Genomic DNA, 57,671 nt, shown 5'->3' with positions numbered 1-57,671 from the left:
TCATCTTGCCTAAGGAATGTCAGATCTTAGGTCTAAATGATTCCAAACAGCTTTCTGCCAAGAAAAGAGAAGAGCTGTTTATCGAAATTCAAAACAAAGCCGTTGCTGTCGGTATCGGCGTGGTCAGTCCAGAAGAGATCGATCGGATCAATATCTATCAAGCCAGTCGTCTAGCAATGAAAGAAGCCTTGATCGACTTAGCAGTCAAGCCCGAGTATTTACTGATCGATGCGATGACGATCGATACGGAAATCCCTCAACAAAGCTTGATCAAAGGAGATGCCCGTTCCATTTCCATTGCCGCAGCAAGTATCATCGCCAAGGTATATCGAGACAACTTAATGAAAGATTTTCATGAAGTCTATCCTTTTTATGGGTTTGATCAAAATGCTGGGTATGGAACCAAAGTCCATTTAGAAGGGCTAGCTGCCCACGGAATCTGTCCTATTCATCGAAAAACATTTGCGCCAGTAAAACAATATCTATAAATTTCATCCATCCCTCTTTTTTTAGCGAATCTTATAAGTAAGATTACTAAGAAAAGAGGGCTTTGTTTATGAAGTATCAACAAGCAACAGATTTTGAAAAACAGTTGATAAAACTGTACTACTGTCAGGGAATTGGTCTGCAAGGTTGTTGGAAGATCATTTGGCATTGGTTGGAAACAAAAGAGATGAATTGTTCGCTGGAAGAGATGATTGCCATCGGGGTCCTTCCACAGCACCGTGCGGTTTTTCGGCGATCATGGGAGCGATTGACAGACGAACACATCGCACAAAAGATGGGCGCACAAAACTACCTCACTTTCTTCTCGGCGGAGTATCCGATGCTTTTACGACAAATCGCGGACCCGCCATTGATGCTTTTTTATGAAGGGAATCTGCAATTGCTACAAACGACCATGATTGGCTTTGTTGGTGCAAGAACGGCGTCCTTATACGCACGAAAAGTTTGCGAAAAGCTGATTCCACCTCTAGTGACGGAAAATTATACCATCGTTAGCGGATTGGCCAATGGTGTCGACAGCTTTGCCCATGAATCAGCCATCAGAAATCGTGGACAAACCATTGCTGTGATTGCTTCTGGGATGGACCATTGTTATCCGTCATCTTCCTACCGTTTGTTCCAGCAGATCCGTCAAGAACATCTGGTGCTAAGCGAATATCCGCACGATACCAAACCGCAAAGATACCACTTTCCGCTGCGCAATCGCATTATTGCGGGGATCTCAAAAGGGGTCTGCGTAATTGAAGCCAAGGAAAGAAGCGGTTCTTTGATTACGGCACAGTTAGCGATGGAAAATGGACGAGAAGTTTTTGCAGTGCCTGGTGAAATGATTTCGGATCAGTCAAAAGGTTGTCACCGCTTGATTCAAGATGGTGCAAAATGTACGATTAGCGTGTCGGATATTTTACAAGAGTTAGCCTTTTTTTGATTTTTCCAATCAACCTTCCTTGACAAACCTTTTCTTGAAAGCTATGATAAGCTACGATTTGTATGTTTCATCTGCATACGATAGGTTCACTGATTGATAGAATATAATAGTAGGAAAAATTCAGGAAGGAGCCATTCTTTATATGGCATATAAATATTTAGTAATCGTGGAATCGCCCGCAAAGGCGAAAACCATTGAAAAATACCTTGGACGAAATTACAAAGTCGTCGCAAGTGTCGGTCATATTCGTGATCTCCCTAAAAGTAAGATGGGGATCGATGTCGAAAATGATTATGAGCCTCATTACATTTCGATCCGTGGAAAAGGTGACGTGATCAAAAGTCTCCGTTCTGCTGCGAAAAAAGCTGAAAAAGTCTACCTCGCAAGTGACCCGGATAGAGAAGGAGAAGCTATTGCTTGGCATTTAGCTTTTCTACTTGGACTAGATTTAAAAGATAAAAATCGGGTCGTCTTTAATGAAATCACTAAAGATGCGGTCAAAGCAGCCTTCAAAGAGCCAAGAACGATCGATGTGGATCTCGTCGATGCTCAACAAGCACGGCGGATCTTAGACCGTTTAGTCGGGTATTCATTGAGTCCGATCCTTTGGCGCAAAGTCAAAAAAGGGTTAAGTGCTGGACGTGTTCAATCGGTGGCGCTTAAGATCATTATTGATCGTGAAAAAGAGATCCGTGATTTTGTTCCTGAAGAATATTGGAGCATTGATGGAAACTTTAAGAAAGCCACGAAGAAATTCAAAGCCAATTTTTGGGGCTTAGATGGCAAAAAGAAAAAATTACCGAATGCTGAAAGTATTAAAGAAGTCACCGATCGCCTTTCTGGTAAAGACTTTCAAGTGACAAAGGTTGAAAAGAAAGAACGCAAACGGAATCCATCTGCACCATTTACCACCAGTAGTTTGCAACAAGAAGCAGCCCGCAAACTGAATTTTCGAACACGGAAAACCATGATGGTCGCACAGCAGCTCTATGAAGGGATCGCCCTTGGCAAACAAGGGACTGTCGGTTTGATTACCTATATGCGTACCGACTCGACGCGAATCGCTGACACAGCCAAAGGGGAAGCAGCCGAATTTATCGAAAACACCTATGGTTCAGAGTTCTCCGCTCACGGTGGCAAAAAACGCGCCAATGCACAAGGGGCGCAGGATGCCCATGAAGCAGTAAGACCGACCAGTGTTTTGCGTACGCCAGAAGCCATGGAGAAATTCTTAGACAAAGACCAATTAAAATTGTATCGCTTGATCTGGTCTCGCTTTGTGGCTAGTCAAATGACGCCTGCCATTTTGGATACGATGAAAGTTACTTTGGATCAAAATGGTGTCATCTTTATTGCTAATGGTTCAAAGATCAAATTCAAAGGATTTATGCAGGTCTATGTGGAAGGACGCGATGATGGCAAAGAAGACAAAGAGAACATCTTGCCAGAGTTAGTCGAAGGAGATGTCGTTCAATCCGTATCGATCGAACCGAAACAGCATTTCACCCAACCACCTGCTCGTTACAGCGAAGCAACGTTGATCAAAACCCTTGAGGAAAACGGTGTGGGTCGTCCTTCAACCTATGCACCGACATTAGAAACCATTCAGCGGCGTTATTATGTGAAATTGACGCAAAAACGTTTTGAGCCAACTGAACTTGGTGAGATCGTCAATTCGTTGATCGAGGAATTCTTCCCGCAAATTGTTGATATGCATTTTACTGCTGAAATGGAAAATAGCTTGGATAGCATTGAAGCTGGGAAAGAAGAATGGGTCAAAGTTGTCGATCAGTTTTATCGCCCATTTGAAAAAGAATTGACGACTGCAGAAGAAAGTATCGAAAAAATTCAAATCAAAGATGAACCTGCAGGCTTTGATTGCGATCTTTGTGGTCATCCGATGGTGATCAAATTAGGCCGCTACGGAAAGTTTTATGCTTGCAGTAATTTCCCAGATTGCCGCAACACAAAACCAATCGTGAAAGAAATCGGCGTTGAGTGCCCTGTCTGTCATCAAGGGCAAGTCGTTGAACGCAAATCGAAGAAAAACCGGTTGTTTTATGGTTGTACCCGCTACCCTGAATGTGACTTTACTTCTTGGGACAAACCAGTGGGGCGTAATTGTCCGAAGTGTGATAATTATTTAGTCGAAAAGAAAGTCAAAGGTGGGAAACAAGTCGTTTGTATCAAAGGCGACTATGAAGAAAATGTGCAAAAATAACTAGCAGGATATCCTGTTAAAAAAGAATCGGCGTATTCTCTTGAACGGTCAGCCTCATTATTGGCTGACAAAAGAAAGCGCCGGTCCTTTTGATTAATACAAGCTGTTTCTTATGAAAAGAGACGAGCTTTTGAAATAAAAGGAGAGCACTATGAAAGAAATCAATGTTATTGGTGCCGGTTTAGCCGGAAGCGAGGCTGCGTGGCAAGCAGCGCAAGCAGGTGTCGCAGTAAATCTTTATGAAATGCGTCCTAAGAAGTCGACAGAAGCCCATCACACAAATAATTTTGCCGAGCTTGTTTGTACCAATTCACTACGAGGCAACAATTTAACGAATGCGGTCGGTGTCTTGAAAGAAGAAATGCGTCGCTTGGATTCAGTGATTATCACTTCTGCAGACAAAACAGCGGTTCCAGCAGGTGGTGCCTTAGCTGTGGATCGCGATGATTTTTCAGAGTTGGTCACCAAACGTGTCAAGGAGCATCCTTTAGTTACAGTCATCGAAGAGGAGATCACTGAAATTCCAGAAGGCATCACTGTGATCGCAACAGGTCCATTGACTTCTGAACCGCTCTCAAAAGCGATCCAAGCGTTTAACGGATCTGAAGGATTTTATTTCTATGATGCCGCAGCTCCAATCGTTGACAAATCAACCATCAATATGGATAAAGTTTATTTGAAATCTCGTTACGATAAAGGTGAAGCAGCCTATCTGAACTGTCCGATGAATGAAGAGGAGTTTTATGCGTTTCGTGAGGCCTTGGTCAATGCAGAGGTGGCTCCTTTGAAAGAATTCGAAAAAGAAAAATTCTTTGAAGGGTGTATGCCGATCGAAGTCATGGCTGGTCGTGGTCCGAAAACCATGTTGTTTGGTCCGATGAAACCAGTTGGGTTAGAAGATCCGAAAACTGGCAAGCGTCCTTACGCAGTGATTCAGCTGCGTCAAGACAATGCGGCGGCTTCTCTTTACAACATCGTTGGCTTTCAAACACATTTGAAATGGGGCGAACAAAAACGGGTATTCCGGATGATCCCTGGCTTGGAAGAGGCTGAATTTGTGCGCTATGGCGTGATGCATCGGAATAGTTTTATGAATTCACCTGAGCTTTTGCAACAAACCTATCAATCGAAAAAACGTGAGGACCTCTTTTTTGCTGGACAAATGACAGGGGTCGAAGGGTATGTGGAAAGTGCAGCCAGCGGGTTGATGGCTGGCATCAACGCTGCCAAACTTGCAAAAGGCGAAGCACCGATCATTATGCCACAAGAAACGACGATTGGTAGTATGGCGTATTATATCACCCATGCTGAAGGCAAACACTTCCAACCAATGAATGCAAACTTTGGGTTGTTGCCAGAACTTCCAGAGCGAATCAGAGACAAGAAATCCCGTTATGAAGCATTGGCAAATCGAGCGTTAGCTGCTTTAGAAAAAGCCAAGGAACAATTATAAGCACGATGATCGATAACTTTCTTACTGATAATTGGTGAGAAAGTTTTTTTTTAATTTGTCTTGAAACTTTAATCAAGGTGACTTATGATAGACAGTAACAATGACAGAAGGTGGTGAAGATGGTGATCGGAGAATGGATTCATTTGATTCAAAACTATTTACAGCGTTTTCCTACAGTGATCCAATTTTTAGGTTGGCTGATCCTGTTGGTCGGGGTCATTTTCGTTGTCTTTGTTGCATTTAGTTTGCTGTTGGGGCCCTTTATGTGGTTCTACAATCGCATCACAGACAAAAACCGCAGCAATGTCATTAGCCGCAATGAGTTTGTGATCGGCGAACTGACGGAAAAGATTGTCGGAGATACAATCGGCGAAGTCATGGAAATAGGGAGTCAAGGTGCACGTTCTGTTTATCCTGCTCGTTTTTTTCGAGAAGAAGATTGTGAAAACAATGTTCGATTGCCAGTCGGCACCAAAGTCATCATTGTCGATTTTGATAAAAAAGGGATCGCGTTGGTGGTTGAAAGTAAAAATTTTATAGAATAGGAAGTGTTAGGTTATGGTGGATACAGGATCAGCAGTTGATTTTTTAAGTAATCCGATTTTATGGGGCGTTGTCCTCCTTGTTTTATTGATCGCCTTTTTGATGATACGCTACCGAATCGGAAAACCCGATGAAGCGTTGATCGTCACGGGGTCGTTTTTAGGAAAAGAAGGCATCAAGATTTTAAAAAACAGTGGGACGTTTGTGATTCCTATTGTTCAAAAGGCACATAAATTAAGTTTACTGACCCACAAGTTAGAGATTGGGACACCAGAAGTTTATACAGAACAAGGCGTACCGATCAAAGCCAGTGCCACGGTGTTAGTGAAAGTCGGCAACAGTACCGAGTCGATCAAGACAGCCGCTGAACAATATTTGGGTAAATCCACTGGTGAACTGGAAGATGAAGCGCAAGAAGTCTTAGAAGGTCACTTACGGGCAATTCTAGGTACGATGACGGTGGAAGCCATCTACAAAAACCGCGATGATTTTGCGGAACAAGTACAAGAAGTTGCCTCTACGGATTTGAAAAAAATGGGGCTGGAGATCGTTTCATTCACGATCAAAGACGTTAGCGACAGCAATGGGTACCTGGATGCTTTAGGGCGTCCCCAGATTGCTGAAGTGAAGAAGAATGCTGAAGTAGCAGAATCCAATGCCTTAAGAGAAACGCGGATCAAGCAAGCCGAGAATGAACAGTTGGCACAGCATGAAGAGATCCGTCGCCAAACAGAAATCGCAGAAGCGACAAAAGATATGGCATTGAAACAAGCGCAGTACAAACAAGAACGTGAAGTTGCGGATGCGAAAGCAGAGCAAATCGCGGTCGGTGAGCAAATGAAAGTACAATTGATCGAGCAAGAAAAAAATATTGAGATTCAAGAGAAACAAGCGGAATTGACAGAAAAAGAATTGAATGCAACTGTTCGTAAAAAAGCCGAAGCAGATAAATATGTCGTTGAACAAAACGCATTAGCAGACAAAGCACGTGAAATCGCCCGAGCACAAGCCGAAGCGGAAAAAGTCAAATTGGCTGCACAAGCGGAAGCGGAACGAATTGAAAAATTAGGTAGTGCCGATGCGGAACGAATCGCAAAAGTCGGTCAAGCGGAAGCGGAAAGCCGAGAAAAAATGGCGATCGCTTTGACCAAACTGAACGAAGCTGGTATTTTGATGGAATTTATCAAAGTGCTGCCTGAAATCGCAAAAGAAGTCAATGCACCCCTTAGCAATATCGATAAAGTGGTCAGCTTTGGCGGCAACGATGGGCTTCAATCAATGGGAGAAGCTGGCTTAGCTCGAACCTTTGATACGATCAAAGAAACCACCGGATTAGACTTAGTGGCGTTGATCAATGACACAATGTCCACGAAACAAGGAAACAAAGAGCTAGTTCAGGCTGTTTCACAAAGCAATGGTTCGCCTCAGCCAACAACGGAGCGGATCGAATAAAAGGAAATAAATGGAAACGTACCAGTGCCTCTCTATTTTGAGAAAGGGACTGGTACGTTTTTATGGCTCTATTGAGTGATCTTTCTGACGAATGATAAGAATCTTACGAAGATTCTTAGAAAGTTTTCACAATTATGTCTAAACTTTGAAATATTGATTAAATTCTGACAATTCATTTGTTTTTTTTTGTGGTCTATGCTAAAGTTATTTCGAATCATGAAAAGGGGGGTTACTTTGCAAACGGATCAATTACAAGAAGAGTTTTTTCGTTATCTTATTGTTGAAAGAGGGTATTCGGAAAAGACAAAAAAAGCGTATCAAGAAGATATGAACGATTTTTTTCACTTCTTGAAAGAGTCTGGCAATGAAGACCCGTTAGCGGTGGAGTATCGTGATGTTCGTGTCTATTTGAGCTACTTGACGGAACGAGGGTATAGCCGTAATTCCATCAGTCGGAAAATGGCTAGCTTGCGTTCATTCTACCAATTTCTAACCAAGTATGAGATCGTCAAAGAGAATCCCTTCGCCTACATTCATTTAAAAAAGAAAAACGCTAAATTGCCGCGTTTTTTTTATGAAAAGGAAATGGATGCTCTTTTTCAAAGTGTCGCTGGTGATGAGCCATTACAACAGCGCAATCAAGCATTGTTAGAAGTCCTTTACGGTTCAGGTCTGCGGGTCAGCGAGTGTAGCAGTCTGACGCTGGGCGCGATCGATTGGGAAAGCGGCGTTTTGCTGATCCACGGAAAAGGCAACAAAGATCGCTATGTTCCTTTCGGCAGTTACGCACAAGCGGCAGTCAAGCGCTATCTTTCCTCAGGACGCAAGCAACTGATGGAAAAGCAGAACAAGGAACACGAGGTTCTCTTCGTGAATCATCTAGGTGATGGGATCACTGCAACAGGGATCGAGTATGTGTTGAATCAAATCATCCGAAAAAGCAGTTTAGACAGTAAAATCCATCCTCATATGCTGCGGCATACGTTTGCGACCCATCTATTAAACAACGGCGCCGATATGCGGACCGTTCAAGAATTGTTGGGGCATGCCAATCTATCAACGACACAGATTTATGCGCATGTCACCAAAGACAATTTACAAAAAAATTATCGCCAATTTCATCCACGTGCGTAAAATTGGTACAGGAGGAACGTAAATGAAGTCAAAATTTCATTCAACCACCATCTGTGCGGTTGAAAAAGATGGCAAGTTTGCCATGGCCGGTGACGGACAAGTAACGATGGGAGAACAGGTCGTTATGAAAGGAACCGCTCGGAAAGTCCGTCGAATTTACAACGGTGAAGTGATCGTTGGTTTTGCCGGCAGTGTGGCAGATGCCTTTACCTTGGAAGAAAAATTTGAAGGAAAACTAAATGAATACAACGGAAACTTGCAACGAGCTGCAGTAGAATTGGCACAAGAATGGCGGACGCAGCAATCGATGCAAAAATTAGAGGCAATGCTGATCGTCATGAATGACAAGGAGATGCTCTTAGTTTCTGGGACAGGCGAGGTCATTTCGCCAGATGAAGGGATCTTAGCCATCGGTTCAGGTGGAAACTATGCCTTGGCGGCAGCCCGTGCGATGAAACGTTATGGCGGCGAACTATCTGCCAAAGAAATCGCGGAAGGTGCCTTGAATATCGCAGCAGACATTTGTGTCTTTACGAATCACAATATCATTGTAGAAGAGTTTTAAAGAGGGATGACGATATGACAAACCAAAACAAATCACCACGAGAAATCGTGAAAGAATTAGATGAATACATCGTTGGACAAACCAACGCCAAAAAATCAGTGGCTGTTGCTTTGAGAAATCGCTACCGCCGGCTGCAATTAGATGAAAAGATGCAACAAGATGTCACACCAAAAAATATTTTGATGATTGGACCAACGGGGGTTGGGAAAACGGAAATTGCGCGACGCTTAGCAAAGATCGTTGATGCACCTTTCGTTAAGTTAGAAGCAACGAAATTCACGGAAGTCGGCTATGTCGGTCGAGACGTAGAATCGATGGTACGTGACCTCGTTGAGAATGCGATCCAAATCGTGAAAAAAGAACAATATAAAAACGTGCGGATCCAAGCAGAGAAAAAAGCCAACCGTCGTTTAGTAAAAGTCTTAGTTCCTGGTATTAAAAAGGAACAGAAAAAGAATACTAATCCTTATGAACAAATGATGAATATGTTCAACGCCGCACAACAACCAGAAGAACCAAAAGAAGAATTGACGGATGAGATTCGCAGCAATCGCCAAGCGATTTTTGAGCAATTAGAAAAAGGGCTTTTAGACAACCGGGAAGTGACGATCCAAGTCGATGAACCGAAAAATCAAGCGCCAATGATGAACAATGGCTTAGAACAAATGGGTATTGATTTAAATGAAACATTGGGTGCATTGAAACCGCAAAAGAAAATTGAACGCACAGTAACCGTGAAAGAAGCGCGGGAATTGTTGATTCAAGAAGAATCCTCCAAACTGGTCAACGACGCGGATATTCATAGCGAAGCATTACGCTTAGCGGAATCTAGCGGCATCATTTTCCTTGATGAAATCGACAAAGTATCTTCGAAATCGCAGCAATCAGGAGAAGTTTCTCGTGAAGGGGTGCAAAGAGATATCTTGCCGATCGTTGAAGGCTCACAAGTCAATACGAAATATGGCACGTTACAAACCGACCATATTCTCTTTATCGCTTCAGGCGCATTCCATCTATCAAAACCAAGCGATTTGATCCCTGAGTTGCAAGGACGTTTCCCAATCCGCGTGGAACTGGATGACTTGACGAAGGAAGACTTTGTTAAAATTTTAACGGAACCAAACAATGCCTTAGTCAAGCAATACGTTGCCTTGTTAGGAACCGAGAATGTCAAAGTGGTCTTTACGATGGAAGCCATCGAAAAAATTGCCGAAATCGCGTATCAAGTGAATCGCGATACCGACAATATCGGTGCCCGTCGTTTGCATACGATTCTAGAGAAACTACTTGAAGATCTATTGTTTGAAGCATCTGAGATGCAAATGGGGGAAATCACGATCACAGAAGCGTATGTGGAAGAAAAACTTGCGTCAATCGCAAAAGATGAAGACTTAAGCCGGTATATTTTATAAAGGGAGCGGACCAATGAAAACATTATTAGAAAAGACAAGACAAATCAATGAATTATTGCAACAAAAAAACACCTTTAATTTAGCTTCTGATTTGCCTTACGACAAAATGGCTGTCATTTTAGGAAACATCCTAGACAGCAATGCGTATATTATTAGCGTCGACGGTAGTGTGTTAGGTTTTGTTGAGAACCATGATGTCAATAATGAGCGCATCAAAAAAATGTTTGTCGAAAAACAGTTTCCTAAAAATTATACAGATTTAGTCGATCATCTGACTTCCACAGAAGCCAATGTGCCGATCAGTGACGATATGACCGCTTTTCCTGTGGAAGGCCGTGAGTTGTATCCTAACGGACTAACAACCATCGTACCGATTTACGGTGCAGGAGAACGCTTAGGGACGATCATTCTTTCCAGAATCGATAAGTCCTTTGATGATGATGATTTGGTATTAGCGGAATACAGTGCGACAGTTGTTGGTATGCAATTCTTGTACCAAAAATCCCGTAGTATCGAAGAAGATGTTCGCAGTACCACAGCTGTTCAAATGGCGATCAACACGCTTTCTTATAGTGAGCTAAAAGCTGTTCAAGCAATTTTTGAGGCATTAGAAGGAGACGAAGGTCGTTTGACCGCATCAAGTATCGCTGACCGTATCGGTATCACCCGTTCGGTGATCGTGAACGCTTTGCGTAAATTAGAGTCTGCCGGTATTATTGAATCACGCTCTTTGGGGATGAAAGGCACCTACTTAAAAGTGCTTAACAGCCGCTTTAAAGAGGAATTGACGAAACATCAATATTAGGAGATGAGACCATGACAGTTACCATCACGGCCGGTCATCTGCAAGCAAAGATTGCAGAAAAAGGGGCTGAGCTGCAAAGCTTAGTCGATACGAGCAATGACCTTGAATATATTTGGCAAGCTGATCCAAACCACTGGGGAAAGCATGCACCGATCTTATTTCCGATCGTGGGTGCGTTAAAAGAGGACACCTATCAACATGAGGGCAAGAGTTATCATTTGCCTCGTCATGGATTTGCCAGAGACATGTTATTTACTGTCGTTGAACAACGCACAGATTACGCTTTGTTTTTACTAGAAAGTTCGACTGAAACCAAAGCAAAGTATCCGTTTGATTTTCAGCTGTATGTCAGTTATGAATTAGGCGGTGATGGTTTAGTCGTCAAATACCAAGTGAAGAATAGCGGTCAAAAAGAACTATTCTTCTCCATTGGTGGACACCCTGCATTCAACGTCCCACTTGAAAAAGGGCTGACTTTTGAAGACTATTATCTTTCTTTTTCTCCAAAGAAATCACGGGTGAAATTGCCGTTAAAAGGCAATTATATTGATTATGAGCAACGCACACTCGGTCAAACGAATACAGATCTACGCTTGACCCATGACATGTTTGCAAATGATGCGTTAGTTTATGAAACGAAAGGATTACATTCCTACTCGATTCGCAGTGAAAAATCGCCTCATAGTGTCACGTTAAGCTACAATAATATGCCGTATGTCGGTTTTTGGTCCACATATCCAGTGAAATCGCCATTTCTATGTATTGAACCATGGTGCGGCATCGCAGATACGCTAGAAGACTCCGGTGAGCTGTCAGAAAAGCTGGGGATTCAAGCACTTCCACCTGACGAACTATTTGAAACAAAGTATTCCATTACAGTTAAATAAACGTATGAAAAAAGAAGCTGGGAAAAGCGCAATGACTTTTCTCAGCTTCTGCTTATTTGTTCGTTTGACCCTTATTCAGTCCAAAGGGTACCCGACTTTCGGTCCCATCTTTGATGCGGGTAATGTTTTCACGATGGCGAATAAAGATAAAAATCGTTACGCCGATCGCAATGAAGGTCAGCAGCCAATTTTGCTCAGGCAAGATCGCAGGTGCGATAAAAGGCAAGACGATCGTCGATAAGGTGATCAAACACGCCGCGATCATACTGGTCAGGCTCACCATACTTGTCACATAAAGACAGATAACGAAAATCAATGAAGAATAAATGAAAAAGAGCGGATTGTATCCTAAGAGCATCCCAGCACTTGTCGCCACTGCTTTGCCGCCTTTAAATTTGGCAAAGATCGGGAAGGTATGACCTAAGATCGCACAGACCCCAAACCAGAGCGGATTGACAGTTTGGAGCCCAAAGATGACTGGCAAGCTGGTCGCCAAAGTTCCTTTTAAGATATCCATCAATAAAACAACGATGCCGGCTTTTTTTCCTAAAACGCGAAATGTATTGGTCGTTCCCGTATTGCCGCTGCCGAATTGGCGAATATCTTTTTTGAAAAACAGTTGGCCAATCCAAACACCAGAGGGGATCGAACCTAAAAGGTAAGCAACAATAAATAAAAGAATCGTATTCATAATAACCAACTTTCTTTGCAAGGCTAGGGCAATTTTAGCATGAAAACGCCTTTCCAACAATAAGAAAATCTTTCGTTGATCAGACAAAGATGAAAAACAGCTTTTCTCAGAGCTGTGGAACACAAACAAGCCATTTTGCGACTCTAGCTTGTGCAAACAAAGGAAAAAGGATAAGATAGTTTAGAAAAATGTTCGCTTGAAAAAAGCGTATTTTGTGTTAAGATTTTTTTTGCAGTCCTTTCAGCATTAGAAAAGGACTGATCAAGATTAAAGGAGCGGTGGGTTTGGCAAAGAAAACCACAGAATATAATGATGCTTCCATTCAGGTCTTAGAGGGTCTGGAAGCAGTAAGAAAACGGCCAGGAATGTATATCGGCTCGACCGATAGCCGCGGCTTGCACCACTTAGTGTATGAAATCGTCGATAATGCGGTTGATGAGGCACTCTCAGGATACGGCAATGAAATCGATGTTACGATCCATAAAGACAATAGTATCAGTGTTCGAGACAATGGTCGGGGAATGCCGGTCGGGACACATGCATCTGGAATCCCAACTGTTGAAGTGATCTTCACCGTGTTACATGCTGGCGGAAAGTTTGGCCAAGGCGGCTACAAAACTTCTGGCGGCCTTCATGGGGTTGGTGCCAGTGTTGTAAATGCCTTATCCAGCTGGCTAGAAGTGGTCATCGTTCGAGACGGTATCGAATACAAACAGAGCTTCAAAGACGGCGGGAAACCAGCAGGTACTTTGAAAAAAATCGGCAAAACCCGTAAACCAACGGGAACAACCGTTACGTTCAAACCAGACGATACAATCTTTTCTGCAACCAAATTCTCCTATGAGATTCTCGCTGAACGTTTGAGAGAATCAGCGTTCTTGTTGAAAGGGGTCAAAATCTCCCTGACGGACGAACGTGGGGAAGAACCGATTCATGAAGTCTTTTTATATGAGGAAGGCATCAAAGAATTTGTTGATTATTTAAATGAAGAAAAAGATACCTTGACCCAAGTGGTTTATTTTTCTGGCACGAAAGAAGCCATCGAAGTAGAGCTTGCCTTTCAATACAATGATGGGTATTCAGAAAACGTCTTGTCCTTTGTCAACAATGTACGTACCAAAGATGGCGGTACCCATGAAGTTGGGATGAAGACGTCAATGACCAAAGCCTTCAATGAGTATGCCCGCAAGGTCAATTTGTTGAAGGAAAAAGATAAGAACCTTGAAGGCAGTGATTTCCGTGAAGGGTTAGCGGCAGTTCTGTCGATCCGCGTGCCAGAAAATCTTTTGCAATTTGAAGGACAGACCAAAGGGAAATTAGGGACACCCTTAGCAAGAAATGCGGTAGACAATGTGATTGGTGAGCAGCTAGGCTATTATCTACAAGAAAACAGTGAAATGAGTCAAATGCTGGTTCGTAAAGCGATCAAGGCAAGAGAGGCCCGTGAAGCTGCCAGAAAGGCGAGAGAAGAAAGCCGTACTGGAAAGAAACGCAAAAAAGGCGAGTCACTGCTTTCTGGTAAATTAACACCTGCGCAATCTCGTAATCCTAAGAAAAATGAATTGTATTTGGTGGAGGGGGATTCTGCGGGTGGTTCAGCAAAGCAAGGACGAGACCGCAAGTTCCAAGCCATCTTGCCATTGCGAGGCAAAGTCATCAATACTGAAAAAGCCAAGATGCAGGATATTTTGAAAAATGAAGAAATCAATACGATGATCTATACTATCGGTGCCGGTGTTGGCCCAGAGTTTTCAATTGAAGACTGCAACTATGATAAAGTGATCATCATGACCGATGCGGATACCGATGGGGCGCACATCCAAGTGCTGCTTTTAACCTTTTTCTACCGGTATATGAAACCTTTGATCGAAGCGGGGAAAGTATACATTGCTTTGCCGCCTCTGTACAAAGTGTCAAAAGGGTTAGGGAAAAAAGCAGTAGTCGAATACGCTTGGACCGATGATGAACTAAGCAAACTGACCCAAAAAATCGGCAAAGGCTATCTCCTACAGCGCTACAAAGGGTTAGGAGAAATGAATGCCGACCAATTGTGGGAAACGACCATGGACCCAGAAACGCGGACACTGATTCGGGTACGGATCGATGATGCTGCCCAAGCAGAACGTCGCGTCACCACTTTGATGGGGGACAAGGTAGAGCCTCGTCGGAAGTGGATCGAAAGTCATGTTCAATTTAGTTTAGAAGAAGATGGCAGTATTTTGGATAAAAAAGAAGATACGGTACCTGAATTAGTTGATGAAAAATTAATGGATACCGAACAAGCAGACAGCAAACAGTTAGTTAAGGAATAGGAGGTGGTCTCTTGGAACACAAAAGCAATATACAAGAATTGACATTGGAAGAAGTGATGGGAGATCGCTTCGGTCGATATTCCAAATACATTATTCAAGAACGGGCATTGCCAGATATTCGTGATGGGTTAAAACCGGTTCAGCGGCGGATTTTATTTGCTATGAACCAAGACGGCAATACCTATGACAAAGGCTTCCGCAAATCAGCAAAATCTGTCGGAAATATCATGGGGAATTTTCACCCCCATGGGGACTCGAGTATCTATGAAGCAATGGTCCGCATGAGTCAAGACTGGAAGCTACGTCAGATTTTGATTGAAATGCACGGGAACAACGGGAGTATGGATGGTGATCCGCCAGCTGCCATGCGTTATACGGAAGCACGGCTTTCGGAATTAAGTGGTGAGCTATTAAAAGATATTGAAAAAAACACCGTGGAATTGGTTTGGAACTTTGATGATACTGAAAAAGAACCAACTGTTCTACCAGCAAAATACCCGAATCTGTTAGTCAATGGCTCAACTGGGATCTCAGCTGGCTATGCAACGGAGATCCCTACCCACAATTTAGGGGAAATCATCGATGGAACGATCTATTTGATCGACCATCCGCAAGCTTCTTTGGATCAGCTGATGAAGTACATTCCTGGCCCTGATTTTCCAACAGGGGGCATTTTACAAGGGAAAGAAGAAATCAAAAAAGCGTATGAAACAGGCAAAGGCAAAGTGATCCTGCGTTCGAAAACCAAGATCGAAGACATCAAAGGCGGCAAACAGCAAATCGTCATCAATGAGATCCCGTATGAGGTCAATAAAGCCAACTTAGTTAAAAAAATGGATGAGATCCGTTTGAATAAACGCATTGATGGGATTGCTGAAGTACGAGATGAAACAGATCGTACTGGACTGCAGATCGTTGTCGAGCTGAAAAAAGAAGCAAATGCGCAAGGGATTTTAAATTATTTATTTAAGAATACCGAATTGCAGATCAACTACAACTTCAACATGGTGGCAATCGACAATATGCGTCCTCAGCAAGTCGGATTAAAGCGGATTTTAGAAAGCTACATCAAACATCGCCGTGAAGTGATCGAAAAACGCAGTCGTTTTGAGCTGCAAAAAGCGCAAAAAAGACAGCATATCGTTGATGGGCTGATCAAAGCTTTGTCGATCCTTGATGAGGTGATCGCTACCATTCGCGGTAGTAAAGACAAAAAAGATGCCAAAAATAATCTGGTGGTTCAACATGGTTTTACCGAAGAACAAGCAGAAGCCATTGTGAACTTACAGTTGTATCGCTTGACCAATACGGACATTACACAATTGCAAGCAGAAGCAAAAGAACTTGCAGAAACGATCGCTGAATTGACAACGATTTTGAATGAAGAAAATGAATTGCTGAAAGTGATCAAGAAAGAACTGCGAGAGATCAAGAAAAAATATACGACGCCGCGGTTGACTGAGATCGAAGCAGAAATTCAAGAAATCAAGATCGAAACACAAGTCTTGGTCGCCCAAGAAGAAGTCGTCGTGACGGTCACAAGAGACGGCTATGTCAAACGCAGCAGCTTGCGTTCTTACGGTGCTTCAAAACCAGAAGAGATCGGCATGAAAGAAGGCGACTCTTTACTTTACAGTAATCAAATGAACACGTTGGATCACCTGTTGTTGGTTACTAATAAAGGGAACACGATCTATCGACCGGTCCATGAATTACCTGATTTAAAATGGAAAGATTTAGGGGAACATATTTCGCAAACAGTCATGACACTGGCGCAAGATGAAATGATCATTGGGGTCTTTGCCTACAAAGAGATCGATCCATTGAAAAATTTCGTGCTGATTAGTAAAAACGGTATGATCAAACAGACACGAATGACGGAATTTGAACCTTGGCGCACCTATAAAACACGGCCGATGACGATCATGAAGCTGAAAGATGAATCAGATGAATTGGTCAACGTCTTTTTGACGGATCAAACGGAAGAAATGGATGTATTCTTAGTCAGTCATCTTGCCTTTGGCTTACGCTACCCGCTTAATGAAGTGCCTGTTGTGGGACCAAAAGCAGCTGGGGTCAAAGCGATGAACCTTAAAGCGGATGATTATCTTATCAATGGGTTGCTCGTTTATTCAGAAGGGGATACACCGATCGTTTTGATCACCCAACGTGGCGCAGCAAAACGAATGTTGGCTCAAGAAATCAACCAATTAGGTCGGGCGAAGCGCGGATTGATGGTCTTGCGGGAATTGAAGAAAAATCCTCATCGCGTCGTCTATATGGGCAGTGGGGAAAATCAGCAACTGCTAGTGACGAATCAAAAAGGACAATCCTTTGAAGTGATCACCAACCAAATCCCGATCAATGATCGGACCTCCAACGGCTCATTTATCATGGATGAGAAAACAGGAGGACAAATCTACGAAGTGAAAACCCAAATCAGTCCTGCAATCGCAGAGGATTCTGTACTATAAATTATAACAAAGCAACCCTTCTGTACCGGTACAGAAGGGTTGCTTTTTGTCTCATAATTAATCTTTCACATTAAAGAAAAAGGTACTTTAATAAAAGTTTCACATTTATTAAACGCCTATAAATCAACGTTTTTAGTAATTAATATCTTAAAAAAAAATAAATTGTTAAAAATAATTCTTGAAAATGCTTGCAATCATTAAGGTGTGTGTTATACTGTTCACGTAAAGCTGTTACATTAGTGAACAGAAAATTTAAGGAGGTCCATCAAATGGAACAATGGAATGGATTTAAAGGAAAAACTTGGAAAGAAGAAGTAAACGTACGCGACTTCATCCAAGAAAACTACACACCTTATGACGGAACAGATGAATTCCTAGCAGATGCTACTGAAGCAACGACGAAGCTATGGGATCAAGTCATGGAACTGAACAAGCAAGAGCGTGAAGCTGGCGGCGTATTGGATATGGATACAAAAGTCGTTTCAACGATCACTTCTCATGGACCTGGCTACTTAGACAAAGACTTAGAAACAGTTGTTGGTTTCCAAACGGAAAAACCATTTAAACGCAGCTTGCAACCATTTGGTGGCATCCGCATGTCAGAACAAGCAGCAGAATCTTATGGCTATGAAATTGATGCGGAAGTCTCTCACATTTTCCGTGACTACCGTAAAACACATAACCAAGGAGTTTTTGATGCTTATACACCTGAAATCAGAGCAGCGCGCCGTTCTGGTGTAATCACAGGTCTTCCTGATGCTTACGGCCGTGGCCGAATCATTGGTGACTACCGACGTGTGGCATTATACGGTGTGGACTTCTTGATCAAAGAAAAACAACAAGACCTATTGTATTGCGGAAACGGAACGATGTCTGAAGACATTATCCGCCAACGTGAAGAATTGAGTGAACAAATTCGTGCGTTAAGCGAATTGAAAGAATTAGGAAACATTTACGGATTTGATATTTCTAAACCAGCTCAAACGGCGAAAGAAGCATTCCAATGGTTATATCTTGGTTACTTAGCAGCCATCAAAGAGCAAAATGGTGCAGCAATGTCATTGGGACGTACGTCAACTTTCCTTGATATTTATGTTGAACGCGATTTGAAAAATGGCGTGATCATTGAAGAAGAAGCACAAGAAATCGTTGACCATTTCGTCATGAAACTACGTCTTGTGAAATTTGCTCGGACGCCTGATTACAACGCATTGTTCTCTGGTGACCCAACTTGGGTAACTGAATCAATCGCTGGTATGGGTGAAGACGGACGTCATATGGTAACGAAAAACAGCTTCCGTTTCTTACACACTTTAGCAAACTTAGGCCCAGCACCAGAACCAAACTTGACTGTTTTATGGTCAACACGTTTGCCTCATAATTTCAAAACATTTTGTGCGAAAATGTCTATCCAAACATCAGCGATTCAATATGAAAACGATGATGTGATGCGTGGACATTGGGGCGATGACTACGGAATCGCTTGTTGTGTATCCGCAATGCGTATCGGGAAACAAATGCAATTCTTTGGTGCTCGTGCCAACTTAGCAAAAACATTGTTGTATGCAATCAACGGTGGGGTCGATGAAAAATCAAAAGCACAAGTTGGACCAAAATTCCAACCAATTACTTCTGAATACTTGGATTATAACGAAGTAATGGAAAAATATGACACAATGATGGACTGGATTTGTGATCTGTATGTGAACACATTGAACATCATTCATTACATGCACGACAAATATTCTTATGAACGCATTGAAATGGCGCTACAAGATACAGACATTCTACGTACGATGGCTACTGGTATCGCTGGTTTCTCTGTTGCAGTTGACTCATTATCAGCGATCAAATATGCCAAAGTTCGTACGATCCGTGATGAAAACGGCATTGTTGAAGATTACGAAATCGAAGGCGATTATCCGAAATACGGAAACAATGATGACCGCGTAGATGATATCGCAGTCAACTTGTTGAAAGCCTTCATGAAAAAAGTAAAACGCACGAAAACATACCGTGATTCAAAACACACAACGTCGATCCTTACTATCACTTCTAACGTGGTTTATGGTAAGAAAACAGGGAACACTCCTGATGGACGTCGTGCAGGCGCACCATTTGCTCCAGGTGCAAACCCAATGCATGGTCGCGATACGCATGGTGCTTTGGCAAGTCTTTCATCAGTTGCGAAATTACCATATGATTACTCATTAGATGGTATTTCAAACACCTTCTCGATCGTACCTAAAGCATTAGGACGTGACGACGAAACACAACAAGAAAACCTAGCAACAATGCTAGATGGCTATGCAGCAAAAGGTGGTCACCACTTAAATATCAACGTATTTAACCGTGACACATTGCTTGATGCGCAAGCTCACCCAGAAAAATACCCACAATTAACAATTCGGGTATCTGGCTATGCAGTAAACTTCATTAAATTAACAAAAGAACAACAAGATGACGTGATTGCTCGTACAATGCACGAAGCAATGTAATAAGCAACAACTTCAGGCGGCGGACGGGAAAATCCGCCGCCTCTTGTTTTGAAAGTATCAGACGGAGCGTGGTCATCCGTCGTTTCGAAGAAAGGAAGAGCATTATGGCAGTAACAGGACAAGTACATTCAACAGAAAGTTTTGGATCAGTAGATGGACCAGGTATCCGTTTTATTGTATTCATGCAAGGATGCCGCATGCGTTGCCAGTTTTGTCATAATCCAGATACATGGAAGATTGGCACCGGTGTCGAACGAACGACTGATGATGTCTTAGAAGAGGCATTGAAATATCGCGAATTCTGGGGACAAAAAGGTGGGATCACCGTCAGTGGTGGGGAACCATTGCTTCAGATGGACTTTCTGATCGATCTGTTTCGTAAAGCCAAAGCAGAAGGTGTCAGCACGACATTAGATACTTGTGGAAAACCATTTACACGGGAAGAACCATTTTTTAGCAAGTTTCAAGAGCTGATGACCGTTACTGACTTGTTATTGTTTGATATCAAGCACATCGATAACAAAGCCCATAAAGAGCTAACTACTCAATCCAATGATAATATTTTGGATATGGCGAATTATCTTTCAGAGATCAATCAACCTGTCTGGATTCGTCACGTGCTGGTTCCTTTGAGAAGCGACTATGATGAATTTTTGATCCGTTTGGATGAGTTTATCAAAACACTGAAGAATGTCGATAAAGTTGAGATCTTACCTTATCACACGATGGGGAAATACAAGTGGGATGAGCTAGGCTTGAAATATCCCCTTGAAGGGATCGAACCACCAACCGAAGATCGGGTGAAAAATGCCAAACGTTTGCTCCATGTAGATGACTATAAAGGCTACTTAACCCGTTGATCAAAACAGGAAAGAAGAGATTGCTATTGCTTCTTTCCTGTTTTTTTACTATGATTAGAAAGTGAATATCAATTGAAATAGGAGCGATGAAGAAATGTCGAAAATATTAGTATTCGGTCATCAAAATCCTGATACCGACGCCATTGGTGCAGCAATTGCCTTTGCAAATTTACAAAATCAACTTGGAAAAGATTGTGAAGCAGTAGCGCTTGGTACACCGAATGAAGAGACACAATTTGCGTTAGATACCTTTGGCCTAACTGCCCCTCGGGTGATCGATTCAGTGGCAAAGGAAACCCAAGAAGTAATGTTAGTGGATCATAATGAATTTCAACAAAGTGCAGCGGATATTACGGATGTCACTGTGTTGGCAGTAGTTGATCATCATCGTATCGCTAACTTTGAAACGGCAAATCCACTGTATTATCGTGCAGAGCCGGTCGGTTGTACAAGTACGATCGTGTTGAAATTATACAAAGAAAATCAAGTGGAAATTCCAAAAGCGATCGCAGGAATCATGCTCTCAGCGATCATCTCTGATACATTGTTGTTTAAATCACCAACATGTACCGACGAAGACGTAACAGCAGCCAAAGAACTAGCCGTTATAGCAGATGTAGAACTGGAAGTCTATGGATTAGATATGTTAAAAGCTGGTACGAATCTTGGAACAAAATCAGCAGCAGAATTGCTGGACCTAGATGCCAAAAGCTTCCCAATGGGTGCTAAAAACATCCGTATCGGACAAGTTAACACGGTTGATCTAAAAGAAGTCTTTGACCGTCAAGCAGAGTTGGAAGCGGCTATGAAGGATTCAATAGCAGCAAATGGCTATGATCTGTTCTTGCTGGTTGCCACTGATATCTTAGATAGTAATTCTGAGCTGCTAGTCATTGGTGAACCAACTGCCCCAGTAGAAGCAGCCTTTAAAACGACATTAACCAACAATCGTGCGTTTTTACCTGGTGTCGTTTCTCGTAAAAAACAAATCGTACCTCAATTAACAGAGGTTTTTGAAGGATAATTAAGCTAACTGTCTGAATGCTGGTGAGATCTGTTTTGGTAGATCAAACCAGCATTTTTCATGATTGTTTGGATAAGGAGTACACGCAGTGAAATTTTTTTATAGTCCCCACTTTCGCTCATTGCAACCGATACTGGAATCTTCGAAATTCCATGAATTGGTAGAGGAGCTATTAAATAGCCAAGAGCCGCCAACGCTACGAGCATTAAAAGCGAAGTTTACAGATGGTTCATTTGATAAAATTCTTGACCGCTTGATCGCAGAAAAGTTAATCGTCCGTCAAGAACGACGCTATTATTTAGGCTTCCCCATCTATACTGAACATGATCAACAGCAGATACAAGTAAGTGATGATTTCTATCAAGCAGCGTGCCATTGGTCAACACAAGAAATCGCTGGTTTTATCAAAAGCTTTGCTGCGTCAAGTGTTGAAAATAAATACTTTTATGGTTGTCAGAAAGGGGTTGAACAAGGAGCGGTCTATGCATTGAGCCATGAACAATTTCAGTTGATCTCTTACTCAGAAACACAGTGGCCACCAACACTGCCTGCTTTTTTTGAAGCGAATGAACAGTTGCGTACCCTTGCGATCTTTGATGAATTAATGGATTTGATCGGTGATGTCGATCCAGTCTATTACTTAGACCAAGTGAGTGTGATCCTTGAACGCATTCGTAAAAACAAAAAAGTCCGTCCGAGTATTTTTCTGGAATCACTTCAACGGGTCGAGATCATAAGTCCTGAGCTACATTTGTTGCTGGAAGAAATAAATTGTGATAATCTAAAAAACGAGCGTTATCCGTCTTCTGAAAAGGATCTGTTCGTCCAACGCCTTGTGATCGCTCACTTGGCAAACAAATCAGGTTCATACAATACACTTTATTTCAATAATAATTAAAACTTCTAATAATTATGTTATTTGTTTTAAATTTTCTGACTATTAAAAAGCTGCTAGATTCGATTCTAGCAGCTTTTTTTCTTATTTCTTCAAATGATAATTTGATGAATAAAAATTAAAAAACAACAATCGTTTTGTTTGGAGTTTTGATTTCTTGATGATATGATGATTCTAGAACTTTGAAAGGGGATATAAAAATGGAAGGATATAAAACGGTTGATTTTGAACAGTTGGAACAAAACAAAACGAAAGCAGAAATGATCACGTTCGTATCAATGTCAGAAATAGAAACTGCTCGGCAAGCAATTACAAAAGCGGGGATCGATGAAACGCGTTTTTCTGATGGCGATCTCATTCTTGCTTTAAAACAAAAGGAACGGTTTGGGGCAAATACGATCGTTTCCGTGATCATTGATTGGCTCATCAATCAAAACTATCTGGTGAATCCAGCTCATGCCATGCGTTACTTAGCAAAGAAAATGGCAAATGGGCCAGTTACGAGTTACAAATTATTAAGTGAGGGTGAGTTTGATTGTGACGGGAACTATTACTTGATTGCTCGCACAAACACCTCCTCATCGGCAAATAAAGTCTATAAAGTTTACACGGATGGACAAGTAAAAGAGCTTTGGCAGGCAAAATAAGTACAGATGATTTCGGCTCTAGTGAATAAGGAAAACGGCTGTGTAAGCAGTAGTTAGCGGAAAAAGGATTTTCTTAGATTGAAGGTTGTGAAAGACGCGTGAAACTAAACATTCGAATCGGCTTAGCTGGCAGTCATCTTCTGATTGGTGCATTCAGCTTGCTCGGCGCTCTGCTGACGCTTTATAAAGTACCGACAAGTTTTGGTGCGATCCAAGCCTTGTTAGGTGAAATTTATTATACCGATACGGTATTTGACCGATTTACTCAGCTCTTCTTGTTGGGGATTATCAGTCTTTATACCGTGGTGACCAGTTTTTATGGGTTTCGATTTTGGTGTTTTTGCTCCGCCTCTTCTGCATTTGGGACACTGTTGGCATATTTTGAATTAACTGAAACACTTCCAGTGATGGTAGTTTTCATTCTTGTTTTAGCAAGTTTGTTTCAGTTATGGGTAGTCACATACTTCATTTTCCAAAAGCTAAAAAGTAGAGCTGAAACAGGTTGAACTGATACGTTCAAGCTGTTTTTTTCTGTCAAAGATTATTTGTTGGCAACTAGGGTTATTGCGTTACTAGCGCAGTGTTTTATGCTATGCTAGATAGAGAGATGTAGTTGATTTGAAACGATTTCTAAAAGATGAAAGAGCGTAACAAGGTCGTTGGCATTTCAGTCAGCGATCAAAATGAATTTGAGGAGGACTGATGAGAGAGTGGTTACCAAACAACAGGTACTGACTGCGGAAAAAGACTTTCTGAGTGGTGAAAATTTTTATGTACAGCATTTCTTAGGCGCCCATCAAGTAGATGATGGCTACGTGTTTCGCGTTTGGGCACCAAATGCTCAGCAAGTTTGGCTTGTTGGCGACTTCAACCAATGGACGGACACCTTGCCGATGAACAAAAGGGCAGAATCCGGTGTTTGGGAAATTGAGACCAATCAAGTAAAAGAAGGACAGCTTTACAAATACAAAGTAAAACAAGCAAATGGACGAGAAGTATTGAAGATCGATCCTTTTGCTGTCCATTTCGAAGCTCGACCAGGAACTGCTGCCGTGTTGCATTCGATCCCACAAAAAAAATGGCGGGATGGGTTATGGCAAGGACGGAAAAAAAGACAAAAAACATTTAATCGACCTCTTAATATTTATGAAGTTCATGCCAGCTCCTGGAAGCACCACGAAGATGGCACCCCTTATCGCTTCTCCGAATTAAAAGATGAACTTATTCCTTACGTGAAAAAAATGGGCTACACCCATATCGAATTTATGCCTTTGATGGAACATCCCTTAGGAACCTCCTGGGGCTATCAATTGACTGGTTACTTCGCACTTAGCTCCTATTATGGGACACCAGAAGAGTTTCAAGACTTTGTAGAGGCTTGTCATTTGGAAAATATAGGTGTCTTCGTTGATTGGGTGCCAGGACATTTTTGTGTCAATGATGACAGTCTTGCCTATTATGATGGCACGCCGACCTTTGAATACATGGATGAAAACCGTGCGAAAAATGTTCGCTGGGGTGCGATCAACTTTGATCTAGGCAAACCGCAAGTCCAAAGCTTTCTGATCTCAAGTGCATTGTTCTGGATCGAATTTTACCACATTGATGGTATTCGGGTAGATGCCGTTTCCAACATGATCTATCGCGATTATGATGAAGGTCCATGGGAACCGAATCACGAAGGGGGCAATCGGAATTTTGAAGGGTACTATTTCTTACAAAAGCTCAATTCAGTCATCAAGTTAGCCCATCCTGCAGTTGTCATGATTGCAGAGGAAAGTACTTCCGAGACCAAAATAACAGGAATGGTCGAAGGAGGCGCTCTCGGGTTTGACTACAAATGGAATATGGGCTGGATGAATGATGTCCTGCGTTTTTACGAAATGGACCCGATTTTCCGTAAAGATCATCTAAGTCTTTTATCTTTTTCTTTCATGTATCGGATGCAAGAAAATTATATCTTGCCACTCTCCCATGACGAAGTGGTTCATGGCAAAAAAAGTTTGATGCACAAAATGTGGGGAGACCGCTACAAACAGTTTTCACAACTACGAAATCTCTATACGTACATGATGATGCATCCAGGGAAAAAACTGTTATTCATGGGTAGTGAATGGGGACAGTTTTTAGAATGGAAATATGATCATGGTCTTGAATGGGTCGATTTAAACGACGCATTCAATGCAAAAATGCAGTTCTTCACCCAGACCTTGAATGAATTATACAAAGAAGAACGAGCCCTTTGGGAATTGGATGATCAAGAAGATTCATTGATGGTGATCGATGCAGACAACTTAGATGAAACGACATTGACTTTCTTACGACAAGGAAAAACGAAAAAAGACTTCTTGATCGTGGTTGTCAATCTGACACCAGTGGAGCGTCACGATTTTGCGATCGGCGTGCCATACGAAGGAACGTATCGCGAGATTTTAAACACGGAACGGGATGTATTTGGCGGAACTTGGGTGGCGAATAACCCAGACTGTCAGACCAGTAATACCCCTTTTAAGCAATACGACTATCAAATCAAAACAATTTTGCCTGCACTTGGGGCTTTAATCATCAAACCAGAAAAAATCAAAATGACTCGAAAAAAAGCAGTAAAGAAAGTACAAAAAAAAGAGTAGAGGGGGAACGGTGAGTAGATCACCAAACAAAATGAAAACAGAGATGTTAGCAATGATCCTCGCAGGGGGACAAGGGACTCGATTAGGGAAATTAACAAAGAATATTGCTAAACCAGCGGTTCCATTTGGTGGTAGATATCGGATCATCGATTTCACGTTGAGTAATTGTGTCAATTCAGGAATCAAAAATGTGGGTGTTGTCACTCAGTACCAGCCATTAGCACTAAACAACCATATCGGAAATGGTGCGAGCTGGGGATTGGATGGAATCAGTACCGGTGTGACGATCTTACAGCCATATTCAAATTCAGAAGGCGAAAAATGGTTTGAAGGAACTGCCCATGCGATCTATCAAAACATCGCTTATATCGATGAGATGGACCCGCAATATGTCTTGATTTTATCAGGCGACCATATCTACAAAATGGATTATGAAGAAATGCTGGAAAAACACAAAGAAAATGATGCTTCATTGACGGTTGCAGTTCTCGAAGTACCGATGAAAGATGCCTCGCGTTTCGGAATCATGAACACCGATAAAAATGACCGTATCATCGAATTTGATGAAAAACCAGCCGAACCAAAGAGCAATCTCGCTTCAATGGGGATCTATATTTTCGATTGGAGTCGTCTTCGCAGTATGCTGTTGAGTAACTATACAAAAGACGGCGAAATGGTCGATTTTGGGAAACATGTCATTCCTTCTTATCTCGAAAGCGGCGACAACGTTTTTGCCTATCGCTTCTCTGGCTATTGGAAAGACGTAGGAACGATCGATTCATTGTGGGAAGCCAATATGGAATTTATTGATCCAGCAATGGAGTTGAATATTCGGGATAAAAGTTGGCAAGTATTTTCTAAAAACCCAATCGCACCACCACATTTTGTGACTGAGACTGGGGCTGCGAGAAACTCTCTCGTGATGGATGGCTGTTATGTTGCAGGGGAAATCGAGCACAGTATTTTATCAGAAAATGTACAGGTGAAAGAAGGATCGACGATCAAGGACAGCGTGATCATGCCTGGAGCGGTGATCGGTAGAAATGTTAAATTAAACCGAGTGATCGTTGGGGAAAATGCAGTGATTGGTGACGACGCAGAGATCGATGGAACAGACGAAATTGCCGTAGTCGGCTATTCTGAAATTTTAGGGGTGACGATTGATGAGAACTAATAAAATGTGTGCGATTTTAGGGAATCTGCAACGATACCAAGACTTGATGCCATTAACAGAAAACCGTCCGCTGTCGACCTTATTGTTTGACTGCAAGTATCGCTTGTTAGATTTCAATCTTTCAAGTATCGAAAATGCCAATATCAAGCAAGTCTATATGATTTTCAATGAAGGAGAAACGCAGTCGGTCTTCGATCATATCGGTGGCGGAAAAGAGTGGAACTTGGACGGCGTACAAAACCGTTTCTTTATTCACCTGTTCCAAGACTCATTGAAAAAGCAAGCAGAAGGACAAGAGTATTACTATAATGTCATCGACTATTTGGAAAAATCCAAATCGGATCATACCGTATTTATGGGCAGCAAAGTCTTATGCAACATTGATTTACGTGCCTTGCTGAAAATCCATCAGCTACAAGGCAATGAAATGACCGTTGTGTACAAACGCATCAGCAGTGACAATATTTGCGAAAGTGATCTGTTGTTCAATGTAGACAGTGAAGGTCACTTAGAAGAAGCGATCCAAGCGAAAAAAGGTGAGGTCAGTGACCTTGTCAACTTATGTACGGATATTTTTATCATTCAAACAGATCGTCTGATCGCTGCGCTAAAAGAGGGGCAAAAAGTTGGCGCAACGGCAGACCTCGGTCAATTTTTACGAGAAATGATTGCTGTTGAAAATACCGGTCTATATGAATACACTGGTTACTTAAGTAACATTTATGATATCTCTTCTTATTATCAAACAAATATGGACATGCTCGATGTGCATAAATTTACGTCGTTGCTTTATTCGAATCAAAAGATCTATACCAAACTGAAAAACGAAGTGCCAACGTATTATTCGGAAACATCTGACGTGAAAAATAGCCACTTTGCTTCTGGCTGCATCGTGGAAGGAACGGTCGAACAGTCACTCGTTGCCCGCCGCACGAAGATCCATCCTGAAGCAAAAGTCAAAGGAGCGATCATCTTCGGAAATAATGAGATCAAAGCAGGTGCCGAAGTCTCTTATGCGATCCTAGATAAAAATGTGACCATCGCAGAAGGTGTCAAAGTACAAGGAACCAAAGAAACGCCAATCGTCATTAAGAAAAATTCTCATGTCACCCAAGACGTTATTGGAGGGGCAAGCGCATGAAGGTTCTGTTTACAGCAGCGGAATGCGCCCCATTTTTTAAAACAGGCGGATTAGGGGATGTTGCAGGGGCATTACCAAAAGAATTGGTCAAAAAAGGCGTCGAGACGATTGTGGTCTTACCCTATTTCACGAAAATGCCTGCTGAATACCAGGAGCAAATGGAAGATTGTTTTTCCTTTGAAGTGGCGGTCGGCTGGCGCAAGCAATATTGTGGGATCAAAAAATTAGTTCTAGGCTCTGTGACCTATTATTTCATAGACAATCTCTACTATTTTGGCCGCGAACGGCTCTATGATTTTTATGATGATGGGGAACGCTTTGCTTTCTTCCAATTAGCCGTGATCGAAATGATGGAACGCATTGAATTTATCCCAGACATCGTTCATGTCAATGATTACCATACGGCGATGATTCCGTTCTTGATCAAAGAAAAATATCATTGGATTCAAGCGTATCAAAACATACGCACCGTTTTGACGATCCATAACATTGGGTTTCAAGGGTGGTATAGTCGCGATATTTTACCGGATCTTTTTGGGATGGGGACTGAGAGATACGATGATGGCACGCTACGTTTAAACGATTGTTTGAACTTTATGAAAGCTGGAATCTTGTATGCTGACCGTATCACGACGGTCAGTCCTTCCTATAGTGAAGAAATCAAAACCTCTGAGTTCGGCTGTGGGCTTGAAGTCATTTTACGCATGGAAAGCGGCAAACTCAGTGGCATCTTAAACGGAATTGATTATGAAATGAACGATCCAGAAACCGATCCTCATTTGGACTATCCTTTCAGTGTCGAGGATTTATCAGGAAAAGCTAAAAACAAGCGAGCGCTACAAGAACAATTTGGTTTGCCTACCCGTAAAGATGTCCCATTGATTTCTGTTGTTAGCCGTTTGACCACTCAAAAAGGATTCCATTTGGTCCTTGAAGAAATGGAAAATCTCTTGCAATTTGATGTTCAGTTCATCTTACTAGGGACTGGCGAACATGATTTTGAAGAAGGCTTTCGCTATTTTGCTCAGAAATATCCTGACAAATGTGCTGCCGCGATTTCTTTTGATATTGCATTGGCGCAAAAGTTATACGCAGCAGCGGATCTTTTCTTGATGCCTTCCGCCTTCGAACCATGCGGACTGTCACAGATGATCGCGATGCGCTATGGTACATTACCGGTCGTTCACGAAATCGGTGGCTTGAAAGATACGGTAGATTCCTATAATCCGATCACGAAACAAGGTACCGGCTTTGGCTTTCAAGAGTTTTCACCATTTTACTTGATGAATGCCTTGAAGCAAGGGATCGAATTGTATCAATCTGATCAGGCAACGTGGAACGTATTGGTCAAGCAAGCAATGGAAAAAGATTTCAGCTGGAATCAAAGTTCCGATCTTTATATCCAGTTGTATAATACTATCAAAGTTTGATTGTTTTAAGACAGAAGAATCCTTGTCTGCAACAGAACTGCTAGTTGTATGACTAGCAATTTTGGCGGCAAGGATTCTTCTTTTTTATAAATTGAATGCAAAAAGGAGTGTAATCCTATGACAAAAGAACGATTGCGTGAACTGCTAGAAATCAGTGTTCATGAACTCTTTGCGATTGAAGTGGATGAAGCTTCACCGCAGGAATTGTTTCAAGCACTAGCCAATGTGGTGAAGCAAATCTATTCAGAAGACTGGCGTCAAACCAGAAAAAATCTCTTGCTGGAGGATCAAAAACAAGCGTACTATTTTTCAATCGAATTTTTGCCTGGCAAAATGCTAAAAAGCAATTTGTTGAATATGCAGCTACTGGAGCAAGCGGAAGCCGTTTTTGAAGAGTTAGGCGTTTCCCTTGATGAGGTTGCGGATACAGAAAAAGACATGGCTTTAGGAAACGGGGGCCTCGGTCGTTTGGCCTCTTGTTTTATGGATTCGCTGGCTTCATTAAGCTTGCCGGGAAATGGGAACGGGATTCGCTATCGCTATGGATTATTTAAACAAAAATTTATTGACGGCCATCAAGTAGAATTACCAGATGATTGGTTACGCTCTGGGAATGTCTGGGAAGTCCGCAAAGAAAGCAAAGCGGTGCCTATTCGATTTGGTGGGCAGGTCTATCTTGTTACGGGAGAGGACGGAAAACTAGCACCAGTCTATGAAGGCGGCTTTACCTGGCGGGCAGTTCCGTACGACACCGCGATGGTTGGTTATCAGAACCAACACATCAACACACTGCGCTTGTGGAGTGTCGAAGTGCCTGCTGAAGATGAGGCGCATTATGCGACATTGGAATCACGGCAAGCCTTAGAAAATTTGACTGCTGTTTTATATCCAGATGACTCAAACGAGATCGGCAAACGCACACGATTGATGCAAGAATACTTTTTTGTTTCTGCAGGCATTCAGAGTATCATTCGCTATTATAAAAAATCGAATCTGCCTTTAGCGATGCTCAGTGAACGAGTAGCAATCCATATCAACGACACGCACCCAGCGCTTTGTGTCCCAGAACTGATGCGTATTTTAGTTGATGAAGAAGGCCTTGCTTGGGAACAAGCGTGGTCGATCACCGTGAAAGTCATGAGTTATACGAACCATACGATCATGGCGGAAGCTTTAGAAAAATGGCCAGTTCGCATGATTGAAGAAGTGTTGCCGAGAATGGATCAGATCATCAAAGAAATTGATCGGCGCTTTGTCGAAGGAATGCAAGGGGTCCATCCGCAAGCCTTACTGGATCGGACGCGAATCATTATTGATGATCAAGTCCATATGGCACATCTAGCCATCATCGGCAGCCATAGTGTCAATGGGGTAGCCAAGCTCCATTCTGATTTACTAAAATCAGTAGTACTCCATGACTTCTATCTCATTTATCCTGCCCGTTTCAACAATAAGACCAACGGCATCGCACAACGGCGTTGGCTTCAGCTAGCCAATCAACCATTAGCCAAAGTGCTGGATCAGTCGATCGGTACTAGTTGGCGCAATGACCCCTTGGATCTGCAGCTGCTCAAAAATTATTATGATGACGAAAACGTTCTGCAACAAATTGCCGACGCAAAAATGAGTAACAAGCGTGCACTGGCAAAGTACATTCAAAAAGCAACGGGCATTACAGTAGATCCAACGGCAATTTTTGATGTGCAGATCAAACGCCTGCATGCGTACAAACGACAACTGCTGAATCTAATGCATATCTTGAAGCTCTACTTTGAGGTCAAAGACGATCCGACTGCAGCGTTTCATCCAAGAGTCTTTATTTTTGGTGCCAAAGCAGCACCAAGCTATCACTACGCCAAATCAATCATCAAAGTCATCAATGAAGTGGCGAATCTGATCAATCATGATGAAACCATCATTGACAAAATAAAAGTTGTCTTTTTAGAAAATTACAACGTTTCCTTGGCAGAAAAAATCATTCCAGCAGCGGATGTCAGTGAACAAATTTCGTTGGCTTCAAAAGAAGCGTCGGGAACAAGTAATATGAAATTAATGCTGAATGGGGCAGTAACGATCGCCACTTTAGATGGTGCGAATATTGAGATTCGAGATGCGATCGGTGATGAAAACATTGCGATCTTTGGACTAACGGAAGAAGAAGTGTATCAGTATTACGCCCAGCGTAATTATTCTGCCTATGCGTATTATGAGTCAGATCCAGTACTTCAACGGGTAGTCAATGCCTTTATAGATGGGACGATCCCGAATATCCAAGTAGAAGGTCGCGAGATCTTTGATTCACTTTTGAAATACAATGATGAGTACTTTTTATTAAGAGATTTCCACGCCTATTGTGACGCCCAGCATCGGGTGGATATTGCTTATCAAGATACCCATCGCTGGCAAAAAATCAGTCTAATGAATATTGCCAATGCAGGCAAATTTTCGGCAGATGAAACGGTGCGAAATTATGCAGCAGATATTTGGCAGATCGATCCATTATTTGCCCATATCAAAGAACCAAATGCGGCAAGCTTGACGGAGTCAGTGCCTCCGTTGGGAAACGATTGAAGTGTCTTCGGTTGAAATGGCGCAGTCTTTCGTGAAATTCTCTTTTATTTGTGGTATGATGAAAAAAATGCATGTAAGAGGATGAGTACAGTGGCAAATTATTTAGATGTGAAACGAAAATACTTCCGTTTTCCTGCTTATGATGATACAGATGGTGTGAAACTGCAATCTGAGCATCGCCCCGCCTTCAGTAAAGCAGATGATTGGATTTTAACAGAAATAAAAGATACCGTGAGTCATTCTCACAAGGAAGAAAAACAATCTTTGCAGCGTAAAGTGCAGTCAAGCCAACGGGATCGCGGACATAATGTGCGTCAAAAAGAAGAACTCGCCAACCACCGTGCCAACTTACCTCAGTATGGAAAACGTCCGGTGAAAGAGCAGATGCCGACAGGAAAAACCAATTTTTTTGGTAAGGATGCTAAGCACTCTTCTTATCAAGTCACGAGCAAACAAGAACGAGCAGAAGTAGCTGCAACGCCAAAAAAAGAGTACTCAGGTCGTTCTTATTTTGTTCCTAAATATATCCCAGCTTCAATAATCCCTGATGAACAAAAACCAGAAATTACGTCTGATGACCTGATGGAGGCTATGGCAAAAAAACAAGAAAGCTATTTGTTGTTTGATACCGAACCAGCAGCTTACCAAGTCAAAGAAGAAAATGATCCGACTGTCAAAAAATTCAATCGTCCCCAATCAGTGGGGATGACCCGCAGTGAATTTCGTGCCAATAGTAAAAAAAATGGCGATAAAAAGCGGTCCGTTCTAGATCGTTCTTTACAAGGAATGATTGAAGACGATCAACGGGAGGATTCAGCAAACGGTTATTTTCGTTCGGAGTAACTTAGCAAACAGAAAATAAATAGCAGGAACCAGAATTGAAAGAAAAAATACGGATGAAACCAGTTAGAAGCTTAAATCTAACTGGTTTTTTGATTAGTCATTATAACAAATGAATGTATGGCAGTTGGAGGTCTGCATCACTCGATGGAGAAATTGGTTTTTGTAGACTATGAAAGGGAGAGAATCGCAAATTGTGTACTTTTTTGATCGTCTTTGAAGAAAAACGGTGCTATGATTCATGGAGATGTTTGATTGATTTTATTAAATTGTTTTAGTAATTAAATCCTGCTCAAATATTTTAATTTTCGCTTGCCTTTTGATATGCTAAGAACAAGGGGGAATCAAATATGGAAGTTGATCTACAAATGCTGGCGATGATTTTCTTTATCAATCTCGCTTATGTTACATTGAACACACTGCGGTTTTTATTGACCATGAAAGGGTATCGCGTGATTGCCCCATTAGTGAGTATGATCGAAATCACGATCTATATTTTAGGCTTATCGATGGTATTGGATCGTTTGGATAACCCACTGAATCTCTTGTTCTATGCATTAGGTTATGCTGCAGGAGTCAGTATTGGGATCAAAATCGAAGATAAGCTGGCTCTGGGCTATACAATGGTCACAGTGATCCTACCTAGTAATACGGATGAGGAAAAGAGTTTGCCAAAGATCTTACGACAAGAAGGCTACGGAGTTACACAAAGTTATGGAGAAGGCTTAGAAGGGCCACGACTGATTTTAGAGATTCTGTCCCAAAGAAAAAGTGAGAAAAAGCTCTATCAAACCATCAAAGCGGTGGAAGAGCGAGCGTTTATCATCAGCTATGAACCCAAGTATATCTCGGGCGGTTTTTGGACCAAAAAAATCAGCCGTAGAGAGGCGAAGCTGAAAAAGCAAGTACCTGTTGATTGAGGAATTAGAGGCAGCTTGATCCATTCGTGAAGAATAGTTGCATAAGAAGCAGGGAGTTTATTGATGAGAGGAAGCGTTAGGTGTGGAAAAGAAAGCAAATGGTATGATGGCGGTCATCGCTGCATTGATCTCAAACATTTTGGTGGCGATCAGTAAGTTTGTCGGTTATGCCTTGAGCGGTAGTGCGGCCATGCTGAATGAAAGCATTCATAGTGTCGTGGATTGCAGCAATCAGATCTTTTTAGTGATCGGTGATAAACGGGCAACAAAGGGACAAAGTGAGCTGCATCAGTTTGGTGAAGGTCGAGCGAAATATTTTTTCAGCACGATCGTTGCGATGATGCTCTTCTTTGGTGGGGGCGCATTAGGCGTGATGGAAGCAGTGGAAAAGCTGCTGCATCCCGCCCATGAAGTCGGCAATACCTGGTTAGTGATCGCTATCTTGATTTTCGGGATGATCGTTGAAGGAAGTTCGTTGTGGATCGCAATCAAGGAGATCCGCGAGCTAAACGTCGAACGTCAACCAATCTATCGTTTTTTGAAAGAAAGTCGGCATAGTGAGATTTTGATCATTTTCACAGAAGACTTTTGTGCGGTGATCGGTCTGATGATCGCACTGATTGGAACGGTTTTAACAATGATTACCGGGAACGCATTTTTTGATGCCTTCAGCGGCTTATTGATTGGTCTTTTATTGATGGTAGCAGCGATCTTCTTAGCCCGCGAATTTTACAGTCTACTGATTGGGGAAAGTGTTACCAAACGTGATTTAGCGGTGATCAAACAAGCGTTTGAACGTCCCGATGTTGATCGCTTGATCGATGTGAAAACAGTCCATTTAGGGCCAGCTGAAATTTTGATTGCAGCGAAAGTCGATATTGCCGCAAAACAAGAAGAGGTCGGCTATGAGATCATTAATGAGATCGAAGCCGAGATCCGACATCAAATGGCAGATAAAAAAGTCTATATTTATATTGAAACGGATGAGTACGATCCTCACTACATGGAGAAGCGGCGCAAACTTGTGCGACCTTCCCACTGATTTAGCTAGAATAAAGCTGTTTTTTTTGATACAATAGACAAGGATTATCACATAGTGAAGGAGATTTCAAAATTATGATCAATGCAAGTGACTTAAGAGCTGGAATGACGTTTGTTCAAGACGGCAAACTTATCAAAGTATTAGATGCCAGCCACCACAAACCAGGTAAAGGAAATACGGTTATGCGTATGAAATTACGGGACGTTCGGACTGGTTCGACTTACGATACAACCTTCCGTCCAGAAGAAAAATTTGAAAAAGCGCATATCGATACGAAAGCTGTACAATACCTATATACAATGGACGATACCGCATTCTTTATGGATATGGAAACCTATGAACAATATGAAATTCCAGTTGAAGTGGTTGAAGAAGAAATGAAGTTCATTCTAGAAAACATGGAAGTAAAAATCCAATTCTTCGGCAGCGAAGTGATTGGCGTGCAATTACCTTCAAGCGTAATCTTGAAAGTTGTTGAAACACAGCCATCGATCAAAGGGGCAACTGTGACTGGTTCTGGTAAGCCAGCAACGATGGAAACGGGCTTAGTTGTCAATGTTCCTGACTTTGTTGAAGAAGGCGAAATGCTAGAAATCAATACAGCTGAAGGTACCTATTTAAAACGTGCAAAATAGCAAAAAAACCGCGACTTATTCGCGGTTTTTTCTTTGCTCTTGTTGTGTTCAGAAGTGGCTCATTGTCCCATTGCCGATGTTTTTTGTAAAGGATAGATACTATAAGGTTTACTGATAAAGTAGGCGACGGAGCAGACGATCACAAAGAAGGGTAAATTTTGAAAGCCAAAGACTTCTCCACCAATAAAGATCGGTGCAAATAAGGTGCTAGTGGCGCTGCCAAAAACACTGGCATAGCCTAGTGCTGCTACCAGTTCGATAGGCAGTCCGAACAGTGGCGCCAACACGACCCCCAAAGAAGAGCCAATCGCAAACAAAGGGGTGACTTCTCCACCCAAAAAACCAATGCTGATGGTCAATACGGTCAACACCAACTTAAGCAGCCAATCATAAGAATAGATCGGTTGATTCGTGAAACTCGCGCTGATCAAATTTGTTCCTAAGCCTGAATAACGCCCTTGATACAACAAAACAAAAAGCAAGACTAACGCAAATGCGCCAATCCCAATACGCCACAGTGGATTCGGGAAGCGCCGCTTCATGATGCGTTTCATCGTTTCTAAACAGCCCGCAAAGCTACCGCCAACCATACCAAAAATCAATCCAATCACAAGTAATTTCAGAAAAACAGGTATCGTCAAATCGACGGATTGAGGCAACATAAGACTAAATTTTTCTAAGCCTAACCATTGAGAAGTCGTACTAGCAGTGAAAGCAGCCAGCAAAGCAGGTAAGAGGGCATGATGACTGAATTTACCGATGACAAGCACTTCCAATGCAAAGAACGTCGCAGCGATGGGGGTTTCAAATAAACCAGCAAATCCCGCAGCCATCCCAATCATGATCAGGGTGCTGGCGTACTTTTCTAGTCGCAGCCATTTTCCTAAACGATTGGCGATGGTGGCACCTAACTGAACCGCAACTCCTTCTCTGCCGGCGCTTCCTCCAAATAAATGCGTCAGCCAGGTTCCCACCATTACAAAAGGAATCAAACGCAGCGGAATATCTTTTTCTTCTTCCTGCCCGACTAAAAACACTAAGTTCATTCCTTGAGGACTCTGATCGCCATACTTTTGGAAAAGGTAAGTAAAGCAAATACCGATTATTGGTAAGAAGAGAATCAATGGCAAAAAATGACTTTCACGGAAGGCACTTAAGAATAGCAAAATTTTACCAAAGAAAGTGTCAACGGCTCCAGCAAGCACCCCAATCACCAGACTGAGCAAACCTAATGCAGTCAGTTCAAAATACGTTGTTTTTTGTTTCTTCATTTCTATCACGATCCTTTAAAAAATATAGGAATAATGCTCTTGCAACTATGACGAAAGAGTGAAAATAAAAAAATGACTACTACACACTAAAAAAAGTGGTAGAAGTCATTAGCAAAATTGCGGTTTCAGTAAGAACTGAGGGAGACATTCATTCCCTATTAGCATCAATATTATCTGATAAAACCCTCATTTTGTCAATGGATGCTGGTCGCGAAAAGCAATCCATCTAATACTTATCTTTTATACATACTTATGGTAAAATTAATTTCATAAGAACTTATATGTGAATTGAGCGTCGGAAGAGTCAATGGCAAGAAAAGGGATGAAAGGACGATCCTTCTACTGGTTGACCAAGGGAAAAACAGTAGGTAGTGAGGAATCGAAGGGGAAGAAAGAATGATTGCATTTATGACGATCGAAAAATGGCTGCAAAGTGAGCGTTTTTACTATGTGATCCTACCAATTCTCATGGTGGTTGGTCTGATCGCATTATTAGGGTTCCTGATGGTTCTGCTTTATCGAGAAAATCGTAACCCGAAAGTGACGCTATTGCTTGGCGGCATAGTCGTTGCGTGTCTGCTAGGCTTTTTTATTGGTGATCAAGTGTATGGTGAATTCAAAACGTATAATGCGCTGATCACACCGAATATCCGAGACCGCGAAAAAATGTTTTTAGGCTATAAATATTACGAATCTGATACTACAGCAGTTTATCAGCGCATCCAAAGCAATGAAGCGATTGAAACTTTAGGGATCTATCAAGCAGTACCAGTGGAACGGGAGATTGAATTTCTTGGATCTGCTCATAACTCCGTATATTTTAAAATGGGCGCCCAGGTTTACTATGCTCGCTATCAACCGACATTTGTGGAAGAGGAAACAACCGCTAAACTGCAGGGGGTTCAATACCATTTGACTGATCCTTCCTTTGAAACGATCGGCTTCTATTCCGAAACCAACAACTATTTGACGGCAATTACGATTCCAAAGACTCAAGAAACCCTCGAATATCAATCCGTCGATTCTGTGATCCCGCAAGAATTTGGGAAAAGTCAAACCCAATGGGCGTTACCAAATAGGAATGAATAACGATAAAAGAAAACTACCTAAGTCACGAAAGAAAGTTCTCTCAAGAGGGAATCTTCCGTGCGCAGGTAGTTTTTTGTATGCTTAGTCAGATAACATTGCTTTTCCTATGACTGATCAGGTAGTCCTCTTTCTTTTTGCGAGGCAATTTTTTGAAGGCGGCTTCTGCTTGAGTGGCTTCACTGCGAGTGGAAAAGCTTTCCGCATGAATCATTTGCAAAGGTCTGCGACTAGCAGGACGGGTATATTTTGCCCCGATCCCTTTGTTGTGCTCTAATAAGCGGCGACTCAAATCTGTGGTATAGCCACCGTAGAAGGACTGATCGTTGCAACGCAAGACATAAAAATAATGATTCTCAGCAGCCATAGAGCATCGCCTTCACTTCTGGACTATAGGCACCCGTTTCATCATAGGTAATGAGTGGGGAATCAATTTTAAAGCCATCCGCCTTGCCGTCCTTGATTCCTTCAATCAATAAAATATTGGCCTCTTTGCCCGCTTTCGGATAGACGAAGCGGACGCGTTTTGGGGCGATTCGATGGGTGCGCATATGGTCCAAAATATCGAGAAAGCGATCCGGGCGATGAACCATCGCAAACCGTCCATTCATTTTTAACGCTTTACTGGCGGTTTGGATCACTTCATCTAAAGTTGTGGTGATCTCGTGACGGGCGATCGCTAAATAGGGATTCGGATTTTTGATCGCCGTCGGTACATTTTTAAAATAAGGCGGATTGCAGACCAAAAGATCGACGGAATCAGGTTTGATTTTTTGAAAGAGGTTCTTCAAGTCCATAGGGTAGACCGTCAGCTGGTCTTGCAAGTCGTTTAATTCGATACTGCGCTGCGCCATATCCGCTAAGCGTTCCTGCAATTCGACCTGATAAATATGAGCAGTCGTTTTTTTGCTGATAAATAAACCAACTGCGCCATTCCCTGCACAAAGGTCAACGATCACACCTCTTTTTGGCACTCTAGCGTAATTGGCTAATAAGACAGCATCTAATGAAAAAGAAAAAACTTCGGAACTCTGAATGATCTTGATGTCATCGGCATACAATTGGTCGATGCGTTCGTTCGGTTGCAACATGAAGCATACTCCTGTTCTAAATTCATTTCAATGTATTATACTACGATTAAGAATAATGGGAAACGCTAAAAAATGCTTGTCATTTAAACCGTTTTTTTGCATACTTGAATAGGAGAGAAATAGAAAGGAAAATGAGTATGTTTTTTCGCTTTATGCGCGGTGTGGTTCGCGTAGTATTATTTTTGATCAACGGCAATGCTCGTTATCAAAACAAAGAGGTTTTACCTAAAAATGAAAACTACATTTTAGTGGCTCCTCACCGAACCTGGTGGGATCCATTGTACCTAGCAGTGGCTGCTCGGCCAAAGAAATTTAGTTTTATGGCGAAAGAAGAGCTGTTCAAAAACCCGATTTTACGGTTCATTTTGATTCATGCCAATGCTTTTCCAGTCAAACGGGACAAACCAGGACCGAGTGCGGTAAAGACGCCAGTCAAAATCTTGAAGGAAACCGATCTTAGCTTGATCATGTTTCCAAGTGGTACGAGACACGCAACGGCTTTAAAAGGCGGCATGGCGTTGATCGCAAAAATGGCTAAGGTCAAGATCGTTCCCTCTGTTTATCAAGGACCGCTGACATTAAAGGATTTATTTAAACGCAAGCGAGTAACCGTCCGCTTTGGGGAGCCAATCGATATCAGTGACATCAAAAAGATGGACAAAGAGGGCTTGGCGGAAGTGGAACGGCGCATCCAAGGTGCATTTGACACACTGGATCAAGCGATCGATCCTTCATTTGTTTATCAAATCGATGAGTCCAAAAGAGAAGATTAATACCTAAGAAAAGCCGCTGATCCTTTTGTGATCAGCGGCTTTTTTCTAATGATTTAATCCAATAATTCGAAAGCAAATTTGGTCCACGGTTTTAAATATTCCAACAAAGGCAGCTCGTCATTTGAAATGGCGCCGACTTTGTTTTTTCGTGTGTCTTGGTGAGGGGTCAAAACGATCTGCAATTCGTTTTTGTATTGGCCAAAGGTATCATTGCCGATAACGATGTCCCCATAGGCAAAAGGTTCTTGGTTTGTATGAGTGAGGTTTTCGATCGGACGGTATTTCACCCGTGATTGTGTGGAACGAGCGACTAACGCATTACTGTCACCGCGACGAAAATGATTGGTTTCAGCTAATATCCTCCGTTCGATTTCGCTGGCTTCTGCTTCTACGTAAACGCCAAAGGTCAGTTTGTAACGATCGATCGCCGCCAGAGCTTTCAGCTCTGCATCCGACGCGTAAGCATTGCCGATAATCACGGTATCGATCAACCCAGAAGCAAAAAGCAGTTTCCCTTGCAATGCCAATGGTAAATCGCGACAAGATTCTAAGGTCGGTAAGCCATCATTGACTTCCCAAGGGCCAATTTTGGCTGATTGACTAGTGATGAAGGCGGCTGTTTTCAACCCGTATTTTTTAAAACGTTGACTACAGCTGCGGAAAAAAGCATCCGTTAAGCCTGTGCCTCGTTGGGGGTAAAAATTGTGGCAGCCATATAAAAAAGGTTCATTTGCTTGATAAGAAAGGATATTTTCTAAATAGTTCACATCATTACTCATATTCAATTCAATCGCCAAGCCGAATGGATTGAAGGTCAGTTGGGCTTCTTTACTGCCATCAAACCCTTGATCCAAGCGGATACCGTCCGCACCTAATTCTGCAAAGAAGCTTAGATCATCATAAGAGATCGCCAGATCACTAAAAACAGCTGGTGAAATATCTAAAATCGTTTCAAACCCAAGGTTCTTGGCAAAGCCGATAATCGAAGAGAATTTTTTTCTGACGGTCTCTTTGCCTTCACTGACTTCTAGCATACTCATAAATAAGCGCGAGTAACCAAGGGCAGCAGCTTTTTTTAAATAGTCTTGATCCAGTAAAGGATCGCTATGGTCGGGGTAAATCGAAAGGCCAATTTCTCGTTTCAATGGTTTTCCTTCTTTCTAAAAAAATCGTACGAAGCACCTCTTGGCATTGGAAAAAGATGCTGAGTAAGGCTTCTTCTGTTTGTCTTGGTGGGTGCTTCGTCCGACCTTTATAAACAAATTATTGTGCGACTGGTTGATTTTCTTTTTCTAATTCGTTTTTGTCATAGATTTTTACGAATGGGTAATAGATCAGGATCGATAAAAGAATCAAAAGAACATTCAGCACGATGGCACGCCAATCGCCGCCAGTTGCTAAGAAAGCACCAATTGGTCCAGGCAATGTCCAAGGGGCATTGACCGTGACGGCATTGACTAAACCTGCTGAGGTGGCGACCCATGCAATGACACCATTGATTAAAGGCGCAATGATGAATGGTGGGATCAAGATTGGATTCAAGACGATCGGTGTACCGAAAATCAGTGGTTCATTGATGTTGAAAATTGCTGGAATCAAGGCTGTTTTTCCTAGTTTTGAACCGAATTCCGATTTGGTACGAAACGCTAACAAGATAGCCAAACCAATCGTTGAACCAGCCCCACCGATCCAAATGAACCATTGATAAAATGGTTCGGCTGCGATATTGGGAATCATATCTCCTGAAGCAAGTGCAGTTGTATTCCCTTCTAACAACTGCAACCATAATGGTCGAGCCAATGATCCAACGATAGAAGCACCATGGATCCCGAATGACCAGAAGAAGGTCGTCAAGAAGGTGATCAATAGCACACTTGGCAAGGTGTCTGCGGCACTGACTAAAGGATCGACGACTTTTGCCACGATCGTGTGCCAGTCAAAGCCGATATAGTAAGTGATCGCGCCCATTCCTAAAATAATGACTAAGGTAGGGGTCAAGGCTTCGAAAGAGCGAGCGACTGCAGGTGGGACTTGTTCTGGCATCGTGATTTTAAATTTCGATTTGTCCGTTAACCGATAGATTTCAACGGCAAGAATCGAGGTGATGATCGCCACGAACATACCAGCACTCCCTAAGTTGGCCATTGGCAAGACAAAGCCGACCGTTCCAGCAGCATCCAAGGCTTCTGCTGGGATATTGACCGGGGTGAAGGTCAGTAAGAAGGCGGTCGTAGCTAGGATCCCGCCAGAAAGACCATCAAGCTTATAAGAGCGAGAAAGACTGTATCCAATCCCGAATGCCGCATACAAGCTCATAATGTACATCGTCATTCGATAAGGCAATAAGATCGTTGTGGCATTACTAGACAAGAATTGGTAGATGCCCCAACTTTGAGGCAGCGGTGGAAAGGCTAAAATCATAAAGAACGAACTGACGATGATCAATGGCAAGGTTGAGACGATCCCGTCACGAACCGCCCGCAAGTGACGCTGGCTGCCAAGTTTTTCCATCGGTCCTGCCAAATGGCGCTCGATGAATTGAGTGAATTTATCTAACATGGTTTATCCTCCTAAGGTGTTTTACATTTTTGCTTCCCATGGATTCGGAATGATTTTCCCTAAAATCACGCCTTGGGCTGCCCCGGTTGCTGCAGGGGCATTGTTGACACGGCTGTGAAGGGTTTCATTTCCTAATATGGCAAAAGCCACCGCTTCTTTGGCATCGTTCGAACCACCAATGTCATCTTGTGTTCCAACGGCTACTGATTCTGGTAAATAGCCTTGGATCAGCTCAATCAGCAGATGATTGTGGGCACCGCCGCCCGAGAGAATCACTTCTAGATCGTTTGTTCCCAACTGAGGAAAAATGAACCGTTGGTAACTGTCAGCAATGGAAAAAGCGGTGAAATCGGTCAAAGTCCTCACCAAGTCTTCAGGTGCTGCTTCGGGATACTTGGTCAATAACTGCTGCACGAATTGTTTTCCAAAAAGCTCACGCCCAGTGCTTTTCGGCGGTTGCTGAGACAAATAAAAATGAGTTCTTAATTCCTTTTGCAAGGTGGGTATAATTGCTCCCGCACGGGCTGTTTCACCAAACGCATCATAAGGCTGACCGAATAGCTGAACCATTAATTCATCGATGACCATGTTTCCTGGACCTGTATCAAAGGCATACAGCTCGTTTAAGCTGCCACTTTTTGGTAGTACAGTAACATTGCCGATGCCGCCAATGTTTTGCAGCAAACGATTTTTGCTGTCTGATTGATAGAGCAGATAATCTGTGTAAGGAACAAGAGGGGCGCCTTGACCACCAGCAGCCATATCCATCACTCGAAAATCGGCGACGACTTTCGTTTGTAAGCCATAAGCGATAATCGAAGGTTCACCAATTTGCAAGGTGCTGTTTTTCGTTGGATCAGCATCGGGGGAGTGCCAGATCGTTTGTCCGTGGCTGGCAACAAAATCAATGCTTTTTTCTTCAATACCAGCTTTTTGGCAGAGGATTTGACACGCTTTCAAAAATTCATACCCTAATTCAGTATTTAATTGGCAGATGAGGGGAACATTTGATTCCACCGGATCACAAGCGGCTTTTATTCGTTCCTTCAATTCTTCACCAATGGGTAGTGTGACCATTTCCATCAGCTGTACAGCAGTTTCGATGCCGCAGCCATTGATTTTTACTAAAGCAGCGTCGATCCCATCCAAACTGGTTCCTGACATGAGTCCTATTGCAAGCATAGCGTTTCTCCTTTCTTTTAGAATAGTGATGAAAGCGATTGTTGAATTCGATTTCACACTCATTGTAAATGAAGTGTAATTATATTTCAAGATATAAATTTATAATTGAAAAAACATTTCAACATAATGATGTCAGGTGTTCGCTCTTTTTATCAAAAATGGGTGGTAAGTGAAATTTCGCTGGAAGAGAGATGTCTAACGATCAGGGAAAGTGGTATAATAGTTGGAAGGATATTTTTTAAGAAGGTGAAGAAATGCGCTTTATACATACAGCTGATTGGCACATCGGAAAAAAACTACATGGCTATGATCTGTTGGAGGACCAACGAGCAATCATTGATCAAATCATAGCGCTAGCAAGAGCAGAAAAGGTCGATGCCATCGTCATTGCGGGGGACCTTTATGATCGTTCTGTTCCTGCTGTTGATGCAGTCAAATTACTAAATGAAAAAATCGCTGAAATCAATTTAACGAATGAACTGCCATTATTGGCTATCTCAGGAAACCATGATAGTCCAACTCGTTTAGAAACCGGCAGTCAGTGGTTTCAACAAACACGCTTTTACCTGTCCACTAGCATCGAACAAAGTTTGCATCCGGTTGAGTTTGACGATACACAATTCTTTTTACTACCGTATTTCGAACCGATCGAGGCCCGCTTGTTTTTTGACGAACCGTTAACGAAAATTTCAGATAGTGTCCAAAGAGTGATCGAGGAGATGACCAAGAACTTTGACTCGTCCAAAAAGCAAGTGCTAGTGACCCATTTTTTTGTGGCGGGTTCTAGCCAAACAGATTCAGAAACAAAAATTCAAGTTGGCGGATTGGACAGCGTGCCGACCACAGCGTTTGCACCTTTTGATCGAGTCGTTTTGGGGCATTTACATGCCAATACCGCCCTGAAACATCCGAAAATCGGGTACAGTGGCTCTCCGCTGAAATTTTCCCTTTCTGAACGGACGAACCAAAAAGGGGTCTATCTTGTGGATACTGTAAAAGACACCAATGAATTTATTCCCCTGACACCAAAAAGGGATATCCAGCAACTGACAGCCTCCTTTGAGGAGTTGATCGATCCGGTTTTTTACCGTGAGCTGGATCGTGAGGCGTTTTGGCATTTTCTGCTGACGGATCGTGCTGTGATTCCAAATATGATGAATCAGTTGCGAAAGATCTATCCATTTATTTTGTCTGTCGAACGGTTGAATGGTCGAGAACAGACGAAAAAAAGACAGCAAACGACACGAGAAACCGACCCGCAGGCCTTGATCAGTCATTTTTTTCAAGAGATGACGGGAGATTCATTGCTCGATGCACAAACCAAGTGGATCGAACAAGGATTAAATGAAGCATTTGTCGTGGAAAAGAGGGAATAGTCATGCAACCGAAGTCTTTACAAATGAAAAATTTTGGTCCATTCATTGATGAAAAATTGGATTTTAGTCAGCTGCAAGCTGGCGGTTTGTTTTTGATCAGCGGCAAAACAGGTGCAGGAAAAACGACGATTTTCGATGGCATGACGTTTGCCTTGTTCGGTGAAACATCGGGGAATCTGCGCTCAGGCAAAGAAATGCGCTCGATGTTTGCTTCACCAACCGAAGAGACCAGCGTCACCTTTACTTTTGAACATCAGCGTTTTACCTATCAGATCCAACGGAAACCGGAACAGACCTTAGCAAAAAAACGTGGTGACGGGGTCACCAACCAAACGGCAAAAGTCCAGCTGACGATTTTTGACGCCGAGGGCAAAGAGAAAAAGCAGATCAGTAAACGGACAGAAGTTGATGCGTTTATCAAGGATCTACTGCAGCTGGATGCCAAACAGTTTTTTCAAATCATGATGTTGCCGCAAGGAGAATTTCGTAATTTTTTGATTGCCAGCAGCAATGAGAAAGAACGTGTTTTACGGAATTTATTTGGCACGGAAATGTATCAACAATTTAATGAATGGTTGAAAGAGCAAGTCAAAGCACAAAGTAAAAAGCTTGAGCATCAGCAGCTGGTCGCCTCGCAAATCATGGAGCGCTTTGAATGGGAAGAAGCGCAGGAGGTTTTAACGGTTGCGGAAGGTCTGACTTTGTGGGCGCAGGATTTAGAAAAACAACAAGCGCAGCTTCAGCAGTTATTGCACAAAAAAGACCAAGCGATCCAAGAAATGAAAGCTGCGCAAGACGCTTTTTACCGTGCAAAAGAAATTGAAAATGCGCGGATCGAATGGCAAGGTTTACAAGAAAAATCGCGAGAGCTGCATGCTAAAAAAACCGAGATCGCTCAGAAAAAAGCACAGTTGAACCAGTTGGTGTGGGCGCTTGAACATCAAGAAATCATGCAGCAAAAAGAAGAACGAGTGAAAGAAGCACAGCAAGCTGCTCAGCAAATCAACGAAACAAAGCAGCAGCTGCAAGAAATTCAGCAGCAACAAGTAAGCTGGCAAGAACAACGATCGTTGATTGACGGCATCAAGAAAAAACAGGAAGCTGCTAGTCAAAAAGTTCAACGAATCCAGCAGCAGATCCCGCTAGCACAGCGCACACAAGCGCAGCAAGAAGAAGTGGCGCAACTTGAAAAAGCCGCACAACAACAGACCACCGAATTAACGAAGATAAACCAAGCGCAAGCAAGTGCCAAAGCGCAAGCGCAGCATCTGACAGAAGAAATCGAAACATTGCGAGGGTTTCAAACAGAAGCGGTGAAATTGGTAGAAACGCAGGCTCTGGTAGAAAAATGGCAGCAAGCAAAAGCGCAGTTTCGTGAAGCCGAGCAAAAAGCAGGGGAACAGCAACAAATTCATTCGGAGTTGGTTCTTGAACAACAGCAATTAGCAGCATCCTTGCTGGAGCTGCAAAAAACGTTAAAACAAGAAACCAGTCAAAATGCTCGAATGCAAATTGCTCGGCTTCGTCTTTTGCTGGAAGAAAATGAACCCTGTCCGGTTTGCGGATCCTTGGATCATCCGAATACACAGGAGCACACGACCTATCGCATCGAAGACATCATTGCCAGTGAACAAAGAATGGAGCAAACACAAGAAAAATTGACGAAGATCCAGCAGCAAGTATCGGCAAATCAAACGCTGCAGGAGCAAGCCACATTGCGAATCAGCGAATGGCAAGCCACCAGTGTTGCTGCGCAGAAGCAAGTGGAATTCGCTTGGACTACAGTTCAACAGGCATTTGCTACCTTGCAGCCGTTAGAACACCAAGAGGCGATTACCGAGGAAACGACGGTAGCGGAACTAAAAAAACGGCAATCTTTCAATCAACAAAAAGCCGCATCTTATGAAGACACGCAGAAGAAACATCAGGCAGTAAATGAGAAATTAGCAACCTTAAATGAGTCCTATCAGCAAGTCAGTGAGCAAGCGAAAAAAGCCCAAGAAGCGCGCCAGCTTGCGGAGGGGAAATTGGCTTCTTTACAGGAACAACTTGCAGGCGCAACGTATGAACAATTACAAGCCGATTTAGCAAAAACCAATGGTTTACTGAGGGAATATACGCAACAAATTGAGGCTGATGCCCGACAAGAAGCGCAGCTAAACGAACAGCAAGCGATTCTTTCAGAGAAGCTGAAAAATCTGCAGCAATTTTTTGAAGAAAAGCAAGCGGCTAAGACAAAAGCAGAACAACGACTGACGCAGCGACTTCAAGAAGCTGGTATGACGGAGGAAACGATGCGGGAATTGATTGCCCAAGCCGCTCAAACAACCGTTCTCTCAGAAGAAATCAAAACCTATGAGCAAGAAACGGTGTTTGTACAGCAACGGCTAGCATTGTTAGATGCACAGTTAAAAGAGCAAGCTGCGATCGATTTAAACCAATTGGAAGCTGACTACCTTCAGTTGCAGACCGTGATGGAGGAACTACAGCAAGAAACAGTTCGCAAACAGGAGAAAGTCAACGGCAATCAACGGTTGTTTGACGAGCTGCAGGTCATTTATCAGCAAAATGTCGAAGAACTGGCCCAATTAGGCCAACTTCAGCAGTTGGCAGAAACCATCAACGGTGAAAACGTCAAAAAAACCAGCTTGGAACGGTATGTACTGCAGCAATTTCTGACAGAGATCTTAGAAGTCGCCAATGAACGCTTGGCTCGGTTGACTCGTGGCCGCTATCAATTTGAATTAGCGGATAAAGTCGGGAGCTATCGAAGCTCAACAGGTTTAGAAATTGACATATATGACGATAATGCGGGACAGGTCAGAAGAGCTCATACACTTTCAGGCGGCGAAAGCTTTATTGCTGCCTTAGCGTTGGCGATCTCTTTGGCGGATGTGATCCAGCAACGAGCTGGTGGGATCGAGATCGAAGCCCTCTTTATTGATGAGGGCTTTGGATCGCTTGATGAAGAATCATTGGAAATGGCGATGGAAGCATTAGAAATGATCGAAAATGAAGGGCGCATGATTGGGATCATCAGTCATGTTCGAGAACTGCGGGCGAGAATCCTGCAGCAAGTTTTCGTAGAAACTAACGGCAGCGGGCAAAGCCGGATCCGAATAAAAGAATAAGGAGAGGAGGGCTCTTATGAAGTGGAGTATTCCAGAAAAAGTAATTGAGCGTGGCAGAACGTATGTCAACGAAGATCGCGTCTTATCTGTCACACCAGACAAAGAAAAAAATGTGTGGCACGCAGAAGTATTGGGGACAGAATTGTATTTAGTGACCTTAGATGCTACAGCCAAAGAGGTAGATTATTGCCAATGTCCGTACTGGGAAGAGCATCATTATTGCAAACACACGGTGGCAGTCGAACTTTATCTACGCAAACAAGGGAAAACACGAAAAATCAATGAGCAAACCCCCATCAAAAAAGCCTTTTCTGCTTCAGAGATGTTTTCCAACGGCTTTGCCCGCTTAGGGAGCGAAAAAGAAACGAGCCAACCCTTACAGGTTGAATTTCGGATAGATACCATCGCCACCAATCCTTACCATCAAGAAATGGATATCTTAGGGATTTCCCTCAAAGTCGGCCATCGTGGTACCGCACGGACCTATGTCGTTAAAAACATTTATAAATTTTTGCAGATGTACCAAGAAAACAAGCAGTACGCAGCGAATAAGCAGCAGACCTTCTTTCTATCTGCGGATGCCTTTGATGAGAAAAATCGAGCCTTGTTGAATCGATTGGCAGGAATCGCGCAAACGCAACAGTTAATCGGGCAAGCAGGCATTCAGATCAGTGGTAAACTTGACAAAAAGTATTTGCTGCTACCAGTTGAGTTCGGCAAAGAATTGTTGTTACAGTTAAACGAAGTCTATACGCAAATAACCATTGGTGAAACAAAAGTCACTGAAGCCGATTTTCAAATCGGTGAACCTTTGTCGTTTTCAGTCACAAAACAAGAGGATCATTTTCCGCTGGAATTCGTGAAAGATTTTGACCATTTACTTAGCTATTATAATTGGGGTCTGCTGGATGGAACCTTTTATGAACTGACTGTCGAACAAAAGGAAATCTATGTCACGATGCAACAGTTGTTTAAACGATTTGAACAGCCAGTCATCGACTATCCGAAAGAAGAACTAGCGAATCTTTTTATGAAAGTATTGCCTTATTTGCGAAAAATCGGGCGTGTCCAAGTAGCACCTGAAGTTCAAAATGAAATCGAAGAGTCTGAATTGAAAGCCGTCTTTTCGTTACGGAAAATCAAAGGACAAGTCGATTTACAAGTAGACTTCACTTATGGAGAAGTCGTTTTTTCAAGTGATGAAAAACATCACTATATGCCAGAAAATCATCCCGAGATTTTACGTGATTTTCAACAAGAAGCACGAATTGAAGCGATTATTGAAACCTTTGGCTATCAAGCGAGCACTAAAAATTGGCAAAAAAGCTTACCTGCGGGGGAACAACTTTATACCTTTTTTACAAGGGAGATCCCTGTTTTAAGGCAATTAGGTGAAGTCCGTATCGGCAAGAAGCTGCGGGAACTTTACCTTGATGCCCAACACCATCGACCAGAAATCGTTATCGAAGAAAATGGTTCTTGGTTGGATATCAAGTTTGATGTCAGCGGCATTCAAGAGTCAGAGATCAATGAGGTCTTGCGCAGCCTGTTACAGTCTGCACAATTTTATACCACTGAAAATGGGCAAGTCCTTTCATTGGAATCGGAAGAGTTTCAAGAAGCAAGTGCTGCCCTGAAAAAATTGCGTCTTTCACTAGATGCAAAGGATGGGGCGATCCAAGTTCCTTTGAATCAAGGGCTGCTCCTGCAAGAGCAGTTTGCTGATCAAGCCAGCTTTAGCGCCGGTTTTCAGCAAATGACGGAAGACTTGATCCACCCAGAAAACTTTGAGGCGCAGCTGCCAGAAAACTTGCATGCTGAGTTGCGGCAATACCAAGAAGTTGGCTTCCGTTGGTTAAAAATGTTGAGCCACTATCAATTTGGCGGTATCCTTGCCGATGAAATGGGGTTAGGGAAGACCGTTCAGACGATCAGCTATTTACTTTCAGAAAAACAAGAGAAACAAAAATTGAATGCATTGATCGTGGCACCGGCGAGTCTAACATTCAACTGGCAGCAAGAAATCAAACGGTTTGCGCCGACGATTTCTGCGTCTGTCATCAGCGGAACGAAAGAAGAGCGCGAAGGGCAGATGGCGCAGCCAGCGGACGTCCGCATCACTTCTTATGCAAGCTTGCGGCAAGACATTGATGCCTATCAAGCACTAGATCTGACTTGTTTGATTTTAGATGAAGCACAAATGGTCAAAAACAGTGCGACCAAAACGGCACAAGCCTTGCGCTCCTTGGAAGTTCCACAGCGGTTCGCCCTCAGCGGCACACCGATCGAGAACAATTTAGAAGAATTGTGGTCCTTGTTCCAAATGATCATGCCAGGCTTTTTCCCGAACAAGCAAAAATTTAAAGAACTGTCCACGCAAGAAATTGCGAAAATGATCAAACCCTTTATTTTGCGAAGAGACAAAAAATCCGTGCTGCATGATTTACCGCAAAAATTGGAAACAAATTATTACAGTGTTTTAACAGAAGAACAAAAGAAAATCTATTTGGCGTACTTGCGGCAAATGCGGGAAGAAATCGCGCAAATGGATTCTACGTCTTTCCGTAAAAATCGAATCAGTATCTTGGCTGGTTTGACTCGACTGCGGCAAATCTGTTGTGACCCACGATTATTCGTGGAGGACTATGAAGGGTCTTCTGGGAAACTTGAACAGGTCAAAGATTTACTCTTAGCAGCCAAAGAAAATGGCCGTCGTGTCCTACTATTTTCTCAGTTTACTAGCATGCTTTCGATCATTGAAGAAGAGCTAGCACATGAAGGGTTTGAGTCCTTTTATTTGCGAGGCAGCACACCGCCGCAAGATCGTTTGACGATGGTCGATGCCTTCAATAGCGGAGAAAAGGACGTCTTCTTGATCTCGTTAAAAGCAGGAGGAACAGGACTGAATCTGACCGGCGCAGACACCGTGATCTTATACGATTTGTGGTGGAACCCGGCGGTGGAAGAACAAGCCGCTGGACGAGCCCATCGGATCGGTCAAAAAAATGTTGTCGAAGTCTGGCGAATGATTGCTGAAGGAACCATTGAAGAACGAATGGATGCGTTGCAACAAGAAAAACGTGAGCTATTCCAAAAAGTGATCCAAGGCAATGAAACACAGCTTCAACAAATGACGGAAGAAGATATTCGCTTGATTTTGAGTATCGGCGAAGAAAGTTAACCAATCAAAAAGATGGACCTGCCGCAGGAGCGAAGGTCCATCTTTTTTTAGTTATACATGTATGCAGGCACTTGCATCAGTGTGTCAATACTGTCTTGCAGCTGTGAAAAAGCAGTGATCGATGCATCTGGTAAGTCTTCCAATCCACTAGGCGCTTGACGGAGACGATGATTGAACCACAAAGCTTGCCAACCGGCTTTCTTACAGCCAACCACGTCATTATCAAAATTATCACCAACGTACAGTGTGGTTTCCGGATCAAGAGCAAAGGCGGTTTCTGCCAATTGGAAAATTTCTAGTTGCGGCTTTTGATAACCAGTTGCTTGTGAAATGATCATATGCTCTGGTTTGATCCATCGAGTCAGTTGCAACTGATCCAATTTTTTTTGCTGGTGGTCAGTGGGACCATTGGTAATAATTCCTAGTTTGACTGGCAATGTGGACAAATAGTTCAAAGTTGACTCAACTTCAGGATGCAGCGTGATGGCATCTAGTTCTTGTTCATAACACAGCTGAAATTTACAGCTTTCTTCCATTGTAATAGGTAAGTACCCTAAATCCGTTAATGAATGGGTCAGTCGAAAATAACGAAAATGATCTAGCGTCCATTCATTTGCCAATACCCGTCCAAACTGCTCATCACTGTGCACCCGAAATCGTAAGTAAAGAGCAGTTAAATCTTTGTGGGCTATTTGTGGGAAACATGAGGTTACGGCATTACGAAATGGTTGTTGCTGGTCATATAAGGTATCATCGACATCAAAAAGAATACTAGTGATCAAAAAAGACACGCCTTTCAGAGTTAGTGAAAATTTTCAGTTTGTTTTCGAATCAATCATAAGCCATTATTCCTTTAAAAAAAAGAGGGAAATCCCTGTAAAATAAAGGTTTTATTTACTGTTTTTAGAAATCCGCGTCTTTATAGGTTTTCAAAATTATAGTGAATTTTACCCATTTTCACATGTTTCTCATTTTGCATTTCTACTGAGAGTTGCTTATAATGAAAGCTATTGAGGAGGGGGAAATGTGTTAAAAAGGTTTTTTCGTTATTATCGACCGTATCGGTCACTATTTATACTCGACTTTACTTGTGCGGTATTTGCTGGTTTATTGGAACTAGCCTTTCCAGTTGCCGTCAACCAAGTAATCGATAAGATCATGCCCCAGAACAACTTTCGCCTAATACTGTTGGCTTGCTTAGGCTTGTTCTTGTTTTATGTGATCAATACTGTGTTGCAATATATCGTGGTTTTTTATGGTCATAAACTTGGGGTCAATATTGAAACTGATATGCGTCAAGAGTTATTTCGACATCTGCAAACGCAATCTTTTGAGTATTATGATAATCAAAAGACTGGCAAGCTGATCAGTCGTTTGACTACGGATCTCTTTGAGATTTCTGAAGTCGCTCATCATGGGCCGGAGGATGTTTTTATTACCATCATGACTTTGGTCGGTTCATTCCTATTGATGTTAAATATGCATGTTCAATTAGCGGTAGCGACATTTGCGTTGATTCCCTTGATTACGATCGCCTTGGTTTTTTTCAATAAGAAAATGACCAAAGTCAATACACAGATCTATGACAATCTCGGTGAGTTCAACGCCGGAGTGGAAGCATCTGTCAGTGGCATTCGGGTGACGCAATCATTCGCCAATGAAACGTTTGAACATAAACGCTTTGATGGATTAAGTGAGATTTATCGGCAGTCTAAAATCCTTTTTTATAAGGTAATGGCAATCAGTTCAGCGTACAATTATTTCTTGATTCGGTTGATCAACTTGTTTGCTCTGATCTTTGGTGCCTACTACGTGATTCGTGGTGAACTGACGAACGGTCAGTTCGTAGGGTTTATTTTATTGTCAAATGTCTTTGTTAGACCAATCGAGAAGGTCAATACGATGATCGAAAGCTATCCGAAAGGCATCGCTGGCTTCAAACGCTTGACCGAAGAGCTGGATAAAGAACCGACGATCAAAGACAAGCCAGGGGCACGAGCAGTAACTTCCTTAAAGGGAGACATCGTCTACCATGATGTTTCGTTTTCCTATGCGGATGCGACGAAAGTCTTGAATCACATCGACTTGTCGATCAAAGCGGGTGAGACGATCGCCTTCGTTGGGCAAAGCGGTTCAGGGAAAACAACGTTATGCAACTTGTTGCCGCGGTTTTATGAAGTCACGGAAGGCGCCATTACGATTGATGGCATCAATATTCAGGAGATGACCTTGGCATCTTTACGTCAGCAGATTGGTACGGTGCAGCAAGATGTTTTTCTTTTCTCAGGAACGATTCGAGAAAATATTGCTTATGGCAAACTTGATGCAACAGAAGAGGAGATTTTAAAGGCAGTCAAATTGGCACACTTAGAAAAAGTCATTGATCAAATGACGGATGGCTTGGATACGGTTATCGGTGAACGAGGCGTCAAATTATCCGGTGGTCAAAAGCAGCGGGTAGCGATTGCTCGGATGTTCTTGAAAAACCCGCCGATTCTGATTTTAGATGAAGCAACTTCAGCGTTAGATACGGAAACGGAGCAAGTGATCCAAGAATCATTGAATTCTTTGGCAGATGGGCGTACAACCTTGATCATTGCTCATCGCCTCGCAACGATCAAACATGCGACACGAATCATTGTCGTTAGTGAGAAGGGGATCTTAGAAGAAGGAACCCATGAAGAGTTGATGGCGAAAAAAGGGCATTATCGTGCATTGCATGATGCTCAATTCGCTCGTGACCGAGAACCAACCCTCGCTTAGAAGACAGACATGGTAAACGATCAGTTCAAGAATAGTACAGTCTTTTATGCTTTGTCAGTTGACTAAGCAACAAAGTGGCTGGCTTCTTGGGTTGATCGTTTTTTACTGAGTTTTTTGTGAGAAACCCTTTTCATTTATAAGCCGATGTTCATTTCTGCTACTGTTTTATAGCAGATTATGACAGAAATGCTTCTATGATTTTCTGATTAAAAAGGAATGTGATACAATAAAACCAAGAAGAAAGAGAGTGGTTGCGATTACTAGCACAAAAAAATAACATTCATTTTCATTGTAGCACTATTGTTTTTCGGCAAAGGATGGATCGTGAGAAAGTTCTTTTGAAAACGATTGAGCGATTGCCTTGGTTTTTCGCTCATTTTTTGATTACATTTGTAATTGTCGAAGGGAAATTAAAAAACGTTGCCTTCTATTAAAAGAATATTTTAATATTCTGACATCTTTTTGATACACCTTTGACACACTGTTGTATAAAAGAAGTAATATTAAAAAAAAATTTGAGTTTTCTCATTTAAAAATAAACTTTTTGTATGAAACCTTTTGCCTTAAAGGTTTCGCTTTTAATATAACTTTCGAGTTTTATTAAAAAATATGAGATTTAGACTAGATTTTTTTTAGTTAAACCTGTATAATTGAAATCAAGCGAGGGAACAGGACTTGCTTGATTGAAAATTAAAAAGGAGAGATGCACGTTGTTGACACTATACACTTCCCCAAGTTGCACATCTTGTCGCAAAGCTCGTGCGTGGTTACAAGAGCACGAAATCCCTTTTGTTGAAAGAAATATTTTTTCAGAACCGTTAAATATTTCTGAGCTTAAGGCAATTCTACAAATGACAGAAGATGGCACAGAAGAAATTATTTCCACCAGATCCAAAGTATTCCAAAAGTTGAATATGGATCTAGATGACCTGCCCCTAAAAGATTTATTGACACTTGTTCAAGAAAACCCAGGATTATTGCGTCGTCCGATCATGATTGATGAAAAACGATTGCAAGTTGGGTTTAACGAAGATGAAATTCGTCGGTTCTTACCTAGGGATGTTCGCCAACTGGAACTAAGACAAGCGCAATTAATGGCAGGATTATAAATTTGACTTCATCGACTCGCTTTCTCTTTGAAAGTGAGTCTTTTTTTGAGTTTTTACGTTTTTCTTAAGAGGATATTCGTTTTCTCTTTACTTTTTATCAGGTTTCGATACAATGAACCTATAGTGAGTAGCAAAAGTGAGGTGTAGCTAATATGGAAATGGAACATATCAATGAGAACACCATTCGTGTATTGATCAAAAGTGAAGACTTAGCTGCGAGAGGCATCACTTTTCTTGACCTTCTAGGAAATCACAATGAAATTGAAAACTTCTTTTACAGTATTCTTGAAGAGGTTGATATTGACGAAGAATTTAAGGGCAGTGAAGCTGTAACTTTCCAAGTCTTGCCTAAAGGCGATGGGTTAGAATTGTTTATTAGCAAAAATCTTCCACCAGAAGGAATGGAAAATTTTGATGAGATGAACGATGAAGCGAATGAAGACATTACCGACATGTTGAAAAAGCATGTGGCGGCTCAATTACAAGAGTCAGAGCAAGCAGAAGACATCGGCAATCGTTTTGTATTCGAGTTGTTGCGATTCGAAGATATGATTCAATTGGCATCCGAAGTATATTTGGATTCCGTTGCAACCAATCTTTACCAAATGGGTAACCATTATTATATTGAAATTCGATTCATGGATGCAGAGGTTACTGATATTGAAGTGGAAAATGCACTTTCTTATTTGATGGAATTTGCCCAACGGACATCAGTGACGCCAGAGGTTTTATCTGAATATGGTCAGTTGATCATGGAAAACGATGCACTTGAATTGACTCGTTTCTACTTCAAGAATGATTAATGAATGAAATTCATTTCCAGCCAAGAACATGTTGCTAATGTTCTTGGCTTTTTCAATTGTGTTTGATGAAAATGGCGTATCTTTTATTGAGGTGAGTTAGATGCTCAAAGCATTGAACCAAAGAAAAGAAGTCATTGCAGCGAAAGGGAGAAAGAAAGCATCAGGCCCTTTTTATTGCCCAGGGTGTTACCAAGAAGTGACTTTGCGGCAAGGACCAAAACGACAGCCCCATTTTGCCCATCAAGCAACTGCTGATTGTCAGACGTACAGCGAAGGGGAGACGAAGGAACACTTGGAAGCAAAAGAACTATTGTTTGAATGGTTTCAAGATACAGGGATTGAGATCGAAGCCTTTTTGCCTAAACTCCATCAGCGCCCTGACCTTTGTTATAAGAATATCGCCATTGAAATACAGTGTTCTTTCCTCAAGTTTTCACGATTTCTTGAAAGAACCAGCACGTATTTAGCAAACGGCTATCGACCATGGTGGATTTTAGGGGAGAAATTGCATCCGAAACGCCAATGGTCACTTTTGGCCAAAGCCTGCTGTAGCTATCAGGCAACTGGTTTTTGTTTGTGGCTTATTGATACGCATAATCAATCCTTAATGAAGTTAGAACAAATCAACTGGCACTATCAAGAAGGGGTCAGCAGTAAAAAGAGCGATGCACGAAAAGGGGCGCCTTACCATAAAGAAACACTTCGACCTTTGTGCAAAGGACAAAGCTCAAACGACCACCGTCCCCCTGAGTGGCTTGCTGCAAACTATCAGGTGTGGTTGATACGAAAACTGCGAAAGAACCAGCCAAAAATCCGTGAGATCCAAGAAATATTGTATCCGTTAAATGGCAATGTCTCCCAGCTGCCTATGTGGTGCTATTGTGAAAGCAGCTTTGGCATTTTATTTGAGCATCGAATATTGGTTTTTCGCTTTCTTTATTTAAGTGACTGTCCGCTTCGTTTTGATCAATGGGTGGCACGACTGCGGCAGTTGGATTGGCAATGGCAATTCCCGTTACTTGATCAACGGGAAATTTTGCGCGGGCTCTTTCAAGAATGCCAATATTTAGAAAATTCGGTTTCTTTTTAAGCCAATGATTTGGTTTCACTGAAAAGTGTGATAAGATATTTTTAACCAATGAACAAGGAGTGAAGGGAATGTCAGAAACAAAACAATTACCAGCACGTGAATCGATTCCAGTCGAAAAAACGTGGGACTTAACGAAAATCTATGCCGATGATGCGGCTTTTGACATAGAATTTCAAGAAATCCAAGCACAGGTCAAAGAAGCCAGCCGTTACCAAGGAACTTTAGCAGACGGTCCGCAAGCCTTCTTATCCGCTTTAGAATTTGTCTTAGATCTTTCTCGCCGTTTGGAGAAGCTGTATGTTTACAGTCATTTGAAAAACGATCAAGATACCGCTAATACGACTTATCAAGGCTTATATGCGAAAGCCAGCAGTTTAGTTGCGCAAGTAAGTGAAGCCGTTGCTTGGTTTGATCCCGAGTTATTGACGATGTCCGATGAAACGATTTGGGGCTATTTCGATCAAGAACCGAAACTAGCTGTTTATCGTCATATGATCGAAAAAACCATCAACGAGCGTCCACATATCTTGCCAGCGGAGCAAGAAGCGTTATTAGCCGGTGCTGG

At 42.3% G+C, this 57,671-nt stretch carries 46 protein-coding genes and 1 riboswitch (2 of these 47 only partly in view); of the genes, 38 read left to right on the top strand and 8 right to left on the bottom strand.

Annotated features, from left to right (window positions below; translation table 11 throughout):
* The 11 genes from IGJ25_RS11555 to IGJ25_RS11505 all read left to right on the top strand — a co-directional run.
* On the top strand, window positions 1-488 hold the 3' portion of the coding sequence (locus tag IGJ25_RS11555) for a ribonuclease HII (RefSeq protein WP_005229617.1). Its footprint begins 277 nt before the window's first position; only the last 488 of its 765 coding nucleotides appear in the window; its start codon lies beyond the left edge, outside the window; its stop codon occupies window positions 486-488.
* Window positions 489-556: 68 nt separating this feature from the next.
* Entirely contained in the window at window positions 557-1,435 is an 879-nt protein-coding gene (gene dprA / locus IGJ25_RS11550; RefSeq protein ID WP_005229619.1) for a DNA-processing protein DprA, read from the top strand.
* A gap of 142 nt (window positions 1,436-1,577) precedes the next feature.
* Complete coding sequence (gene topA / locus IGJ25_RS11545) at window positions 1,578-3,656, top strand: type I DNA topoisomerase (protein WP_005229621.1); 2,079 nt, start codon at window positions 1,578-1,580, stop codon at window positions 3,654-3,656.
* A 151-nt stretch (window positions 3,657-3,807) separates the two neighbouring features.
* The gene (gene trmFO, locus IGJ25_RS11540; RefSeq protein ID WP_005229622.1) at window positions 3,808-5,109 is read left to right on the top strand and encodes an FADH(2)-oxidizing methylenetetrahydrofolate--tRNA-(uracil(54)-C(5))-methyltransferase TrmFO; all 1,302 of its coding nucleotides are present in this window, start codon (window positions 3,808-3,810) and stop codon (window positions 5,107-5,109) included.
* A 119-nt stretch (window positions 5,110-5,228) separates the two neighbouring features.
* Window positions 5,229-5,654: a hypothetical protein gene (locus tag IGJ25_RS11535; RefSeq protein WP_225001052.1), complete on the top strand. Its 426-nt coding sequence runs from the start codon at window positions 5,229-5,231 to the stop codon at window positions 5,652-5,654.
* Between the two features lie 13 nt (window positions 5,655-5,667).
* Complete coding sequence (locus tag IGJ25_RS11530; protein WP_016610794.1) at window positions 5,668-7,104, top strand: flotillin family protein; 1,437 nt, start codon at window positions 5,668-5,670, stop codon at window positions 7,102-7,104.
* A 195-nt stretch (window positions 7,105-7,299) separates the two neighbouring features.
* The gene (gene xerC / locus IGJ25_RS11525; RefSeq protein ID WP_225001051.1) at window positions 7,300-8,238 is read left to right on the top strand and encodes a tyrosine recombinase XerC; all 939 of its coding nucleotides are present in this window, start codon (window positions 7,300-7,302) and stop codon (window positions 8,236-8,238) included.
* A gap of 22 nt (window positions 8,239-8,260) precedes the next feature.
* Complete coding sequence (gene hslV / locus IGJ25_RS11520) at window positions 8,261-8,803, top strand: ATP-dependent protease subunit HslV (RefSeq protein WP_225001050.1); 543 nt, start codon at window positions 8,261-8,263, stop codon at window positions 8,801-8,803.
* Window positions 8,804-8,817: 14 nt separating this feature from the next.
* Window positions 8,818-10,215 (top strand): ATP-dependent protease ATPase subunit HslU, encoded by a 1,398-nt coding sequence (gene hslU / locus IGJ25_RS11515; RefSeq protein ID WP_010749393.1) that lies wholly within the window; start codon window positions 8,818-8,820, stop codon window positions 10,213-10,215.
* A gap of 13 nt (window positions 10,216-10,228) precedes the next feature.
* The gene (gene codY / locus IGJ25_RS11510; RefSeq protein WP_010749394.1) at window positions 10,229-11,020 is read left to right on the top strand and encodes a GTP-sensing pleiotropic transcriptional regulator CodY; all 792 of its coding nucleotides are present in this window, start codon (window positions 10,229-10,231) and stop codon (window positions 11,018-11,020) included.
* 11 nt (window positions 11,021-11,031) lie between these two features.
* Window positions 11,032-11,907, top strand: coding sequence for an aldose 1-epimerase family protein (locus IGJ25_RS11505; protein ID WP_225001049.1), 876 nt, complete (start codon window positions 11,032-11,034; stop codon window positions 11,905-11,907).
* A 52-nt stretch (window positions 11,908-11,959) separates the two neighbouring features.
* On the opposite strand, the gene plsY is transcribed toward IGJ25_RS11505, so the two are convergent.
* A complete protein-coding gene (plsY, locus tag IGJ25_RS11500; RefSeq protein WP_156237180.1) occupies window positions 11,960-12,598 on the bottom strand; it encodes a glycerol-3-phosphate 1-O-acyltransferase PlsY in 639 nt (212 codons plus the stop codon).
* A gap of 284 nt (window positions 12,599-12,882) precedes the next feature.
* On the opposite strand from plsY, the gene parE reads away from it, so the two are divergent.
* The 17 genes from parE to efp all read left to right on the top strand — a co-directional run bounded on the left by parE (window position 12,883) and on the right by efp (window position 35,691).
* Window positions 12,883-14,910: a DNA topoisomerase IV subunit B gene (gene parE / locus IGJ25_RS11495; protein ID WP_074535153.1), complete on the top strand. Its 2,028-nt coding sequence runs from the start codon at window positions 12,883-12,885 to the stop codon at window positions 14,908-14,910.
* Window positions 14,911-14,921: 11 nt separating this feature from the next.
* Window positions 14,922-17,384, top strand: a complete 2,463-nt coding sequence (gene parC, locus IGJ25_RS11490) for a DNA topoisomerase IV subunit A (RefSeq protein ID WP_016610800.1) — start codon at window positions 14,922-14,924, stop codon at window positions 17,382-17,384.
* A 269-nt stretch (window positions 17,385-17,653) separates the two neighbouring features.
* The gene (pflB, locus tag IGJ25_RS11485; RefSeq protein ID WP_225001048.1) at window positions 17,654-19,882 is read left to right on the top strand and encodes a formate C-acetyltransferase; all 2,229 of its coding nucleotides are present in this window, start codon (window positions 17,654-17,656) and stop codon (window positions 19,880-19,882) included.
* Window positions 19,883-19,986: 104 nt separating this feature from the next.
* The gene (pflA, locus tag IGJ25_RS11480; protein WP_225001047.1) at window positions 19,987-20,742 is read left to right on the top strand and encodes a pyruvate formate-lyase-activating protein; all 756 of its coding nucleotides are present in this window, start codon (window positions 19,987-19,989) and stop codon (window positions 20,740-20,742) included.
* A gap of 94 nt (window positions 20,743-20,836) precedes the next feature.
* Window positions 20,837-21,766 (top strand): manganese-dependent inorganic pyrophosphatase, encoded by a 930-nt coding sequence (locus tag IGJ25_RS11475; protein ID WP_225001046.1) that lies wholly within the window; start codon window positions 20,837-20,839, stop codon window positions 21,764-21,766.
* 88 nt (window positions 21,767-21,854) lie between these two features.
* A complete protein-coding gene (locus tag IGJ25_RS11470; protein WP_225001045.1) occupies window positions 21,855-22,664 on the top strand; it encodes a DUF1803 domain-containing protein in 810 nt (269 codons plus the stop codon).
* 197 nt (window positions 22,665-22,861) lie between these two features.
* A complete protein-coding gene (locus IGJ25_RS11465) occupies window positions 22,862-23,308 on the top strand; it encodes a hypothetical protein (RefSeq protein WP_194193704.1) in 447 nt (148 codons plus the stop codon).
* A 98-nt stretch (window positions 23,309-23,406) separates the two neighbouring features.
* Entirely contained in the window at window positions 23,407-23,814 is a 408-nt protein-coding gene (locus IGJ25_RS11460; RefSeq protein WP_005229650.1) for a hypothetical protein, read from the top strand.
* A 177-nt stretch (window positions 23,815-23,991) separates the two neighbouring features.
* On the top strand, window positions 23,992-25,938 hold the full coding sequence (glgB, locus tag IGJ25_RS11455; protein ID WP_225001065.1) for a 1,4-alpha-glucan branching protein GlgB: 1,947 nt from the start codon (window positions 23,992-23,994) through the stop codon (window positions 25,936-25,938).
* Between the two features lie 31 nt (window positions 25,939-25,969).
* Window positions 25,970-27,112, top strand: a complete 1,143-nt coding sequence (locus tag IGJ25_RS11450; RefSeq protein ID WP_016610807.1) for a glucose-1-phosphate adenylyltransferase — start codon at window positions 25,970-25,972, stop codon at window positions 27,110-27,112.
* On the top strand, window positions 27,102-28,253 hold the full coding sequence (gene glgD, locus IGJ25_RS11445; protein WP_151194983.1) for a glucose-1-phosphate adenylyltransferase subunit GlgD: 1,152 nt from the start codon (window positions 27,102-27,104) through the stop codon (window positions 28,251-28,253). Before IGJ25_RS11450 ends, glgD begins: the two co-directional genes overlap by 11 nt.
* Window positions 28,250-29,683 (top strand): glycogen synthase GlgA, encoded by a 1,434-nt coding sequence (gene glgA, locus IGJ25_RS11440; protein ID WP_123834414.1) that lies wholly within the window; start codon window positions 28,250-28,252, stop codon window positions 29,681-29,683. Before glgD ends, glgA begins: the two co-directional genes overlap by 4 nt.
* A gap of 117 nt (window positions 29,684-29,800) precedes the next feature.
* On the top strand, window positions 29,801-32,254 hold the full coding sequence (locus IGJ25_RS11435) for a glycogen/starch/alpha-glucan phosphorylase (protein WP_225001044.1): 2,454 nt from the start codon (window positions 29,801-29,803) through the stop codon (window positions 32,252-32,254).
* A gap of 81 nt (window positions 32,255-32,335) precedes the next feature.
* On the top strand, window positions 32,336-33,097 hold the full coding sequence (locus IGJ25_RS11430; RefSeq protein WP_225001043.1) for a hypothetical protein: 762 nt from the start codon (window positions 32,336-32,338) through the stop codon (window positions 33,095-33,097).
* Between the two features lie 347 nt (window positions 33,098-33,444).
* Entirely contained in the window at window positions 33,445-34,014 is a 570-nt protein-coding gene (locus IGJ25_RS11425; protein ID WP_225001042.1) for a DUF2179 domain-containing protein, read from the top strand.
* Between the two features lie 103 nt (window positions 34,015-34,117).
* Window positions 34,118-35,056: a cation diffusion facilitator family transporter gene (locus tag IGJ25_RS11420; protein WP_263638309.1), complete on the top strand. Its 939-nt coding sequence runs from the start codon at window positions 34,118-34,120 to the stop codon at window positions 35,054-35,056.
* 74 nt (window positions 35,057-35,130) lie between these two features.
* The gene (efp, locus tag IGJ25_RS11415; protein WP_225001040.1) at window positions 35,131-35,691 is read left to right on the top strand and encodes an elongation factor P; all 561 of its coding nucleotides are present in this window, start codon (window positions 35,131-35,133) and stop codon (window positions 35,689-35,691) included.
* A 59-nt stretch (window positions 35,692-35,750) separates the two neighbouring features.
* Here efp and IGJ25_RS11410 read toward each other — a convergent pair whose 3' ends face one another.
* The gene (locus IGJ25_RS11410) at window positions 35,751-36,962 is read right to left on the bottom strand and encodes a chloride channel protein (protein ID WP_225001039.1); all 1,212 of its coding nucleotides are present in this window, start codon (window positions 36,960-36,962) and stop codon (window positions 35,751-35,753) included.
* A gap of 92 nt (window positions 36,963-37,054) precedes the next feature.
* A riboswitch (Fluoride riboswitch) is annotated at window positions 37,055-37,127 on the bottom strand.
* 231 nt (window positions 37,128-37,358) lie between these two features.
* Here IGJ25_RS11410 and IGJ25_RS11405 point away from each other — a divergent pair.
* Window positions 37,359-38,051 (top strand): hypothetical protein, encoded by a 693-nt coding sequence (locus IGJ25_RS11405; protein ID WP_225001038.1) that lies wholly within the window; start codon window positions 37,359-37,361, stop codon window positions 38,049-38,051.
* Window positions 38,052-38,136: 85 nt separating this feature from the next.
* Here the strand turns inward: IGJ25_RS11405 and IGJ25_RS11400 are convergent, their stop codons facing one another.
* Complete coding sequence (locus IGJ25_RS11400; RefSeq protein WP_123834404.1) at window positions 38,137-38,415, bottom strand: GIY-YIG nuclease family protein; 279 nt, start codon at window positions 38,413-38,415, stop codon at window positions 38,137-38,139.
* The gene (locus IGJ25_RS11395; RefSeq protein ID WP_010749414.1) at window positions 38,405-39,139 is read right to left on the bottom strand and encodes a tRNA1(Val) (adenine(37)-N6)-methyltransferase; all 735 of its coding nucleotides are present in this window, start codon (window positions 39,137-39,139) and stop codon (window positions 38,405-38,407) included. Before IGJ25_RS11395 ends, IGJ25_RS11400 begins: the two co-directional genes overlap by 11 nt.
* Window positions 39,140-39,276: 137 nt before the next feature.
* On the opposite strand from IGJ25_RS11395, the gene IGJ25_RS11390 reads away from it, so the two are divergent.
* Window positions 39,277-39,912, top strand: coding sequence for a lysophospholipid acyltransferase family protein (locus tag IGJ25_RS11390; protein WP_005229679.1), 636 nt, complete (start codon window positions 39,277-39,279; stop codon window positions 39,910-39,912).
* Window positions 39,913-39,965: 53 nt separating this feature from the next.
* Here IGJ25_RS11390 and IGJ25_RS11385 read toward each other — a convergent pair whose 3' ends face one another.
* From IGJ25_RS11385 to anmK, 3 genes are all read right to left on the bottom strand, one after another.
* The gene (locus IGJ25_RS11385) at window positions 39,966-41,057 is read right to left on the bottom strand and encodes a DUF871 domain-containing protein (protein ID WP_249850255.1); all 1,092 of its coding nucleotides are present in this window, start codon (window positions 41,055-41,057) and stop codon (window positions 39,966-39,968) included.
* A 118-nt stretch (window positions 41,058-41,175) separates the two neighbouring features.
* Window positions 41,176-42,471 carry a PTS sugar transporter subunit IIC gene (locus IGJ25_RS11380; RefSeq protein WP_005229683.1) on the bottom strand — a complete coding sequence of 432 codons (1,296 nt, stop codon included), beginning with the start codon at window positions 42,469-42,471 and terminating at the stop codon, window positions 41,176-41,178.
* Between the two features lie 21 nt (window positions 42,472-42,492).
* A complete protein-coding gene (gene anmK, locus IGJ25_RS11375; RefSeq protein WP_231472605.1) occupies window positions 42,493-43,653 on the bottom strand; it encodes an anhydro-N-acetylmuramic acid kinase AnmK in 1,161 nt (386 codons plus the stop codon).
* 254 nt (window positions 43,654-43,907) lie between these two features.
* On the opposite strand from anmK, the gene IGJ25_RS11370 reads away from it, so the two are divergent.
* From IGJ25_RS11370 to IGJ25_RS11360, 3 genes are read left to right on the top strand one after another with little or no spacing between them, the layout of a single operon-like run.
* Window positions 43,908-45,029 (top strand): exonuclease SbcCD subunit D, encoded by a 1,122-nt coding sequence (locus IGJ25_RS11370; RefSeq protein ID WP_225001035.1) that lies wholly within the window; start codon window positions 43,908-43,910, stop codon window positions 45,027-45,029.
* A gap of 2 nt (window positions 45,030-45,031) precedes the next feature.
* A complete protein-coding gene (locus IGJ25_RS11365) occupies window positions 45,032-48,160 on the top strand; it encodes an AAA family ATPase (protein WP_225001034.1) in 3,129 nt (1,042 codons plus the stop codon).
* Window positions 48,161-48,176: 16 nt separating this feature from the next.
* A complete protein-coding gene (locus tag IGJ25_RS11360; RefSeq protein ID WP_225001033.1) occupies window positions 48,177-51,341 on the top strand; it encodes a DEAD/DEAH box helicase in 3,165 nt (1,054 codons plus the stop codon).
* Between the two features lie 47 nt (window positions 51,342-51,388).
* On the opposite strand, the gene IGJ25_RS11355 is transcribed toward IGJ25_RS11360, so the two are convergent.
* Entirely contained in the window at window positions 51,389-52,123 is a 735-nt protein-coding gene (locus tag IGJ25_RS11355; RefSeq protein ID WP_159160947.1) for an HAD family hydrolase, read from the bottom strand.
* A gap of 244 nt (window positions 52,124-52,367) precedes the next feature.
* Here IGJ25_RS11355 and IGJ25_RS11350 point away from each other — a divergent pair, with 244 nt between their 5' ends.
* The 5 genes from IGJ25_RS11350 to pepF form a co-directional block, all read left to right on the top strand.
* Window positions 52,368-54,104 carry an ABC transporter ATP-binding protein gene (locus IGJ25_RS11350; protein WP_225001032.1) on the top strand — a complete coding sequence of 579 codons (1,737 nt, stop codon included), beginning with the start codon at window positions 52,368-52,370 and terminating at the stop codon, window positions 54,102-54,104.
* A 710-nt stretch (window positions 54,105-54,814) separates the two neighbouring features.
* Window positions 54,815-55,213 (top strand): transcriptional regulator SpxA, encoded by a 399-nt coding sequence (gene spxA, locus IGJ25_RS11345; RefSeq protein WP_003127030.1) that lies wholly within the window; start codon window positions 54,815-54,817, stop codon window positions 55,211-55,213.
* 152 nt (window positions 55,214-55,365) lie between these two features.
* Window positions 55,366-56,016, top strand: a complete 651-nt coding sequence (locus IGJ25_RS11340) for an adaptor protein MecA (RefSeq protein WP_005229698.1) — start codon at window positions 55,366-55,368, stop codon at window positions 56,014-56,016.
* A gap of 100 nt (window positions 56,017-56,116) precedes the next feature.
* Entirely contained in the window at window positions 56,117-57,106 is a 990-nt protein-coding gene (locus tag IGJ25_RS11335) for a competence protein CoiA (RefSeq protein ID WP_225001031.1), read from the top strand.
* 68 nt (window positions 57,107-57,174) lie between these two features.
* Window positions 57,175-57,671: the start of an oligoendopeptidase F gene (pepF, locus tag IGJ25_RS11330; protein WP_225001030.1), read on the top strand. It continues 1,321 nt past the right edge of the window; the window shows 497 of its 1,818 coding nt (coding positions 1-497); the start codon lies at window positions 57,175-57,177; its stop codon lies off the right edge, out of view.

This window comes from Enterococcus sp. DIV0240d (assembly GCF_051711245.1).
GTDB classification, from domain to species: Bacteria; Bacillota; Bacilli; order Lactobacillales; family Enterococcaceae; genus Enterococcus_D; species Enterococcus_D casseliflavus.
The sequence above is the reverse complement of the archived record's forward strand: the minus strand, read 5'-3'. Positions and strand labels throughout refer to the sequence as shown.

Bases quoted from the DNA above. Each gene is read 5' to 3' on its own strand.
- dprA (WP_005229619.1), top strand. From the start codon at position 557: ATGAAGTATCAACAAGCAACAGATTTTGAAAAACAGTTGATAAAACTG.
- topA (WP_005229621.1), top strand. From the start codon at position 1,578: ATGGCATATAAATATTTAGTAATCGTGGAATCGCCCGCAAAGGCGAAA.
- trmFO (WP_005229622.1), top strand. From the start codon at position 3,808: ATGAAAGAAATCAATGTTATTGGTGCCGGTTTAGCCGGAAGCGAGGCT.
- IGJ25_RS11535 (WP_225001052.1), top strand. From the start codon at position 5,229: ATGGTGATCGGAGAATGGATTCATTTGATTCAAAACTATTTACAGCGT.
- IGJ25_RS11530 (WP_016610794.1), top strand. From the start codon at position 5,668: ATGGTGGATACAGGATCAGCAGTTGATTTTTTAAGTAATCCGATTTTA.
- xerC (WP_225001051.1), top strand. From the start codon at position 7,300: ATGCTAAAGTTATTTCGAATCATGAAAAGGGGGGTTACTTTGCAAACG.
- hslV (WP_225001050.1), top strand. From the start codon at position 8,261: ATGAAGTCAAAATTTCATTCAACCACCATCTGTGCGGTTGAAAAAGAT.
- hslU (WP_010749393.1), top strand. From the start codon at position 8,818: ATGACAAACCAAAACAAATCACCACGAGAAATCGTGAAAGAATTAGAT.
- codY (WP_010749394.1), top strand. From the start codon at position 10,229: ATGAAAACATTATTAGAAAAGACAAGACAAATCAATGAATTATTGCAA.
- IGJ25_RS11505 (WP_225001049.1), top strand. From the start codon at position 11,032: ATGACAGTTACCATCACGGCCGGTCATCTGCAAGCAAAGATTGCAGAA.
- plsY (WP_156237180.1), bottom strand. From the start codon at position 12,598: ATGAATACGATTCTTTTATTTATTGTTGCTTACCTTTTAGGTTCGATC.
- pflB (WP_225001048.1), top strand. From the start codon at position 17,654: ATGGAACAATGGAATGGATTTAAAGGAAAAACTTGGAAAGAAGAAGTA.
- pflA (WP_225001047.1), top strand. From the start codon at position 19,987: ATGGCAGTAACAGGACAAGTACATTCAACAGAAAGTTTTGGATCAGTA.
- IGJ25_RS11475 (WP_225001046.1), top strand. From the start codon at position 20,837: ATGTCGAAAATATTAGTATTCGGTCATCAAAATCCTGATACCGACGCC.
- IGJ25_RS11465 (WP_194193704.1), top strand. From the start codon at position 22,862: ATGGAAGGATATAAAACGGTTGATTTTGAACAGTTGGAACAAAACAAA.
- glgB (WP_225001065.1), top strand. From the start codon at position 23,992: ATGAATTTGAGGAGGACTGATGAGAGAGTGGTTACCAAACAACAGGTA.
- IGJ25_RS11450 (WP_016610807.1), top strand. From the start codon at position 25,970: ATGAAAACAGAGATGTTAGCAATGATCCTCGCAGGGGGACAAGGGACT.
- glgD (WP_151194983.1), top strand. From the start codon at position 27,102: ATGAGAACTAATAAAATGTGTGCGATTTTAGGGAATCTGCAACGATAC.
- glgA (WP_123834414.1), top strand. From the start codon at position 28,250: ATGAAGGTTCTGTTTACAGCAGCGGAATGCGCCCCATTTTTTAAAACA.
- IGJ25_RS11435 (WP_225001044.1), top strand. From the start codon at position 29,801: ATGACAAAAGAACGATTGCGTGAACTGCTAGAAATCAGTGTTCATGAA.
- IGJ25_RS11430 (WP_225001043.1), top strand. From the start codon at position 32,336: ATGAGTACAGTGGCAAATTATTTAGATGTGAAACGAAAATACTTCCGT.
- IGJ25_RS11425 (WP_225001042.1), top strand. From the start codon at position 33,445: ATGGAAGTTGATCTACAAATGCTGGCGATGATTTTCTTTATCAATCTC.
- IGJ25_RS11420 (WP_263638309.1), top strand. From the start codon at position 34,118: ATGATGGCGGTCATCGCTGCATTGATCTCAAACATTTTGGTGGCGATC.
- efp (WP_225001040.1), top strand. From the start codon at position 35,131: ATGATCAATGCAAGTGACTTAAGAGCTGGAATGACGTTTGTTCAAGAC.
- IGJ25_RS11410 (WP_225001039.1), bottom strand. From the start codon at position 36,962: ATGAAGAAACAAAAAACAACGTATTTTGAACTGACTGCATTAGGTTTG.
- IGJ25_RS11405 (WP_225001038.1), top strand. From the start codon at position 37,359: ATGATTGCATTTATGACGATCGAAAAATGGCTGCAAAGTGAGCGTTTT.
- IGJ25_RS11400 (WP_123834404.1), bottom strand. From the start codon at position 38,415: ATGGCTGCTGAGAATCATTATTTTTATGTCTTGCGTTGCAACGATCAG.
- IGJ25_RS11395 (WP_010749414.1), bottom strand. From the start codon at position 39,139: ATGTTGCAACCGAACGAACGCATCGACCAATTGTATGCCGATGACATC.
- IGJ25_RS11390 (WP_005229679.1), top strand. From the start codon at position 39,277: ATGTTTTTTCGCTTTATGCGCGGTGTGGTTCGCGTAGTATTATTTTTG.
- IGJ25_RS11380 (WP_005229683.1), bottom strand. From the start codon at position 42,471: ATGTTAGATAAATTCACTCAATTCATCGAGCGCCATTTGGCAGGACCG.
- anmK (WP_231472605.1), bottom strand. From the start codon at position 43,653: ATGCTTGCAATAGGACTCATGTCAGGAACCAGTTTGGATGGGATCGAC.
- IGJ25_RS11370 (WP_225001035.1), top strand. From the start codon at position 43,908: ATGCGCTTTATACATACAGCTGATTGGCACATCGGAAAAAAACTACAT.
- IGJ25_RS11365 (WP_225001034.1), top strand. From the start codon at position 45,032: ATGCAACCGAAGTCTTTACAAATGAAAAATTTTGGTCCATTCATTGAT.
- IGJ25_RS11360 (WP_225001033.1), top strand. From the start codon at position 48,177: ATGAAGTGGAGTATTCCAGAAAAAGTAATTGAGCGTGGCAGAACGTAT.
- IGJ25_RS11340 (WP_005229698.1), top strand. From the start codon at position 55,366: ATGGAAATGGAACATATCAATGAGAACACCATTCGTGTATTGATCAAA.
- IGJ25_RS11335 (WP_225001031.1), top strand. From the start codon at position 56,117: ATGCTCAAAGCATTGAACCAAAGAAAAGAAGTCATTGCAGCGAAAGGG.